At 68.0% G+C, this 57671-nt stretch carries 43 protein-coding genes (2 of these 43 cut by a window edge); 17 read left to right on the top strand and 26 right to left on the bottom strand.

All coding sequences use genetic code 11. The features are described from left to right. The 3 genes in view from AC07O4_RS19385 to AC07O4_RS19375 are tightly spaced (at most 44 nt apart) and all read right to left on the bottom strand, a layout consistent with a single transcriptional unit that may run on beyond the window. A protein-coding gene (locus tag AC07O4_RS19385) for a MaoC family dehydratase N-terminal domain-containing protein (protein WP_495305377.1) crosses the window boundary here: on the bottom strand, positions 1-72 show its 5' end (the start). The gene continues 369 nt to the left of window position 1, outside the view; the window shows 72 of its 441 coding nt (coding positions 1-72); the start codon lies at positions 70-72; the stop codon falls past the left edge of the window. Between the two features lie 29 nt (positions 73-101). Next, a complete protein-coding gene (locus AC07O4_RS19380) occupies positions 102-1286 on the bottom strand; it encodes a lipid-transfer protein (RefSeq protein ID WP_495305376.1) in 1185 nt (394 codons plus the stop codon). 44 nt (positions 1287-1330) lie between these two features. Then, complete coding sequence (locus AC07O4_RS19375) at positions 1331-2902, bottom strand: long-chain-fatty-acid--CoA ligase (RefSeq protein WP_495305375.1); 1572 nt, start codon at positions 2900-2902, stop codon at positions 1331-1333. 224 nt (positions 2903-3126) lie between these two features. Between AC07O4_RS19375 and AC07O4_RS19370 the strand changes: the two genes are divergently transcribed. Beyond that, the gene (locus AC07O4_RS19370) at positions 3127-4137 is read left to right on the top strand and encodes an AraC family transcriptional regulator (protein ID WP_495305374.1); all 1011 of its coding nucleotides are present in this window, start codon (positions 3127-3129) and stop codon (positions 4135-4137) included. A gap of 103 nt (positions 4138-4240) precedes the next feature. Here the strand turns inward: AC07O4_RS19370 and AC07O4_RS19365 are convergent, their stop codons facing one another. From AC07O4_RS19365 to AC07O4_RS19290, 16 genes are all read right to left on the bottom strand, one after another. Next, positions 4241-6946 (bottom strand): FAD-dependent oxidoreductase, encoded by a 2706-nt coding sequence (locus AC07O4_RS19365; protein WP_495305373.1) that lies wholly within the window; start codon positions 6944-6946, stop codon positions 4241-4243. A 177-nt stretch (positions 6947-7123) separates the two neighbouring features. Next, entirely contained in the window at positions 7124-7780 is a 657-nt protein-coding gene (locus AC07O4_RS19360) for a winged helix-turn-helix domain-containing protein (protein ID WP_390345463.1), read from the bottom strand. A 78-nt stretch (positions 7781-7858) separates the two neighbouring features. Next, positions 7859-9220, bottom strand: a complete 1362-nt coding sequence (locus AC07O4_RS19355; protein WP_095744453.1) for a TolC family outer membrane protein — start codon at positions 9218-9220, stop codon at positions 7859-7861. Between the two features lie 86 nt (positions 9221-9306). Continuing rightward, positions 9307-9993: an SCO family protein gene (locus AC07O4_RS19350; RefSeq protein ID WP_495305372.1), complete on the bottom strand. Its 687-nt coding sequence runs from the start codon at positions 9991-9993 to the stop codon at positions 9307-9309. Next, the gene (locus AC07O4_RS19345) at positions 9990-11774 is read right to left on the bottom strand and encodes a multicopper oxidase domain-containing protein (RefSeq protein WP_495305371.1); all 1785 of its coding nucleotides are present in this window, start codon (positions 11772-11774) and stop codon (positions 9990-9992) included. Before AC07O4_RS19345 ends, AC07O4_RS19350 begins: the two co-directional genes overlap by 4 nt. 34 nt (positions 11775-11808) lie before the next feature. Continuing rightward, a complete protein-coding gene (locus tag AC07O4_RS19340; protein WP_070059823.1) occupies positions 11809-13146 on the bottom strand; it encodes an HlyD family type I secretion periplasmic adaptor subunit in 1338 nt (445 codons plus the stop codon). A gap of 36 nt (positions 13147-13182) precedes the next feature. Beyond that, on the bottom strand, positions 13183-14865 hold the full coding sequence (locus AC07O4_RS19335) for a type I secretion system permease/ATPase (RefSeq protein ID WP_495305370.1): 1683 nt from the start codon (positions 14863-14865) through the stop codon (positions 13183-13185). A gap of 31 nt (positions 14866-14896) precedes the next feature. Further along, complete coding sequence (locus AC07O4_RS19330; RefSeq protein WP_143599160.1) at positions 14897-15166, bottom strand: hypothetical protein; 270 nt, start codon at positions 15164-15166, stop codon at positions 14897-14899. 41 nt (positions 15167-15207) lie between these two features. Continuing rightward, entirely contained in the window at positions 15208-26202 is a 10995-nt protein-coding gene (locus AC07O4_RS19325; protein WP_495305369.1) for a peroxidase family protein, read from the bottom strand. Positions 26203-26698: 496 nt separating this feature from the next. Continuing rightward, positions 26699-27151 carry a hypothetical protein gene (locus AC07O4_RS19320; protein ID WP_495305368.1) on the bottom strand — a complete coding sequence of 151 codons (453 nt, stop codon included), beginning with the start codon at positions 27149-27151 and terminating at the stop codon, positions 26699-26701. Positions 27152-27165: 14 nt separating this feature from the next. Beyond that, the gene (locus AC07O4_RS19315; protein ID WP_095744458.1) at positions 27166-27939 is read right to left on the bottom strand and encodes a LuxR C-terminal-related transcriptional regulator; all 774 of its coding nucleotides are present in this window, start codon (positions 27937-27939) and stop codon (positions 27166-27168) included. Between the two features lie 858 nt (positions 27940-28797). Continuing rightward, on the bottom strand, positions 28798-29484 hold the full coding sequence (locus tag AC07O4_RS19310; protein ID WP_095950012.1) for a response regulator: 687 nt from the start codon (positions 29482-29484) through the stop codon (positions 28798-28800). 36 nt (positions 29485-29520) lie between these two features. Then, positions 29521-31203, bottom strand: a complete 1683-nt coding sequence (locus AC07O4_RS19305; RefSeq protein ID WP_495305367.1) for a sensor histidine kinase — start codon at positions 31201-31203, stop codon at positions 29521-29523. Positions 31204-31580: 377 nt separating this feature from the next. Continuing rightward, a complete protein-coding gene (locus AC07O4_RS19300) occupies positions 31581-32051 on the bottom strand; it encodes a hypothetical protein (protein ID WP_062470870.1) in 471 nt (156 codons plus the stop codon). Positions 32052-32441: 390 nt separating this feature from the next. After that, positions 32442-33788 (bottom strand): DUF5666 domain-containing protein, encoded by a 1347-nt coding sequence (locus AC07O4_RS19295; protein ID WP_495305366.1) that lies wholly within the window; start codon positions 33786-33788, stop codon positions 32442-32444. After that, positions 33785-34618 carry a DUF6502 family protein gene (locus tag AC07O4_RS19290; protein ID WP_495305365.1) on the bottom strand — a complete coding sequence of 278 codons (834 nt, stop codon included), beginning with the start codon at positions 34616-34618 and terminating at the stop codon, positions 33785-33787. Before AC07O4_RS19290 ends, AC07O4_RS19295 begins: the two co-directional genes overlap by 4 nt. 354 nt (positions 34619-34972) lie before the next feature. On the opposite strand from AC07O4_RS19290, the gene AC07O4_RS19285 reads away from it, so the two are divergent. Continuing rightward, a complete protein-coding gene (locus tag AC07O4_RS19285; RefSeq protein ID WP_495305364.1) occupies positions 34973-35926 on the top strand; it encodes an alpha/beta fold hydrolase in 954 nt (317 codons plus the stop codon). Then, positions 35923-36240, top strand: coding sequence for a hypothetical protein (locus AC07O4_RS19280; RefSeq protein ID WP_492738426.1), 318 nt, complete (start codon positions 35923-35925; stop codon positions 36238-36240). The genes AC07O4_RS19285 and AC07O4_RS19280 overlap by 4 nt, the downstream gene beginning before the upstream one ends. Positions 36241-36244: 4 nt before the next feature. Here the strand turns inward: AC07O4_RS19280 and AC07O4_RS19275 are convergent, their stop codons facing one another. Together AC07O4_RS19275 and AC07O4_RS19270 are read right to left on the bottom strand one after the other, a co-directional pair. Continuing rightward, positions 36245-36961, bottom strand: coding sequence for a FadR/GntR family transcriptional regulator (locus tag AC07O4_RS19275; protein WP_139703597.1), 717 nt, complete (start codon positions 36959-36961; stop codon positions 36245-36247). Positions 36962-37035: 74 nt separating this feature from the next. After that, positions 37036-38361 (bottom strand): MFS transporter, encoded by a 1326-nt coding sequence (locus AC07O4_RS19270; RefSeq protein WP_062470888.1) that lies wholly within the window; start codon positions 38359-38361, stop codon positions 37036-37038. Between the two features lie 186 nt (positions 38362-38547). On the opposite strand from AC07O4_RS19270, the gene AC07O4_RS19265 reads away from it, so the two are divergent. Both AC07O4_RS19265 and AC07O4_RS19260 read left to right on the top strand, forming a co-directional pair. Then, positions 38548-39105: an ureidoglycolate lyase gene (locus AC07O4_RS19265; protein ID WP_070059812.1), complete on the top strand. Its 558-nt coding sequence runs from the start codon at positions 38548-38550 to the stop codon at positions 39103-39105. 140 nt (positions 39106-39245) lie between these two features. Further along, entirely contained in the window at positions 39246-39602 is a 357-nt protein-coding gene (locus AC07O4_RS19260) for a hypothetical protein (protein WP_495305363.1), read from the top strand. Positions 39603-39764: 162 nt separating this feature from the next. Here AC07O4_RS19260 and AC07O4_RS19255 read toward each other — a convergent pair whose 3' ends face one another. After that, the gene (locus tag AC07O4_RS19255) at positions 39765-39971 is read right to left on the bottom strand and encodes a hypothetical protein (RefSeq protein ID WP_062470893.1); all 207 of its coding nucleotides are present in this window, start codon (positions 39969-39971) and stop codon (positions 39765-39767) included. Between the two features lie 145 nt (positions 39972-40116). Between AC07O4_RS19255 and AC07O4_RS19250 the strand changes: the two genes are divergently transcribed. From AC07O4_RS19250 to ntrC, 12 genes are all read left to right on the top strand, one after another. After that, on the top strand, positions 40117-41712 hold the full coding sequence (locus AC07O4_RS19250; RefSeq protein WP_495305362.1) for a class I SAM-dependent methyltransferase: 1596 nt from the start codon (positions 40117-40119) through the stop codon (positions 41710-41712). Between the two features lie 59 nt (positions 41713-41771). Continuing rightward, entirely contained in the window at positions 41772-43508 is a 1737-nt protein-coding gene (gene ggt, locus AC07O4_RS19245) for a gamma-glutamyltransferase (protein WP_495305361.1), read from the top strand. A 61-nt stretch (positions 43509-43569) separates the two neighbouring features. Continuing rightward, positions 43570-44310: a pseudouridine synthase gene (locus tag AC07O4_RS19240; protein WP_495305360.1), complete on the top strand. Its 741-nt coding sequence runs from the start codon at positions 43570-43572 to the stop codon at positions 44308-44310. Positions 44311-44415: 105 nt separating this feature from the next. Further along, complete coding sequence (locus AC07O4_RS19235) at positions 44416-45429, top strand: YncE family protein (protein ID WP_495305359.1); 1014 nt, start codon at positions 44416-44418, stop codon at positions 45427-45429. After that, a complete protein-coding gene (locus AC07O4_RS19230) occupies positions 45413-46243 on the top strand; it encodes a polysaccharide deacetylase family protein (RefSeq protein ID WP_495305358.1) in 831 nt (276 codons plus the stop codon). The genes AC07O4_RS19235 and AC07O4_RS19230 overlap by 17 nt, the downstream gene beginning before the upstream one ends. A gap of 16 nt (positions 46244-46259) precedes the next feature. Further along, complete coding sequence (locus AC07O4_RS19225; protein WP_070059806.1) at positions 46260-47234, top strand: sterol desaturase family protein; 975 nt, start codon at positions 46260-46262, stop codon at positions 47232-47234. A 56-nt stretch (positions 47235-47290) separates the two neighbouring features. Beyond that, positions 47291-48196, top strand: a complete 906-nt coding sequence (locus AC07O4_RS19220; RefSeq protein WP_495305357.1) for an EI24 domain-containing protein — start codon at positions 47291-47293, stop codon at positions 48194-48196. Beyond that, complete coding sequence (locus tag AC07O4_RS19215; protein ID WP_495305356.1) at positions 48193-48993, top strand: competence/damage-inducible protein A; 801 nt, start codon at positions 48193-48195, stop codon at positions 48991-48993. Before AC07O4_RS19220 ends, AC07O4_RS19215 begins: the two co-directional genes overlap by 4 nt. A 147-nt stretch (positions 48994-49140) precedes the next feature. Beyond that, a complete protein-coding gene (gene glnA, locus AC07O4_RS19210) occupies positions 49141-50556 on the top strand; it encodes a type I glutamate--ammonia ligase (RefSeq protein ID WP_062470904.1) in 1416 nt (471 codons plus the stop codon). Between the two features lie 146 nt (positions 50557-50702). Beyond that, on the top strand, positions 50703-51230 hold the full coding sequence (locus tag AC07O4_RS19205; RefSeq protein ID WP_062470907.1) for a hypothetical protein: 528 nt from the start codon (positions 50703-50705) through the stop codon (positions 51228-51230). A 14-nt stretch (positions 51231-51244) separates the two neighbouring features. Then, a complete protein-coding gene (gene glnL, locus AC07O4_RS19200) occupies positions 51245-52324 on the top strand; it encodes a nitrogen regulation protein NR(II) (protein ID WP_062470910.1) in 1080 nt (359 codons plus the stop codon). 26 nt (positions 52325-52350) lie between these two features. Further along, positions 52351-53871, top strand: a complete 1521-nt coding sequence (gene ntrC / locus AC07O4_RS19195; RefSeq protein WP_354347834.1) for a nitrogen regulation protein NR(I) — start codon at positions 52351-52353, stop codon at positions 53869-53871. A gap of 26 nt (positions 53872-53897) precedes the next feature. Here the strand turns inward: ntrC and AC07O4_RS19190 are convergent, their stop codons facing one another. The 4 genes from AC07O4_RS19190 to AC07O4_RS19175 form a co-directional block, all read right to left on the bottom strand. Continuing rightward, a complete protein-coding gene (locus AC07O4_RS19190; protein ID WP_495305355.1) occupies positions 53898-54428 on the bottom strand; it encodes a hypothetical protein in 531 nt (176 codons plus the stop codon). Positions 54429-54433: 5 nt separating this feature from the next. Beyond that, a complete protein-coding gene (gene xth / locus AC07O4_RS19185) occupies positions 54434-55219 on the bottom strand; it encodes an exodeoxyribonuclease III (RefSeq protein ID WP_139703613.1) in 786 nt (261 codons plus the stop codon). Between the two features lie 223 nt (positions 55220-55442). After that, complete coding sequence (locus tag AC07O4_RS19180) at positions 55443-56936, bottom strand: ABC transporter permease (RefSeq protein ID WP_495305354.1); 1494 nt, start codon at positions 56934-56936, stop codon at positions 55443-55445. A gap of 76 nt (positions 56937-57012) precedes the next feature. Next, positions 57013-57671: the 3' portion of an ABC transporter substrate-binding protein gene (locus AC07O4_RS19175; protein WP_495305353.1), read on the bottom strand. Its footprint extends 166 nt past the window's final position; 659 of the gene's 825 nt are visible here — the last part of the coding sequence; the start codon falls outside the window, past its right edge — the gene reads right to left on this strand; its stop codon occupies positions 57013-57015.

Genomic DNA, 57671 nt, shown 5'->3' with positions numbered 1-57671 from the left:
CTGCAGCCGGCTGCGCTCGATGGGCAGCACCGACGCGGGCAGCGCGTGGCCGATCCATTTCTTGTCGATCATGAGAGGGTCTCCTTGGGTTGTCGTGGGGTTCAGATGCGTTCGTACAGCGTGACCACGCAGGCGCCGCCGAGGCCCAGGTTGTGCTGCAGCGCAAGCCGCGCACCTTCCACCTGTCGCTTGTCGGCCGTGCCGCGCAGCTGCTGGACCAGCTCGGTGCATTGCGCAAGGCCGGTGGCGCCCAGCGGGTGACCCTTCGACAACAGGCCGCCCGAGGGGTTGGTGACGACCTTGCCGCCGTAGGTGTTGTCGCCATCGACCACGAACTTTTCCGCACCGCCGACGGGGCACAGGCCGAGCGCTTCGTAGCTGATGAGTTCGTTGTGCGCAAAGCAGTCGTGCAGCTCGACCACGTCGATGTCCTGCGGGCCGACGCCTGCGGCCTCGTACACCTTCTGCGCAGCCTCCTGCGCCATGCTGAAACCGACCACCTCGCGCATGTCGCGCGCCTCGAAGGTGATGGCGCGGTCGGTGGTCATGGCCTGCGCCTTGATGCGCACGCTGCGATCGAGTCCGTGGCGCTGCGCGAACGCGTCCGAGCAGACGATGGCGGCCGCCGCGCCGCAGGTGGGCGGGCAGGCCATCAGCCGCGTCATCACGCCGGGCCACATCACGGGCGTCGCGAGCACTTCGTCTTCGGTGACGACGTTGCGGAACAGCGCCACCGGGTTGTTCGCGGCATGGCGGCTGGCCTTGGCGCGGATCTTCGCGAAGGTCGAAAGCTGCGTGCCGTACTGCTGCATGTGCGCCAGGCCCGCGCCACCGAAGTAGCGCAGCGCCAGGGGAATGTCGCTCTCGCCGACCAGGTCGTCGGTGGCCGTGTCGAAGCGCGCGAAGGGGCTGGGCTTGTCCTTGAACACCGAGCCCAGCGCGCCGGGGCTCATCTGTTCGAAGCCGAGTGCCAGCACGCAGTCGGCCGCGCCGCTGGCCACGGCCTGGCGCGCCAGGAACAGCGCGGTCGAGCCGGTGGAGCAGTTGTTGTTGACGTTGACGACCGGAATGCCGGTCATGCCGACTTCATAGAGCGCGCTCTGGCCGGCGGTCGAGTCGGCGTACACATAGCCGACGTAGGCCTGCTGCACCAGCTCGTAGCCGATGCCGGCATCGGCCAGTGCACGGCGCGTGGCGTCGGCGGCCATGGCCTGGTAGGGCGCGCTGGCGCCCGGTTTGGTGAAGGGGATCATGCCGACCCCGGTGACGAAGACATCGCGGCTCATGGGAATTTCCTGAGGTTTGAGAGAAAAGAAAGACGGCGACGCGCTCATGCGACGTTGCGCTGGCGGCCTTGCCAGAAGGGCTCGCGCAGCTGGGTCTTGAGCACCTTGCCGGCGCCCGACATCGGCAGCGTGTCGACGAAGGCCACGCTGCGCGGGCACTTGTAGCCAGCGATCAGCGTCTTGCAGTGGGCGACGATGTCCGCGGCTTCGGCGCGCTGTCCCGGCTTGAGGACCAGCACCGCGTGCACGCTCTCGCCCCATTCGTCGCTGGGGATGCCGATCACCGCGCAGGCCGCAACGGCGGGGTGCTGCGTGACGGCGTTCTCGACCTCGGCCGAGTAGACGTTCTCGCCGCCGCTGATGATCATGTCCTTGATGCGGTCGACCACGAAGATGTAGCCGCCGTCGTCCATCCAGGCGCCGTCGCCGGTGTGCATCCAGCCGTCGCGCACGGCGGCGGCCGTCTGTTCCGGCTTGCCCCAGTAGCCCTGCATCACGTTGGGGCCGCGCACCGTGACTTCGCCCACCGTGCCGCGCGGCACCTCGAGGCCGGCGGGGTCGACGATGCGCACTTCCATGCAGATGCTTGCGCGCCCTGCGGAGCGGTGCCGCCCCAGACGGTGGCCCTCGGCCGTGTACGAACTGGGCGGGTTGATCGTGGCCAGCGGGGCCAGCTCGGTCATGCCGTAGCCCTGCACGAAGTCCACGTGGGGCAGGGCGGCCATCGCGCGTTCCAGCACGGCTTCCTGCATCGGCGAGGCGCCGTAGAAGATGCACTGCAGGCTGGCGAGGTCGCGCGGCTCTTTCATCGCGGGGTGGTCGACCAGCATCTGGATCATGGTGGGCACCAGCAGCGTGTTGGTCACGCGGTCGCGCTCGATGGCATCGAGCACGCCCTGCGGCGTGAACATCGGGATGATCGTGTGCGTGTTGCCGGCGGGCCAGTGCGGCATGGCCAGGCCCATGTCGCCCAGGTGGAACATCGGTGCGGCATGCAGGTAGTTGCCGCCGCTCGGCGCCAGGCCCTCGGCCTGCATCGCCATGGCCGAGCTGCACAGGTTGGCGTGGCTGAGCATCACGCCCTTGGGAAAGCCCGTGGTGCCGCCGGTGTAGAAGATGCCGGCCAGGTCTTCGTCGCGGCGGACCGCGTCGGGAACGGGCGAGGCCGCGGCCAGGAGCGCCTCGTAGCCGTGCATGCCGGGCGGCAGCTCGCCGTCGTGCTCGCCGCTGCTGCAATAGATCACTTCGCGCAAGCTCCTGGATTCGCTGCGCATCTTCTCGACCATCGGGCGGAAGGCCTCGTCGACCAGCAGCAGGGTCGAGCCCGAGTCTTCGAGCGAATAGAGAATCTCGGCGGCCGACCAGCGAATGTTGCAGGGGTTGAGCACGCCGCCGCCCCAGGGTACGGCCATCTGGTATTCGAGGTAGCGGTCGGAATTGAGCGCCAGCATCGCCACGCGGTCGCCGGGCTTCATGCCCAGCTGCTGCAGGGCGCCCGCGAGGCGGGCGACGCGCTCCACGAACGCGCGGAAGGTGCGTGTGCGGCCGGCAAAACGCACGGCCACCTTGTCGGGACTCTGCTGCAGGGCGCGGTGCAGCGACTGGGTCATGTACATGGCGTTTGTCTCTCGTTGGTTCTTGGTCTGGGTTTCGCAGACCCTTGCCTGCGTGGCCCATGTTAGGAACCGATCGCCATTCGCACGATGCCGTTTTGCGTTGTTCGGATGGCAGAACATCGCAATCTGCGTGGCACGCGATCAGGCGACGCGGCGCTTGCACGACAGGCACGCGCCGGTGCACAGTCGGCCCGGCAACATCCACGCGACGCGGCCCGCCTTCGATGCTTCATCCTCCCCAAACGGTTTCCATCGGCTTCGTGCACGGCATCCTGTCCGGGGTGCATGCGCGCGGCCAGCCGCTCGAGCCTTTCCTGGTCGAGGCCGGCATCGCGCCCGGCCTGCTCGGGCAGTCGGATGCGCGCGTGACGACGCAGCAGTACGCGAGGCTGTTCCGCGTGCTGACCGAGCGGCTGGACGACGACTTCATCGGGCTGCTGAGCCGCCCGCTGCGGCGCGGGAGCTTTGCGCTGATTGCGCGCTCGGCGCTTGGCGCGCCCACGTTGCAGGTGGCGCTTCGCCGCGCGGCGCGCACCTTTCGCCTGCTGCAGGACGACGTGGTGCTGGAGCTGGTGTGCCGGGCCGACCTCGCCGGCGTGGTGGTGCGCTTCACCGAACCGTCCGCCACGCCGACGGTGTTCCTGCAGGAGGTGCTGCTGCGCACCGCATGGCGCCTCATGGCGTGGATCGTGGGCGGCCAGCTGCCCGTGGTGCGCTTCGACTTCGCGTTCGGGCCACCCGCGCATGCCGGCGGCTACGGCAAGATCTTTCCGGCGCCGCAGCAGTTCGATTGCGAGCTGTCGGCGTTCTGGTTCGACGCGGCACGCCTGAAGGACGTGGTGCGCCGCGACGAAGCCGCGCTGCATGTCTTCCTGGCCGATGCGCAGGCCCACATGATCGTGCCCAGGCGCACCGACGAGGGAATCGGTGCGCGCGTGCGCAGCCACCTGCAGCACGCGCAGCCCGCATGGCCGGACCTCGTGGCGACGGCCGCCGCGCTGCATGTCACGGTCTCCACGCTGCAGCGGCGGCTGGCGCTGGAGGGCACCTCGTTCCAGGCGCTGAAGGACGAGCTGCGCCGCGACACGGCCATCATGCGGCTGAGCACGAGCGCCGTGCCGCTGGCGGAGCTGGCCGACGAACTCGGGTTTGCCAACAGCTCCGCCTTCCAGCGCGCGTTCAAGTGCTGGACGGGCAGCGCGCCCGGGAGCTACCGCCGAAGCGGCGGTTTGTGATCGACGTCGCGGATGTCCGCCATCCGACACCGCCACCGACGACGGCCGCCGTCCAGGCTGGGAGATGAAGCCGGCCGCCGGGACGGGCGACCCGCCGCACAGGCTAGGCCGCCAATGCCACCGAATGCTGCTGCCAGTCCCCACGCTCCAGCAAGGCGGTCATCGCGGAGACCGGCGCGTGCTCGCGCACGGCCGGAATGACCTCGTCCGCCTCGTCCGGCGATCCGACCAGCACCGCGCCGACAAGCCGGCCCTCGGCGACCACCAGCTTGCGATAGATGCCCTGCGCAGGCTCGGACTGCGTCAACTCGAATTCGCCGGGCCGCGCGGCGTGCACGGAGCCCGCGGAGCGGACGTCGATGCCCGAGACCTTCAGCGCGGTCACGGGCACATGGCCGCGATAGACGCGCTTGCCGCCCAGCGCATTGACGGCCGCGATCTCTCCCTGCTCGGCAGCCACGGCCCACAGGGGGATCGAGTGGCCCTCGAACTCGGCCACATCGCCCGCGGCGTAGACATGGGCGGCGCTGGTGCGCATCTGTGCGTCGACGATGATGCCGCGGCCGAGCGCCAGGCCGGCCGACTGCGCGATGTCGACGTTGGCGCGCACGCCGGTGCACACCACGACCACGTCGGCGGGGAGCTGGCGTCCGTCCTTGAGCACGAGCCGCGCCACGCGGCCCTCGCTGCCCGGCTCCAGCCGCGCGGCGTCGGCACCGGTCATGACATGGATGCCCTGGGTTGCCAGGTGCGCTTCCAGCAAGGCGCTGGCCGGGGTGTCGATCTGCCGGTCCAGGATCTGGCCGCTGTTCGACAGCACCTGGACCTGCGCCCCGAGCTGCGCCAGCGCCTGCGCCGCTTCCAGGCCGAGCAAGCCGGCGCCCAGCACGACCGCGCAGGTGCCGTGGAAGCGCTGCATGTAGTCGCGGATCGCCATCGCGTCGTCGGCATCGCGCAGCACAAAGCTGCCTTCGATGCCGTAGCCGTCGAGCGGCGGGACCCATGCCGAGCTGCCCGAGCACAGGATGAGCCTGTCGTAGCCCAGCGTCTCCCGGGTCGCCAGCGTGAGCTCGCGACGCTGCGTGTCGACGCCCGACACATGCGTGTTGAGCCACGCGGTGACACGGTGTTCGGCATACCACTGCTCGGGCAGCAGGTGCAGGCCCTGGACACCCGTCGGCATGCTGATCAGCTTGGCGATGGCCATCCGGTTGTAGGCGTTGTGGTTCTCGCGGCCGATGAGATGGATCTCGCAGTCGGGGTGGCGGCGCCGCACATGGTCGGCCGCGGTCAGGCCGGCCACGCCGTTGCCCACGATCACGACACGGCGGATCGACGCATCGAAGGGCACGACTTCGGGCTTGCGTGTGTCGCGCGCCGCCGGGGTCGCCTCCCGCTTCAGGTCGATGCGGATGGGCCCGGCATTGCGGATGCGCGCCATGCAGGCCAGGCGCGTGCCGTCGGCGCAGCCGAGCCGGGCCAGCGTCGCCCGTTCGTCGCTGCCGATGGGGGCGAGCCGTTCGCCGCCCGCCACGACGGCGATCGGGTCGGCGCCGCACACGCCGGAACGACAGCCGGCGTTGATGGGGGCGCCGCAGTCCTCGAGCGCCTCGAGCAGGGTCTGGCCCTTGCGGATGGGGGTCTTCATGCCGGTGGGGTCGATGCAGAGTTCGGCAGGCTGCGGGGCCGCAACCGGCGCCTTGCGCGCGGCGTCGTTCGGGCCGCGGTGCAGCCGCATCGTCTCGATGACGATCGGCGCCAGCCGGGAACCGTCCCGGACACCCTTGCGCAGTTCACGGCGAAGGAACAGGCGCTCGACATGCAGCGACCGCGCGATCCACGTCAGGCTCGCGATGATCGTCAGGCCGCGCAGCGTGGCGACGACTTCGGGGGCGATGGCCATGCCGCTCAGGCTGCTCAAGGTGCTGACGACCAGCGGGGCGGTGAACCAGTAGTACAGCGAGAACGCGGCCGCCGCGAAGAGCACCGGCGACAGGTTGCGCGTCTTGCTGCCCAGCAATTCGATCAGGTTGAAGAGCGTCAGGCTGGCCGCCATGTAGACCAGCATCTGCATGACCGTGGAGACCGGGCCGATCTCGGCGGGCGAAGGCACGAGGTAGTAGCCGAGGATCAGGCCCGGAAAGACGCCCGCGAAGAAGCTGCGGAAGTTGCGGTACGCCGGGTTCGGGTCGTACTGGTCGGCCAGGTAGGCCGCGCCGGGGTTGAGGTCGTAGCAGTTCTTGGCGCAGCCCACGCACGGTTCGCAATGCGTGTTGGCGATGCGGATGAACGGCGTCTGGCCGTACAGCCGCTGCACCGGCAGCAGGGGGCAGATGCTGCTGCACCAGCCGCTCTTGCCCTTGAACAGCAAGCCGCCGATGAGCGCCGCCCCCATGGCTGCCGCCAGCAGGCCGGCGGTGGCCATGCCGTTGCCGTTGAACAGCAGCTTGCGCGCGACGACCGCGCAGATCAGCAGGCCGATGCCGATCGGAAATGCCGCGCCCTGCGACAGGCGGCGGCTCGTGAGTGCGCGCGTGATGCCGAGCCTGCGGGGGATCTGGTTGATGGCGGCCAACGGGCAGACGTTGCGCCACAGCCCGGGTGCCAGCATGAACACGAGCGGGAGCGACGGCACGATCAGCCCCCAGAACAAGGGCATCGCGATGGCGGGCCGCAGCGCCAGCATGACGGCCAGGGCCAGGGCCGAGGCGATGCTCACCACGCGCAGCGCGCGCCACACCGCTTTCGGCACGATGGTCGGCAGCTGCATGAAATTGGCGAAAACGAGAGCGGGAGAGGGCTTGAACATGGTTCGGTGGTACCTGCGTGAGAAGGTGTCGCCATTCATGCCCCGGGGGGACGCTGCGACAGTGGTGGCGCCATCGGTGAGTGATGGGGCTCTGCGAGTGGTGCGATTCTGGCCAGTCGCACGTCTTAAGGTTGCTATCTTGTGTGCGGCACGCTTACGAGTCTGAAGACGACGGGCTCAGGTGTTCAGGCGGTAGCCGACCCCGCGAATCGTGCGGATGATCTGTCGCCCGAGCTTGCGCCGCACGTTGGACAGATGCACTTCCAGGGCGTTGCTCGTCGGTGCGCCGTGAATCCCCTGCACCAGCAATTCCACCTGGGCCTTGGGGACCGTGTGATCGAAGCGCAGCGCGAGCGCCTCCACCAGGTTCCATTCCCGCTCGGTCAGCGCGACAGGCATGCCGCAGCGGACCGTCGTCCGGCTGCCCAGGTCGAACTCGACGTCGCCGCACCGCACGCGCGGTGTTGCCAGGCCCGCGGCCCGGCAACGCAGTGCCCGCACCCGCTCGGCCACCAGCTCGGGGCGGCACGGCATCACCACGAAGTCGTCCGCGCCCGCGTCGAGGACCTCGGCCTGCGCGGCCGGGCCGGGCGCTCCCACCATCAGCATCAGGACCGGCGTGGTGATGTGCTGCACCCGCAACAACCGGACCCAGTCGAGTCCCGATCCGTCGGGCAACTGCGAGCTGACGAGCAGCACGTCGTAGGACTCGTTCTCCAGCATGTCGATGTCGCCGAGCCGCTCGACGCTGTCGATCAGGAACCCGTTCTTGCGCAAGTGCGTGAACAGGCCGTCGTCGACCCGCGCGCGATCCTGAAGCAGAAGCAGTCGCATGGCGTCACCTGCATGTTCAGCGCCGTCATGGCCGCGAGCAGTCGCTGGTGCTGTCGGTACGTGCCATGGCATGCCTCGTCATTGGCGAGCCGGCGTTCTCCTGGACACGGAGACGGGCGCCGCGCTGTCGACCGGAGTGCGGCCGTGGGTTGCAAGCGCGGCATCGATGGCGTTCAGGTCCTCGGGCACCAGCGTGCCGTTGGCCTGCCGCAGCTTGAGATTGCCGAGCAGCACCGAATAGCGCGCCACCGCCAGGTCGCGCTTGGTCTGGAAGAGCTGGCTCTGCGCGTTGAGCACGTCGATGTTGATGCGCACGCCCACCTGGTAGCCCATGCGATTGGCCTCCAGCGCGATCTGGCTGGAGACCTCGGCGGCTTCGAGCGCCTTCACCTGGCCGGCGGCCGACACCAGCCCCAGGTAGGTGGCGCGGGTGGCCTGCGCGACGCCGCGGCGCGTGGCCTCGAGCAGCGAGCGCGACTGGTCTTCGAGCGCCAGCGTTTCCCTGACGCGGTTCTCGATCGCGTAGCCTGCAAACAAGGGCAGGTTGAGGGAGACGCCCACGGTGAGGGCCTTGACCCGCGAGCGGCCCGGCGTGGTGTTGGTGCCCTGGGGGTTGTTCGTGACGTTGTAGCCCAGGGTCGCATCGAGCGTGGGCAGGTGGCCGGCCTGCGCCTTCTGCACCTCGAGCCCGGCCACGTCCAGGCCCAGCCGGGCCTGCTGGATCGCAGGGTGGCCGGCATCCGCGTGCGAGGTCCAGACCTCGATGTCGGCGGGCGCGAGCGGAGGCAGCATCACGGGCGCCGCCAGCGGCACGGGCACGCTGCCGGTGCTGCCGACGAGCTGGTCGAGCACGATCTTCTTCACCTGCAGGTCGTTCTCGGCGGCGATCTCCTGCGCGATCACCAGGTCGTAGCGGGCCTGCGCTTCGCGCGCGTCGGTGATGGTGGTGGTGCCGACCTCGAAGTTGCGCTTGGCCGATGCGAGCTGCTCGGCCACGGCGACCTTCTGCGCGCGCACCAGGGCCAGGCTGTCCTGGCTGGCGAGCACGTCGAAGTAGGCCTGGCTCACGCGCACGATGAGGTCCTGCTCGGCGATGGTGAGCACCATCTGCGCCACCTCGGCCTGCCGCTGGCCCTGCTCGTAGGCGGCCCAGTTGGCGGGGCGATACAGCGGCTGCGTGGCGTTGATGCCGACGCTCTGGGTGTTGAACCCGCGCGTCGTCGCGCTGCCTTCCGTCGAGAGGTCCTGCCGGGTGTGCGAGGCGCCGGCCGACAGGCCGACGGTGGGCAGGATGCCGGCCCTGGACTGCGCCGCCCGCGCCAGCGTGGCCTCGTACTGGGCCCGCGCGCCCTGGTAGGTGGCATCGTAGCCGCGCGCCGACGTGTAGATCTCGACCAGGCTCTGGCCATGGACGGGCCACGCGAAGCTCGCTGCGAGCACGGCGCCCCATGCCGGGACGAGACGCTTCCCGGTGGCGGGGGCCCGAGAGCCCTGTCCACCGGGTGGGGGTCGGCGCAGGCGCTGGTTCAGACCGTGCTCCGAGGGTCGGCCTGCAAGATGGCGCCGCCCGCGCGGCGAACCGCGGCCGGGCTGCGATCGACATGCAGGATGGCGGCCACGATCTGCTCGGGCGCCGCCAGCGCCGGCGCCATCGACCAGCGGTCATAGACGTCGTTGCCGATGCGCACCATGCCGGTGTGGCGATTGATCTCCTTGTCGACCTTCGGGTCCGGGTCGTAGAAGCCCAGGGCAAAGCGCACGAGGTCGATGTTGCTCCGGCTCCCGGTCAGGAAAAGCCAGCCCGGGTTCACGCTGTGCATCTCGGCGTAGTCGGCCAGGTGCTCCACGGTGTCGATCTCCGGGCGGATGGTGATCGAGTACATGAAGATGTCCCGGCCCACCCGCTGGGCCAGGCGCTCCTGCACGCGCAGGAGGTTGTTGGTCATGAGCGGACAGATGCCTTCGCAGTCTGCATACATCATGTTGATGGCGACGATCTTTCCCCGGACCAGGTCGTCGTAGAAGTTCACCTTCGCCCCGGTGTGGGTTTTCAGTTCGACGTTCGGCATGCGACGCCCCGGGCGTGCAGCCGTTGCCGGCGCCTCGGCGGAGGCGGGCAGGCCGAACGCGTACAAGGACGCGACGCCCAGTCCGGCGATCAAGTGTCTGCGGTGGTTCATGAGAATCTCCTGAAAGTCATCGGCGTTCTTCACACGATGTCGAAGCGAACCATCATTGCGTGGTCCTCGTGGGTGAGGTTGTGGCAGTGCATCAGGTACTTGCCCGAGAAATCGCGAAAGCGCACGAGCACCCTCACGGTCATGAGTTCGCCGACGACGAAGACGTCCTTGCGTCCGCGCTCGTTCACGGGAATGGTCAGGCTCACGCCGTTGACGCTCTTGCTGAGAATCCGTCCCTCTTCGAAGTGCACGTGGATCGGGTGCTGCCAGCCGTTGTCGGGATTGATGAACTCCCAGATCTCGGCGGTGCCCCTGGTGACCCTGGCTCTGGCCGTAAGCGAATCGAAGAACAGCCCGTTGACGTTCCACATGCCGCTGTTGCGCTGGAACACCCAGGTGCGAACCGGCAGGGCCGCGAGTTCGCTGGCACTGGGCAGGTCGCGCAGCGGGCGCAGCACGCTCGGCACCACGCTCAGGTCGGGCGTCGGGGGCTGGCGATCGACGATGAACTTGAGCACGCGCGTGCCCGGCGACTGCACCGGGCCGGGCCGGCGGGTATCGACCTGCGTGAGCTGGTTGACGAGGTAGAGCGTGGTGTTCAGCGGGAATCGCGAGAAGTCCACCACGATGTCCGCGCGCTCGGCCGGGGCGATCCGCACCCTCAGCTGGTTCAGGATCGGTGCCGGCAGCAGGTTGCCGTCGCTGGCGATCTGCGTGTACGGGTACACGATGGTGCCGCCCGTGTTCTGCAGCACGAACTCGTAGAAGCGCGACGGCCCGACGTTCAGCAGCCGCAGCCGGTACTTGCGGCGTGCCACGCGCAGCACCGGCTCGATCTTGCCGTTGACCACGATCTTGTCGCCCAGCACGCCCTCGGGGTTGAGCTCGTCGAAGGTCAGCCGGCCGCCCGAGTCGAACCGCTTGTCCGAGAAGCTCAGGGGGTAGTCGTACGCGCCGCTGGGCAGCCGCAGCCCCGTGGTCTCGTCGCCGGTGTCGAGCGTGTCGAAGACCATGTAGCGCCCGAACATGCCCTTGAGCACGTTCGGTGCGGTCACGCCTTCCGTGTGGTCGTGATAGAAGAGCGAGCCCAGGGCTTCGCGCGAATCGCCGAGGCCGCCGAACTCGTCGAAGCCGGCGTAGAGGTTGGGGTAGAAGTGGTCGTTGAAGGTCCCCGGCGCGGTCAGCGTCACGCCGCCCTGGACGGCGCTGTAGAAGTCGCTCGCGAAGCCGTCGCTCTCCGACGGCGTGTGCATGTTGTGCAGGTGCGTGCTGATCTCGGGCGAGCCGAATCCCGTGTGGTTCTGCGGCAGCTGGTTGCGGATGCGGCAGATGACCGACTGCCCGTAGCGCGCGTGGATCGTGGGGCCCGGCGTGGTCACCCCCGGCGTGTTGCCTTCGTAGCCCCAGATGGGCTGCGGGGGGTAGTAGGGGTTGTTGCCGTTGAACAGCCAGGCCGGGTTCTCCTTGGCCGTCAGCTGGTACAGCAGCGGCGTGCCGGCCTTGCCGGGCACGGTCAGTTCCGCGTAGCGCTGGTGCGGTGCACGCCCGCACTCGCCGCCTGCGATGTTCGCGTTGATCGTCGGGGCCGGGGTCAGCGTGGCCAGCGGTGTGAGCGGCGTGACCTGGTTGGGCAGGTCCTCGACCCACGGTGTCGTCGGCGGGCTGGGCGGCAGGGGCGTGGGTTGTGCGCGGGTCTTGCCCGGTGTCAGGACCAGGGGGGCGGCCGTGGCTGCCAGCGAGGCCTTCAGGAACGTGCGTCTCTTGCTGTGGGCGACAGGCGTCACGGGGTCGTGGTGGTTGGAATCCTTGCGCATGATGTATTCCCCTCGTTGACAGAGAACAGCCCCGCTACATCTGCCGTCCCGATCGGCGGATGGTGGAGGTGATGGGCTCGATGACGTACTGCAGCGCGGTCTGCGAGACGCCCGCGATGTAGACCTCGGCGGGCATGCCCGCCTGGAGCTTGAAGTCGCCGATGGCCCTGAGCGACTCGGCGTCGGCCAGGATCATCACGCTGTAGTAGGGCAGGTTGGTCTGGCGCTCGATCAACCGGTCGCCGGCGACATAGGTCACCTTGCCCGTGACCATCGAGGTGTTGCGGTACTTGAAGGCGGTGAACTTCACCCGCGCGCGCTGGTTGAGGTGCACGTTGCTGATGTCTTCCGGACGGATGCGCGCCTCGATCATCAGCTGGGCGTCGCTGGGCACGATGTCCGCGATCGCCTCCCCGGGCCCGACCACCGCGCCGGGCGAGGTGAACTTCAGGTCGATCACTTCGCCGCTGGCCGGGGCCACGACGACCTGCCGCTGCGCCGCGTCGTTCGACTTGCGCTGCTCCTGCTCGATCTCGCCCAGGCGCTGGGTGGTGGCCTTGAGCTGGTCGCTCGCGGCCTTCACGTAGTCGTTGCGGATCGACTGGATCTTCAGGTCGATCTCCACCAGGCGCTGGGCGGCGCGCGCCAGTTCCGTGCGCCGCTCTTCGAGCTTGGCCGCGTACTCCATCACCACCGATTCGAGCTGGGAGATCCGGCTCGACGAAATGAAGCCTTCCTGGATCAGGCCGCGGTTGGCCTCCAGGTCCTGCCGCTGCAGGACGAGCGAGTTCTGCGCCTGCGCGATCTGCGCGTGCACGGCGACGATTTCCTGCTGCACGCGATCGCGCTGCGTTCTCATGAGCGAGGCCGCGCTGTCCAGCGAATGGCGCTGGGCCTGGAACAACGCCGTTTCCTTGAGCAGGGCCTGACCGATGCGATCGTCCTGCCGGGCCGCGCGCAGCAGGTCTTCGGGGAAGGCGAGCGTCTTGGCGACGGACTGCTCGGCCTCCAGGCGCACCAGCATGGCACGCTCCAGATGGACGCGATAGCTCAGGCGATTGCGGTCGGCGTCCACGCGCACGTCGCCCAGGACCAGGATCGGATCGCCGGCGTTCACATGCTGGCCGTCGCGCACCATGACTTCCCGCACGGTGCCGCCTTCCAGGTGCTGCACCGGACGGCGGTTGAGGTCCACCTTGACGAACGCGGGGGCCACCACCGCCATCGAGAGCGGGGCGAGGCCCATCCACAGGCCCAGGGGCAGGATCGCGCCGAGGATGACCCAGCATCCGCTTCGCGCGAGGCGTCGTGCATGTTCCCGGCTGCTGCGTGGGGCGGCAACGGGGGGCATCGGGAGTGTGGCGGTGCTCATGGTGCGGGGTCCTTGTTCGCAACGGCGGCGCGGCGCTCAGGCGGCCTTCTGGTCCACGATCGCCTGGGCCTGGCGCTGCATGTCGCGCATCACCTCGCTCGCCGGGCCGAACTGCTGGATGCGGCCCGCGGCGAGCACCAGGATCTTGTCCACGTGGGCGATCAGCGAGGGGCGGTGGGTGACGACGACCGAGGTCACGCCCGCCTGGCGCAGGCCGCTCATCGCCTGGGCGAGTGCGACTTCTCCCGCGCCGTCTAGGTTGGAGTTCGGCTCGTCCAGGATCACCAGCTGCGGGTTGCCGTACAGCGCACGGGCGAGCGCGATGCGCTGGCGCTGGCCCGGAGACAGCCGCGAGCCGTGTTCGCCCACCGGCGTGTCGTAGCCCTTCGGGAGGGTCAGGATCATCTCGTGCGCATTGGCGCGCACGGCGGCGGCAACCACCGCTTCGGAGTCCACCTTGTCCAGGCGCGCGATGTTGTCCGCCACGCTGCCGTCGAAGAGCTCGACGTCCTGGGGCACGTAGCCGATGTAGGGGCCCAGATCTTCGCGCGGCCAGTACGACACGTCGGCACCGTCCAGGCGGACCTTGCCGCTGCTGGGGCGCCACACGCCCGTGAGCACGCGCGCGAGGGTCGACTTGCCGGCCGCGCTCGGGCCGACGATGGCCAGGGCCTCGCCCGGCGCCAGGGCGAAGACGATGTTCGAGAGCACCAGGGTCTCCGAGCCGGCCGCGCGGTACGAGATGTTCTCCGCGCTCAGGCGTCCTTCGGGGCGTGGCATGGCGACATGCGGCTCGGTGCGCTCGAAGTCCTTCGACAGTTCCTGCAGGCGCCCGTAGGCCGCCCGCGCCTCGATCAGCGTGCGCCAGCTGCCCACGAGCTGCTCCACCGGCTGCACCGCGCGGCCCAGCAGGATGCTGGTGGCGATCATCACGCCGGCGGAAGCCTGCTGGCTCAGCACCAGGTACGCGCCCAGGGCCAGCATGAGAATCTGGATGGCCTGGCGCGCGGCCTTGGTCCCGGCGGTGAACGCCACGGTGCTGCGGCTGGCGCTGGTCTGCATGGCGGCGATCTGGTCCTGCAGCGCCCGCCAGCGCACCAGCAGGCGCTGTGTCATTCCCAGGGCCTGCAGCACTTCGGCGTTGCGCAAGGAACTCTCGACGTATTGCGCGGCGCGTCGCCCTTCGTTCTGCAGGGTTTCGAGCGACCGGCGGCTGATGCGGTCGTTGAGCCAGGCCAGGCCGAGCATGAGGAGCGCGGAGAACGCAGCGCCCACGCCGAGCGCGGGGTGGAACATCCAGATCACGAACACGTACACGAACACCCAGGGCGCATCGAACACCGCGATCAGGCCATTGGCGGAAAACACGGCGCGAAGCGCGGCCACGTCGCGGATTCCTTCTGTCCTCACGCCGCTCGGGGCGCGTGCGGCGCGCTCCACGATGGCGTTCACCACCGGTGGGGAGAGTCGCTCGTCCACCATGATGCCCACCACGTTCTGCAGCCGGGTTCGCAGGTAGTCCAGCAGCAGCAGGATGAACAGCGCCACGCCGGTCCCGGCGAGCAGCACCAGCAGCGTTTCATGGCTGCTGGTCGAGATGACCCGGTCGAACACCTGCAGGGTGAAGAACGCGGGCACCAGGAACAGCAGGTTGATGAAGAAGGAGAACGCCGCGATGTACAGCAGCAGCGGTCGCAGTTCCATCCACAGGGTTTTCATGTGCGTCTCCTGTGGTTCTGTGGGGCGTTGCTCAGTTGACCTGCGGGTCCTGGGCCGCGGCCTGCGCCGCGGCTTCCAGCGACTTCACCCGCCGCACCAGCCGGTCGATGGTCACCATCTGCGCCGAGTAGGCGCGCGACAGTTGTTGGGTCGCGTCGCACAGGCCCTGGATGGCGACGCTCAGCTCGTCCTTCTTCGCGTTGACCATGCCGATGCGCGACATGATCAACGTCGCCACCTCGCGCGGGTCGGAGATGGAACGAGGGGCCTGCTGCGGGCTTGCGTTGTTTTTCTCGTCCATGTCGTTCTCCGTGGTCAAGGTCGTTGAAACGTCGGCGGTGCTCATGCCGACAGCACGAAATCGGCCTGCGTGATGGTGTTCGTTCCCACCCCGTTCACGCCCATCAGCAGGATGCTTTCCAGGCCGTCGAACTCGACCAGCGTGTCGGCGCCCAGGTCGGTGATGGACACGTTGGCGGCAAAGTTGCCGGCGTTGATCCCCATCGCGGAGATGTTCAGCCGGTCCTGCCCGTTGAGCAGGTTCCCGCTGGCATCGAAGCCGAGGATCGTGTCGTTGCCGAACCCCGGCGCGAACACGAAGACGTCGTCTCCCGTTCCGCCGTCCATGGTGTCGTTGCCCGTGCCGCCGGTCAGCCGGTCCGCGCCCGCCCCGGTGCTGAGGGTGTCGTTGCCGCCACCGCCATCCACCACGTTCGCGGAATTCAGGAGCGCCACGGGCGCGAAGCTGATGTTGTCGTTGCCCTGGCTGCCGATCACGTTCTCCACCGAGCTCAGCGTGTCGGTGCCGGTCTCGGCGCTGGTGGCGGAGGTCGGCGTGACCGTCGCACCGGCCGAGGTGGCGGACAGGTCGTAGGTGTCGTTGCCGGCGCCGCCGGCGTAGCCGTCGTTGCCGTCGCCCACCGTGGCGATGAAGGTGTCTGCGCCCGCATCGCCGTCCACCGTGTCGCTGTCCAGCCCGCCCGTGAGCCTGTCGTCGCCCGCCTGGCCGTTGATGGTGTCGTTGCCCGAGCCACCCAGCACGATGTCGTCGCCGGCGCCGGCACTGATGGTGTCGTTGCCGCCCTGGCCGTCGATGAAGTTCGCGCCGCCATTGACGACGATGATGTCGTTGCCCTGGCTGCCGATGATGTTCTCCATCGTGTTGAGCGTGTCGGTGCCGATCTGCGCGCTCGTGGCGAGGTTGACCGTCACCGTCGCGCCGGCCGTGGTGGCCGACAGGTCGTAGGTGTCCACGCCGGCCCCGCCGACATAGCTGTCGTTGCCGTCGCCGATCGTCGCGACGAAGCGGTCGTCGCCGCCGCCGCCGTTCAGCGCGTTGGCACCGGTGTTGCCGGTCAGCGTGTCGTTGCCGGCACCACCGGTCACGTTCTCGATGTTCGCCACCGATTCGAAGCCCGTGGCCGTGCCGGTGGCCAGGTTCACGGTGACGGCCGTGGTCGTGGCGCCGTAGCTCAGGGTATCGACGCCGCCCTGGAGGTCGGCCGTGACCGCCTCGATGCCGGTGACGGTGCCGCCCGCCAGGGACGCGATCGCCGTTCCCGTCAGCACCACCGCGAGCGTCTGGCCCAGCGCCGTGCCGGCGATGTTCAGCCGGTCGTTGGCACCCGCGCCGCCGTTGATCGTGTCGGCGCCGTCGCCGACGAGGTAGTGGAAGAGGTCGTCTCCCGCGCCGCCGTCGACCGTGTCGTTGCCGGCGCCGCCGGTGAGCGTGTCGTTGCCCTCGCCACCGGTCACGGTGTCGTTGCCGCCGCCGGCGTCGATGACATCGTTGCCGCCCTGGCCGTCGATCACGTTCGCACCGCCGTTGACGACGATGCTGTCGGCGCCCTGGCTGCCGATGAAGTTCTCGATGGAAGACAGCGCATCGGTGCCCGTCTGCGCGCCCGTGGCGGTCGTCGGGGTGATGGTCACGCCCGCGGAAACCGCGGACAGGTCCAGCGTATCGGTGCCGCCGCCGCCAACGTAGCTGTCGTTGCCGTCGTTCACCGTCGCGACGAAGCGGTCGTCGCCGCCGCCGCCGTTGAGCACGTTGGCCAGCGCATTGCCCACGAGCACGTCGGCGCCGCCGCCTGTCGTCACGTTCTCGATGCCGGCGATCGAGGTGAAGCCCGAGGCCGTTCCGGCCGTGAGGTTCACCGAGATGGCGGCGGCGCTGGTGTAGGTCAGCGTGTCCACGCCGGCCAGCAGGTCGGCCGTGACCGATTCGACATTGCTCACCGTGCCGCCGGCCACCACCGTGAGCGCGGTGCCGTTGTAGCTCACCGCGAGCGCGTCGGCCGCCGCCGTTCCGATGACGTTCAGGGTGTCCAGCCCCGCGCCGCCGTCGACGGTGTCCGTGCCTTCGCCCATCGTGTAGTTGATGGTGTCGTTGCCGCCGCCGCCGGCGATGCTGTCGCTGCCCGCGCCGCCGTCGATGAGGTCGTCCTGGCCGAGGCCGTTGATGGCGTCCGCGCCGCCGCCGCCGAAGATCACGTCCTGGCCTTCAGTGCCCGTGAGGACCTGGGCGGCGTTGTTGGCCGCGATGAAGTCGCCCGTGACCACGGTGGCCGCGGAGCGCACCGTCTCGAGCGCGCCCGCATCGTCCGTGAAGCTCACCGTCAGGCGCAGTTCGCGGTTGACCTGGTCGGCGCCCGGTGTGAAGGTCGCCAGGGTGGCGCCCGCGATGGGCGTGAACCCGGCGGCGCCGCCGCCGACGCCCGTGTTGACGGCCTGTTCCCACTGGTAGCTGAAGACGGCGCCCGTCAGCCCGTCCACGTCGCTGATGCCGAGGGTCGATGCCGTCAGCAACTGGCCTTCGGTCGGCGTGGTGTCGCTGATGGTTGGCTGCCCGGTGGCCGCGGCGTTGAGGGCCAGCGGCGCGGTCGTGGCGGAGTACACGTTCTCCAGCACGTCGTTGGCATCCTTGTAGACCGCCCGCACGCGCAGCGCCAGGCCGAGCTCGAAGGTCCGCGGCGTGAAGCTCGTGCCCGTGGCCCGCGCCACTTCGCCGCCGGCGTTCTCGATCAGGATGTCCTCGAAGATGCCGGGGCGGACCTCGGCCTGCCAGAAGTAGGCGATGGGGCCGGTGATCGCACCGTCGGGGTTGGTCGCGCTGACGTTGTCCGGGTCGGTCACGCCCAGGGCCGACACGGTGAGGGTCGCGCCCAGGGTGGGCGTGGTGTCGCTGAGGGTCAGCTGGCCTTCGGGATCGAGGTTGAAGCCTTCTTCCGCAATGAACGCCGCGCCATCGGAGAACTGCAGGCGCTCGATGTTGCGCACCACGTCGATGCCGTCGGCGCCGGCCACGCCGTCCACGACATGGCTGATGCGCCAGACATCGTTTTCGAGGAAGGTGATCTCGTAGTTGCCGAAGACGTCCGAGAAGACGGCCGTGTCGAAGTCAGGCGCATCCGACATCAGGATCTCGCGGGCAATGGTGAGTTGACCCGGGTTGTAGGTGCCGTCGAAGACGCGCCCCTGCAGCTCGAGGTCGGTCATGGTGTCATAGCTCGCGATCTCGGCGCCGGTTCCGTCGGCGTTCTCCCGCACGCTGATGCGCACGTTCAGCCAGGCATCGCCGTCGATGATGTCGTTGCCGCCGCGGCCCTCCAGCAGGTCGCTGCCGCCGCCGCCCAGGATGATGTTGCCGGCGAACGAAGTCACCGGTCCGCCCATTTCCATGCCGACACCGAGCACCTGGTCCAGGAGGCCCTGCAGGCCGTCGATGAGTTCGATGTGGGTCAGCACGCTGCCCGTGGTGCCCGACAGCGCCATCGCGGCCGCATCGTTGTCGTCGCCGCGCAGGACGTCGGCATGCGCCGAGCCCGACATGCCCTCGACCGAAGTGAACCGCGCCAGCACGGTCGCGTTCGAGATCGGCACGGGCGTCTCGTCGAAGGCACGAAGGAACAGGTCGGCCGTGACGCCGAAGGCGTCGTCCTTGAACCCGGCCCAGTCGAAGCCGGAGCCGCCTTCGTAGCGGTCCACCTGCCCGCCGTTGCCGAACATGATGTCGTCGCCGCCTTCGCCGTCCATCCGGTCGGAGATCGAGTTGCCGATGAAGACGTCGTGGCCCACCACCTGGTCGCGGGCGAAGGCGTCGAAGTTCTCGCCGGCGCTGCCGTCGGCCATGCCTTTCTCGATCCAGTCGTCGCCTTCGTTGCCGAACACGAACTCGTTGCCGCGGGCGCCGAGGATGAAGTCGTTGCCCGTGCCGCCGAACGCCTCGGATGGGTCTTCACCGGTGACGATGAAGTCGTTGCCGTGGCCACCCAGGATCAGGTTGATGCCGTTGCCGCCGTGGATGGCGTCGTTGCCGTCGCCGCCCTGCATGTTGTCGTCGCCACCCAGGTCCGTCATGATGTCGTCGCCGGCCCCGCCGAAGACGAAGTCGTTGCCGTCCCCGCCTTCGAGCCGGTCATTGCCGGCGTCGCCCCAGAGCGTGTCGTCGCCGATGCTGGAAATGATGGTGTCGTTGCCCGCGGTACCGCCCAGAACGACGTGGTCCTCACCGCTGTACTGCAGGTAGTTCGGATCGGCCGCTTCGGTGCCGGGGTTGTTGCGCAGCACCAGTGGCGTCAGGCTGCCTTCGGCCGTCGGATCGTCGCGCCCGTCGAGCCCCAGACCCGTGAACTGCCGGGACGGGTCCACCTCCAGCGTGAACCCCGGCGTCGTGAAGATGTCGCCAGGCAGGTGCTCGACATCGGTGTTGGCCATCACCAGCCGGGCGAAGGAGTTGTTCTCCAGCTCGGTGAGGAAGTTCAGGCCCTGCGTGCGCTCCAGGTAGTAGAAGCGGTCGCCGTCCTGCAGCTTCTCCATCTGCTCCTCGAAGACGAAATTGAAGGTCGAACCCAGCAGGCCGCCGAACGGCATCTGCTTTTCGGCCAGGCCGCCGATCCACAGGTCGATGTCGTCGACGCCGGTGGTCGTGATGCCGGCCTCGTCGGCGTAGGCATTGCGTCCGTACAGGAAGTCGAGCCGGTCCTCCGGCGCACCGATGCCGCCATAGACCAGCGCCACCGCCGCCGCGCGCTTCTCGATCAGGGTGTCGGCGGCGGCCAGGCTGGCGTGCACGCCATAGGCCGCAATGAAGTTGACCACCGAGGCCTCATGCTTGATGTGCTGCATGAAGTCGACCCAGTTCGCGTAGGGCTTGAGCTGGCTGTCGCCGGTCACGCTGTAGAAGTCGCGCCGCGCGGCGTTGAGTGTCGGCACGCCGGTGTCGCGCCCGCGCACGATGTTGATCGTCGCCAGGTCGAGCGGCAGGCCGAGCAGGTTGTTGCGCAGGGCCTCGGTCACGAACTCGTCGATCTCGTTGCCCTGTTGCCGCGTGAGGCCGCGCGCGAGCGCGCCGGCCGCTTCATCCGCCGTGATGCCGCTGGCGGCGAACGCGAGCGGATTGAGGAAGGCCTCGATCAGCCCGAGCTGCTGGGTGGGGTCGGCCGTGCCGCCGATCACGTTGAAGTCGGCGTCGAAGCGGTCCACCGTCTCCGTCAGCATCGAGTGGCCGAAGCGGTACACCGTGTGGGCGAACTCGGCGACGATCGACGGATCGATCTCGGTGTCGTAGACCTGGGTGGCGGCAAAGAAGATGTCGATCTGCGGCTGCACCTTGCGCGCGAACTCTTCGAACACCAGGTGCTGGTACTGCATCTCGGTGCCGAAGCGGGCCGCCTGGAACAGGCGCTCGCCGTCCCACGAGCCATCGGGCAGGTGCCATTCGGCAATGAAGGCCGCGTCGCCCGACGCCATGATCACCGCCTTGGTGTGTTCGACCAGCCGGTTGTGCTCGGCGTGGAACACATGGTGAATGCTGGTCAGCGCGATGTTCTCGTTGACCCGGCCGTCGCCGGCGATGTAGTGCGCATCGAGCAGTTCGTCGTCGTAGAAGCCCGCGGCCGGTGTGCCGCCGATCTGGTCGTCGGCATCGGCCGTCAGCGCGACGCCCTGGCTGTTCACCGGGTTGGCGGTGTGGGCGATGTCGGCCAGGAACACGTGGCCCGTGCGCACGGCCAGGCTTGCATCGATCGGCGCGCCCGGCGAGCCCGAGGCCAGCCTGCCGCCGGCCTGCAGCACGATCTGCGCGAAGCCGGTCACCGGGTCGGGAATGAAGTTGCCGTACTCGTCGGCCGCCAGCAGCGGCAGGTTGAGCGCGTCGGCATTGTCCAGCGCGATGCCCAGCAGGTCGCGCGCCTGCGCCTTGACCACCGCCCAGGTGGCCATGCCGCCCAGCTCGATGTCGTCGGCCGTGCCGAAGAGGCCGTCGGCACCGAGGTCGCGGTTGGTGATCAGCCGCCCGGTGGCGACCGGCTTGCCGTCGGCGTTGAGCTCATAGGCGCGCAGGAAGACCTGGTGCGAGGGGTGCGACGTGTAGGTCTGGTTCTGGTCGATGAAAGGCGTCGTGAGGTTCGTGGCCTCGTGCGTGGTGTCGTCCGCGGTGCCCATGACGCCGTCGGCGCCGGGTCCGGCAACCTGGGTGGCGCGCGTCAGCACCAGGAAGTTGCTGTTGCTGCCCGACACATAGAGCGGATCGTCGGGCTGCAGCGGGACGAAGATGGTGCCGTTGCCGCCCTTGGCCACGAGGTCCAGGCCGTGGTCGAAGAACTGGCCGAAGAAGGTCATGAAGGCGTTGAACGGTGCCGACAGGCCCTCGTCCGGCGCGGTGTTCGGAATGACCAGCAGGGTGCCGACGGGAATCGCCACGCCGTCCAGGTCGTACAGGACACCGTCCACCAGCGTGCCCAGGCCCGCGTCGACGAATGCGCTCACCGCCGCCGGGTTGTTGCTCGTCATGTCGACGATCAGGTTGCTGATGATGCGCGGGTCGGCGTCCACCACATTGCCGCTGGGGCCGTAGTCCGTGTTGGTGAGCGTGCCCCCCGGGCCGAGGTTGATGCTGTCACCGTCCTGGTCGTTGCGGAACACCGGATCGACCAGGCGCGGGAACACCTGGTCCGCGGCGCCGAAGCCGGACTGGCCCTGCACCAGGTTGTTGTAGGAGCCGTCCACCGTGCGCAGGCCCAGCGGTGCGCGCGCGTTGTCCAGGATGTCGGTCAGCGCCTCGCCGCTCGCGTGCCGCTCCGAGATCTTGATCTGCTCCAGGATGAACTGCAGGTCGGACTGCAGGAAGCGCACGCCCGCGCTGTCGACCAGCGCGGAGGAGGGCGGCGGCGCCGGCGGCACGACGGCCGCCACGCCGGTGACCGCCGCGGTGGGCGTGGAGTACACGGTTTCCAGCACGCCGTCGGCATCGCGGTACACGGCCCGCACCCGGATGGCCAGGCCGTCGAAGGGTGCGGTGACCCGGAAGGTCGTGCCGTTCACCGTGGCGGGCTGGCCGCCGCCCAGGTCGATGATGTCGCGGAACACGCCCGGTGCGCGCGTCGGGTCGGCCTCGTACTGCCATGTGTAGCTGATCGGCCCGGTGACGGTGCCGCCAGGATTGTCTGCATCGGTGAGGGCGGCCGACACGCTCAGGAGCTGGTTGATCTGCGGCGTGTCGTCGCTGATCGTGACCGAGCCGCCCGGCGCGTTGTTGCTGCCGGACAGCAGCTGGACGGTGTCGGAAAACTGCAGCCGCTCGATGTTGCGCAGGATGTCGGTGCCGTCGGTGCCGACGTTGTCGGTGACGGTGGTGCGGCCATCGGCGCCGGTGGTGACGGTGTAGTTGGCGCGCAGCCCGGAGAACATCGCGGTGTCGTAGTCGGCGCTGTCGGACATCAGGATCTCGCGCACGATGCTGAGCTGGCCCGGGTTGATCTCGCCCGAGAGCATGCGCGGCACCAGCTCCTTCAGGCTGTCGACGCTGGTGAGGCCGGGCACGCCCGAGACGGCGATGCGCACGTTGAGCCAGGCGTCGCCGTCGATGATGTCGTTGCCGCCGCGCCCTTCGATGAGGTCGCTGCCGTCGCCGCCCAGGATGATGTTGCCTTCGCCGAACGAGGTCATGCCCGCGGGCAGCAGGCCTTGCAGGCCGTCGATCAGCGCGATGTTGGTGAGCACGCTGCCGGTCCAGCCGGCCTGCAGGATCTCGACGGCGTCGGCGTCGTCGCCGCGCAGGAAGTCGGCGAAAGCCGATCCCGACAGGCCTTCGGTGAAGGCGAAGCGGTCCATCATCGCGGCGTTCGAGTTGACCACCGGGGGCACCACGAAGTCGTTGACGATCATGTCGGCGGTCACGCCGTACTTGTCGAACTTGTAGCTGGCCCAGTCGAAGCCGGAGCCGCCGTCGAAGTGGTCTTCGCCGTCGGAGCCGGTGAAGATGTCGTCACCGCCTTCGCCGATCAGCTCGTCGAAGCCGCCGCCGGAGATCAGGACGTCGTTGCCGATGACGCTGTCTTGCACGAGCGGATCGAAACTGTCGCCGGTGGTGCCGTCCTGGGTTCCCAGCTCGATCCAGTCGTGGCCCTCGTTGCCGAATGTCGGCAGGTTGCCCTTGCTGCCCAGGACGAAGTCGTTGCCCTGGCCGGCAAAGACTTCGGAAACGTCCTCGCCGGTGATGATGAAGTCGCTGCCGTCCCCGCCGATGATGAGGTTCGCGCCGTTGCCGCCGTGGATGACGTCGTTGCCCTCGTTGCCCTTGAGCACGTCGTCGCCGCCGCGGTCCGTGATGATGTCGTCGCCCGCGCCGCCCTCGACCTGGTCGTTGCCGTCGCCGGACTCGATGCGGTCGTTGCCGCCGTCGCCGTAGATGGTGTCGTCGCCGATGCTGGCGATCAGGGTGTCGTTGCCGGCGGAGCCGCCGAGCACCACGTGTTCGTCGCCCGTGTAGCGCAGGTAGGTGGTCTCCACGGCCGCGGTCGTGGGATCGTCACGGATCACCAGCGGGGTGAGTTCGGTGCCGCCCTCGGTCGGGTCGCCGTGGCCGTCCACGCCGATGCCGGTGAACTGGCGCAGCGGGTCGACCTCGAGGATCAGGCCCGGGGTCGAGAAGATGTCGGCCGGCAGGTGCGTGGCGTCGGTGTTGAGCATCACCAGCTTGGCGAAGGTGTTGTTCTCCAGTTCGGTGAGGAAGTTGAGGCCGGCCAGACGCGAGAGGTAGTAGAAGCGGTCGCCGTTCTGCAGCGCCTCCATCTGCGACTCGAAGACGAAGTTGAAGGTCGAGCCCAGCAGGCCGCCGAAGGGCATCTGCTCTTCGGCCAGGCCGCCGATCCACAGGTCGATGTCGTCCACGCCCGTGGTGGTGACACCGCCGACCATCGCGTAGATGCCCGTGCTGTTCAGGAAGGCGAGCCTGTCGGCTTCGTCTGCAACGAAGCTGCGCTCCGCGGCCGTGCCGGCGTTGAGAACCACGGTGCCGCCGAAGACGAGTGCGGCCGCCACGGCCCGCTTCTCGGCCATCGTGTCGACGTCCGCGGCGGTCAGCGCGCCATGCGTGCCGTACGCCGCAATGAAGTTGATGACGGAGGCCTCGTGCTTGAGGTGCTGCGTGAGGTCGACCCAGCTCGTATAGGGCTTGAGCTGCGGGTCCGCGGTCGAGGTGTAGAACTCCCGGCGCGCTTCGTTGAGCGTGGGAATGCCGGTGTCCCGGCCGCGTGCGATGTTGATGGCGGCGAGGTCCAGCGGCAGGCCCAGGAGCTGGTTGCGCACCGCGTCGGTGACGAACTCGTCGATCTCGTTGCCCACCTGCCGGGTCATGCCGCGCACGATGGCGCCGGCCGCCTGCTCCGGCGTCAGGGCGCCGTCGTTGTTGAACCCGATCGGGTTGAGGAAGGCATCGACCAGCGCGAGATCGCTCGACAGGAAATTGGGGTCCAGCCGGTCCACGGTCTCGGTCAGCATCGTGTGGCCGACGCGGAAGACCGCGTGTGCGAACTCGGCGACGATCGCCGGATTGATCGTCGTCTGGTAGTTGGTTTCGGCCAGGAACTCGTCGACGGCCGGCTGCATCTTGCGCGCGAACTCTTCGAACACCAGGTGCTGGTACTGCATCTCCGTCGCGAAGCGCGCGGCCTGGAAGATGCGCTCGCCGTTCCATGAGCCGTCGGGCAGCTGCCATGAGGCGATGAACGCAGCGTCGCCGGTGGCCAGGACGGTGGCCTTGATCTCTTCGGCCTGCCGGTTGTGCTCGGAGTGGAAGACGTGGTGGACGGAGGTCAGGGCGATGTTCTCGTTGCCGCGGCCGTCGCCGGTGATGAAGTGGCGGTCCAGCAGCTCGTTGTCATAGGTGCCGGGTTCCGAGAGGCCGATGGCCGAGTCGCTGTCGGGCGCCAGCACGCCGCCCACGAACACGGGCGCCGCGGCATGCGCGATGTCGTTCAGGAAAGCATGGCCGGTGCGAACGCCCACGCTGGCATCGATGGGCGCGCCGGGCGTGCCCGAGGCGAGCCCGTTGCCGTCCGGGTCCAGCGGCCCGCCGACGTCGGCGGCTCGCAGCACGATCTGCGCGAAGCCGGTCACGGGATCGGGAATGAACTTGCCGAACTGGTCCGTCGCCAGCAGGGGCAGGTCCAGCACGTCGGCGTCGTCGAGCTGGATGCCGAGCATCAGCGCCTGCGCCTTGACCTGGGCCCAGTTGGCAAGGCCGCCGTCGGCGCCATCGAGCAGGCTGCCCGTGGCCACCGGACGGCCGTTGGCGTCGAGCACGTACTCGCGCAGGAACACCTGGTGCGAGGGATGCGAGGTGTAGGTCTGGTTCTGGTCGACGAAGGGCGTGGTCTGGTTGGTCTGGTCGCCGTTCGCATCGCGCGTGGCGCGCGACAGGATCATGAAATTGGGGGCGCCGGGGGTCGTGTCGAACAAGGGGTCGTCCGGCTGCAGCGGCATGAAGATCATCTCGGTGCTGCTCTTGTTGACCAGGTCGAGGCCGTGGTCGAAGAACTGGCCGAAGAAGGTGAACCATGAATTGAAGGGCGCCGAGAGGCCTTCGTCGGGGCTGGTGTTCGGAATCTCCAGCAGCGTGCCGGGGGGAATGACGACGCCCTGGAGGTCGTACAGGACGCCGGCTGCGTCGAGCGTTCCGAGGCCCGCGGCCACGAAGGCGCTCACCGCCGCGGGGTTGTTGCTGGTCATGTCGGCGACCAGGTTGCTGATCAGCCGCGGGTCGGCATCGACCACGTTCCCGGCGCTGCCGTAGTCCGTGTTGGTGATCCCTGCGAAGGCGTCGTCCTGCTCGTTGCTGTAGGTCTGAGGCACCAGCTGCGGGAACGGGTTGTCTGCGGAGCCGTAGTCGCTCTGGCCCGGCATCAGGTTGTTGTACGACCCGTCGACCGTCCGGAGGCCGAAAGGCGCAAAGGCGTTCGGGACCAGGCTGGCGGGGTCCGCTCCCGCTGCTTGTGCTTCCGCAATGAGAATTTGTTGAAGAATGAATTCGAGATCGGACCTGATCAGCGTGGCCATTTCTATTCTCCTCAAGACGAACGACTTTCAATGCAGCCCCGGTCCCGCCTACATGGCGAAAAGGCTCATGTAGCGTGGCTCAGGAGTGACCGCGCGCCTGGAATTGCCAGCCGCGGGTTTTTCGAGGAAGTGATGCAGCGCGTGACCCGGTGGCGGTCACGCCTGGGGAGCGGCTAGGGTCGTCGTCGGCCGCTCAGGCACCGCAGCGGGGCGGTGCTGAAAACATCCATTGCGCGATGCCGGTCAGGCGCGATGCCGGCATGGAGATGAAGCCCGCTTTTCATGCGGACCTTGATTCGACACTTATTCATGCGATACCCCCACCATGGATCCTGTCAAAAAGAATCTAGGTCGGCGCGCCGAAAGTCGTTGCCGCTTGTAAGCGGACGGCAACCGGTGGTCGATTGGTTGTCTTCGAAAACGAAGGTGCTAATTATGAGAGGCCATCTTCAGGAATGCAACTTTCTCACATACAAATTAACTGACGAGAACCTGACTACGCGCGCCAGAGCCAAAAAAAAACAGCGGCCGCGGCGACACCGGCCGAAATCAGGGCGATCAGCGCCATTTCCGCATGGCCACCATTGCTTTTTTGGGACGCTGCAGCGAAAGCGGGAGGGCGTTCATTGCCGTGTGGCGGGCTCGCGAACGGGCTGTAGACCGCGGAGCCGGGGCGCTCCGGGTCACCGCTTCCTGTTGTGGCCGCCGGATCGTCGGGAGAGGCCGTCGCCACGGCCGCTTCGTTTGCGACTTCGCCGTCCGCAACGCCGCCATCCGGGTTCTCGTGCGCAGCAACAGCGGCCGACGTCGATTCCGTTGCGATCGCCAGGTCGGCGCACATGACCTGCGTGGCCCAGGCCGCGACAAGCATGGCCTGGACGAAGGGCCGCTTGTTGAGCGCGCGGCGAGGGCGCGATCCGGCGGGGAAGGGGCAATCGATCGAGGTCATGGGGTCGTTGCCCTTCAGATCAGGCCCGTATGAACGGCGAAGTTCACCGCCTGGGCGCGCGAATGCACATGCAGCTTCTTGTAGATGCTCTTGATGTGCACATTGACGGTCTGGCCGGTGATGCCGAGCTTGGCGCCGATCTCCGCCGAGACGTAACCCGAGGCCACGCAACGCAGGACCTCGCTCTCTCGCGGCGTCAGTGTCATGTCGCGCGATGGCGGTCTCGGCGGCGACGGCGCCTTGTCGGCGACCGGCTCGCGGGGGTGGTAGTCCAGGCGGTGCAGCAGGCGCCGCGTGAGCCGGGGCGTGATCGCGGCCCCGCCGTTCACCACGTGCAGCACGGCATCGGCGAAGCTTTGCAACCAGGCGTTCTTCAGGAGGTACCCCATGGCACCCAGTTCGAAGGCGCGCAGCACGTGGGCGTCGTCCTCGAGCGAGGAGATCACGATGACCTCGCTGCTGCGGTGCAGGCGGCGTGCCTCGGTGATCAGCTCGAAGCCCATCTCGTCGCCCAGCTGCAGCTCGAGCATCAGCACGTCGAAGGTGTGCGTGGTCAGCAGCCGGCGCCCCTCGCGAACGCTGTCGGCCTGGCCTTCGAGCTGGATGCGCAGGTCCGACAGCAACTCCTGGGCGATCACCCGGCGCATGTACTCGTCGTCGTCGACGAGCAGCACGCGCACCGGCGATTTCTCCTGGCCGATCAGGAAGTCCGGCCACAGCCTCGCGGCGGGCGCGCAGACGCCGACGGAGGCCTTCTCGCCAGAGCTGATGAGCCGGTGATCAAGCATGTGCCTGCCCCGGTTGGCGTGAGCGACGCAGGCCGGTCGTTGCGAGCGTGGGCGGGGAGACGCAAAGGTCGTCCGTCGAGCGCTCCGGGGCCACTTTCCCCATCGGCGGCAAAGCAGGTTGGGGTCTCATACATTTTCAATAGAAAAATGAAAGGCAAGTGCCGAATTGAATGTTTTCTGTGAGTTTTAATTGAAATTCAATTCAGCCCGAGGCTTGCGCAATCCTATGAACTTGACGGGACGGTTGCGCGGGTCTTTTGCTCCTGTTTGTGGAAAGACATGAGTGTTTCAAAATGGAACTACCTGAACCATGACGTTCGATATACCTAATTTCTATGTTTTTGAGGCGGATCGTGAAAAACGACGCATTGTTCGACAAGTGAGCAATGCTGGTTGAAAAGTGGAATGGGTTTATTTATGCGAGGAAATTTTGAAGATAATGAAATTAATCAAATATGAAATTCATTTTTGAATGGGTATTTGGTGTTTGGTGAAATAAAATATTCAAAAAACCAATTGAAACCAAGGAAATAACTTGATTATTGAAATTCCGGTGATATTTGAATTGAATGAAATCTTCTATTAACCAAATTGTCTGCGATCCGATTTTTATTTTTGGAATTTATTCTCTCGTTTGATCATGATTTTTCAATTCAATTGAAATTCAATTTCTTTGAGGTGGCACGAAATGCGGTGTCGAATCTTTTCCTCCTCTGCCAGTGCGGTGCGCTCCCGCACGTCAGTTGATCGCAGCAGGCGGGGATCGGAAAAGCGGGGAAATGGCGGGTCCCGGAGGGGCATGCCGACGCTGAGCGGCCCGCAGTGGGCGCCCCGAAGGACGGGGCGGGCAGGGCGCTGTCAGTGCGCCATGGCGTCGAGGTGGTGCTTGACGGCGTAGATGTAGAGCTCGAGCCGGTTCGTCACGCCGAGCTTCTGGTAGATCGACGTGAGGTGGTTGCGCAGCGTGTGTTCGGTGACGAAGGCCTGCCCGGCCAGCGTCTTGTTGGAGGCGCCGCTGCCGTGCACCACGGTGCGGACGATGTCGCGCTCCTTCTGGGTCAGGCTGGCCTGCCTGACGGACTCGGGGTCGGCTTTCGGCGGCTTCTTCACCGAGGTGAGTTCCGAGAGCACGCGGCCCATGGTCGGGGCGTCGACGCAGAGTTCGCCGTGGTGCACGCGTTCGATCGCATCGAGCACCTGCTCGGCCGAGGCGTCCTTGCGCATCACGCCGCGCGCGCCGCGCAGCACCGCGAGGTCCAGGGTGCGCTGCTCGCGTTCGCCGGTCAGCACGACCACGCGCGAGACCTCGTTCGACAGCAGCTGCGGCAGGATGTCCAGGGCGCAATGGCCGTCCAGGTCGAGGTCGAGCACGATGACGTCGGGGGCCAGGCTCTGCGTGTGCGCCACGGCTTCTTCGCAGCAGCTGGCGGTGGCGACGACCTTCATGCGCGGCTGTTCGCCGTCGATCAGCCGGGACAGGCCCCACAGCATGGTCTGGTGATCGTCCACCAGCAGGACGCCGATGGGATGGGCTTCGGTTTGCATGAGGGGCTCCTCGGACTGTTGTCGTGCTTTTTGGGCTCAGATGGGAATTTCGATCAGCACCTCGGTGCCGCCGCCCCGGCACCGGCTGACCTGCGCGCGGCCTCCGAGCGCCGCTGCGCGGTCGCTGAGGGAGCGTGGCCGGAAGGGCGCGAAGTTCTCTTCGCCGCCTTCGTTCTCGATGCGCAGGTGCAGGCAGCCATTGCGGCAGCCGATGCGCACGCTGCCGCGGCGGGCCTGCGTGTGCTTGCAGATGTTGTTCAGGCCTTCGCCCACCATCTGCAGAACCTCCGCGGTCATGCGGTCGTCCAGGCGCACGTGGCCTTCGACGTTCACCGAAATCTCGATGCCGTAGAGCCCCTGGATGCGGGCGGCTTGGCTGTACAGCTGGTGCAGCACGAGGCCGCACGAATTGTCCGGGCCGTCCTTGACCGCGCCCGCGAAGCGCCGCAGGTCGGCGATCACGCCGCTCGCCACCTCGGCGAGCTTGTCCAGGTCCTCGAGCAGCGGGTTGTCCGCGGCGGCCTTCTTGCGCAGGGCACACAGGCCCATGCGCAGCCCGATGTAGGGCTGCACGGCCGTGTCGTGCAGGTCCAGCGAGATCTTCAGGCGCTCGGTCGCGGCCGCTTCCGAGGCCATGCGGTCGAGCACCTCGATGGTCTCGATGACCGGGAAGATCTGTTCCATGAGGTGCGCGAGGAACAGCGCGTCGGACTTGCTGAAGTGGCCGTTGCGCGAGGAGATGAACACGCGCCCCTCGCCCAGGCGCAGCGGCAGCGCGGCGCTGATGAACGCGCGGGCCTCGAGCATGGCGGCCACGGCGGCACTGCGCTTGGCGCCGTCGCGGCCCTCGGGGCGCCAGCCGATCGCACCGGGGCCGTGCATGTGGCTGCGCGCGAAGAAGTGGTTCAGGGGCCAGGGCAGGCGGTTGCTCAGCACGGTGTGCGGATGCTCCAGTGCCATCAGCGGCGACTCGGCGATGCCGCCGAGCGTCTCGACACCGACGTGCTCGCAGGTGTCGTCCTTGCGCAGCGTGCGCAGGGTCCAGTTGCCGGTGGCGGTGTCCCGCGTCATGAGGATGCAATGGCTGGCCTTGAAGAAGGCCAGCGTCTTTTCCATCGTGCGGGCGATGGTGCGGCCCGCGCCGAAGCGCGGGTTCGACAGCTGGCTGATGTCACCCAGCAGGGCCAGGCGCCGCTGCAGGATGAGCTTGGAGCCGCCCCAGTGCACGATCATGTGCCCCAGCGCCAGCAGGAAGGTCGTACGCATCAGCAGCTGCGGCGCGTCGTCGCCCGTGCTCGTGCCGAGCCCGCAGGCGGCGAACGACGCGACCGAGACGATCGTCACGCGGGCGCCTTCCTCGAAGCCCCAGCGGAACGAGGAGGTCAGGATGGCGAAGAAATAGAACAGGAAGAACAGGCTGTGCACGCCGCCCGTCACGAAGACGATCAGCGTGAACCACATCACGTCGGACCAGTGGACCGCCTTGCCCTGGACATGGCGCCAGCCGCCCTGCGTGCAGGCGTGCACCAGCACGCTGTGCAGGAGGTATCCGCAAAAGGCCAGCCAGACCGCGCTGGCCACCGGTTGCCGCGTGGGCCCCGCATCGACCGCCATGGCCAGCACCGCGGAGATCGACAGCACCAGCCGCATGCGGGCGGCCATGAGCGCATCCGTCGACAGGCTGCTGTCGAGGCTCGGGGCGGAGACGGGGGCGCGCATGGCAAGACATCCTTCGCATGAACTGTTTCATGCACGGCAGGGGCCGACGTTCGGTGGTAACAGCCTGGCGTTCATTTCTTCGTGCCAATAACGCGGTGTATGTGAAGGTTTCACATTACTTCTTTGGTACTCGAAAGGAACCTTGTGGGCGATCTGTGACGTCTGTTGCGCTTGGTTTCAATTGTGTCGTGGGCAGGCTTTTTTCATCGCTGTACGAGGCGCTTCCCCTCGGCCGGGGGGCGCCGCAGGGCAAACGGGTACCCGATTCATGGAGGTGTGGGGCAAGGGGAACGCGAGGGGCGGTGTTCGTGCGCGCCGGACGCACCGATCCCGGCGCGCCAGGGCTGGCACGCCGGGCGTTCGACCCGAACCCGGATTCAGCCCCGCCGTGGCACCAGCGCCGTCCGTCCCAGGGGCGTGACCCGCAGGACGGTGGCCTGGCGCAGCTTCTGCCGGGCGCGGCAGATCGGGGGGAGGGTGGCTTCCACCATGCCGGCGGCTTCCAGGACCGCCACGGAGTTGATCTCCGACGGGTCCTCGGTGTGCAGGGGAAAGGTCGAGTTGCCGATCCTGCGCAGGTAATCGAGCGGCATGACGCTCCATTGGGGGCGTTCTTCATGCACCGAAGCGCCGTTGCCGCAGAGCGTGGCGATCTCCGCGTGCCCCTCGTCCGTGATGGCAAAGACCTGGGCGCTTTCGTACCGCTGGTAGCCGAAGTTGTCGACATGGAACTCGGCTTCGATGAGTCCGGTGGCGACCAGCACCGAGGCATGCCGGATGTCCGCGTCCGCCGTGAGCATGACCGGAAAACGCTTGTTCATGAGCCGAAGAAGAAGGACGAGCGGCATGCGGTACTCCTCGCAGTGTCAGCGGTGCCGGCTGGTCCGGCGACGAACAGGCACCCGATGCGCAGCCCCGCACAGGGAGGCATCCGTCAGGCGTGGGCCTGTGATGCCAACGGGGAGCAACGGTCGCACTGAACTCGCGGGAACAGACACGGAAGCCACCAATGTAAGAAATGTGATTTTTTCACTTTAGTCCCTTTTTCGTACTTTCGCCACGGGTTTGGAGATAGATGGCCGAAGGTGCTATCTGGCCCGCGTGCGCGCAGGCCGACGCCCGCCGCGCTGCGACGGTGTCGAACTGGAACTGGAGAAGTGCGAAAGCCCGGCGTCGCCTGCCGCCGGAAGGGGCGGGCGATGCGACCGGGCGGCGGGGCGCTGCGCCGCCGCTTCAGGTCAGGGGTTGAATGTCACCCGCTGCGCGATGAGAACGCCGTCGACCACCCGGTCTCCCACGACGGTCACGCGCTGGCCGTTGGCCAGGTTCGCGGCGGTACCGTTCTCGAAGGTGGTACCCGGTCCGCTGGCGTCCACCGGCTGGCCCTGCACCCTGAAATTGGCCGAAGACTGGTAGCCGCCGATGGCCCCGATGAGCGTGAACGAGGCCGGCCCGCCCGTGCCGGGCACATGGCGGATGCGCAGCTTCTTGACGACCAGCACCCCGCCGGACATGAAACCGTCGACCTCGACCTTCACGCCGTTGCCGAGCGAACCGACGGGGCCGCCCGTGATCTGCGCATTGGTGGCGTCCACCGGCGTGCCCAGCACCTTGAAGGCGCCGCGCGAGACGAAATCGGTGATGTCTCCCGCGAGCTGCAGTGCGATGCCGTTGCTCGTCGGTATCGCGTACCACCCCTGCACCTGGGTCGCCGTGAACGCGTTGCCGACCGGCGCGGTCGTGCCGCGGGCGCGCACGATGACCCCGTTGGCCAGCAACGAGGCGTCGATGCCCGTGAAGCTGGCGCCGCCATAGCTGACCGTCAGCTGGCCGAGCGTGAAGGTCTGGTTCGTCGTGTTGAGGTTCTGGATGGCGCCCGTGACCAGCGGGGCGGTCAGCGTGGGTGCGGTCTGCACGCGGGTGGCGCGCAGCGTGCCCGGCGCGCCGGGCAGGCCCCACACCTGGACGAGGCTGCCGTCGGCCACATTGGCAAGCCCGTTCGCGTCGGCCCAGACCGTGGCCGCATCGATGGTCACGTTGATGCCCATGACGACGAAGCTGCCGGCGCCCACGTCGATGCGCGAGACGGCACCGCGCAGTTCGGCCGCCGACACGACCTGCGTCGCGATGCCGCGGGTGAAGTCGGGGTCGACCTTGCCGGCGACCCGCGCGCTCATGCCGATCTGGAGTTCGGTGGCGTCCTCGACGGTGATGGTGGCCGTGTCCGTTGTGTAGCGCAGGCCGTTCAGGATGATGCTGCCCAGGCCGTCCGCGGCGCCGATGCCGGCGGCGTCCGCGGTCACGCCGGTGCCGCCCGAGCCGACACCGGAGCCGTCGGTGTTGCCGTTGCTGGCGGTGTCGCCGGAGCCGCCCGTGCCAGCGTTGCCCGAGCCGGACCCGGTCCCATCCCCGCCTGTGCCCGTGCCCGCGCCGCCAGGGCTGTCACCGCCGATCGCGGTGCCGGTGCCCAGGCCCAGGTTCCCGGTCGAGGCACCACCGCCGCCTCCGCAGGACATCAACAGGGCCATGAGGCCGGCGCAGAACAGGCCCAGCAGGAGGCGGCGGGGTGTTTGGATCGTGCTCATGAGGGGCGCTCGCTTTCAGAGGACGCGGGCGGGGGCGGCGTGCCCTCGTCCTCGTAGTACGTGTAGATGCCGACACGGATTCGTCCTTCGGCGCTGGCCGGCGCGCGGCTGACCGCCCGTGCCATTTCCTGCGCGAGCTCGTGGTGCAGGGCGGACCAGCGGTCGCGCACCAGGCGGTGGATCTGTTCGCAATCGTTCAGCGACAACCCGCGCGCGTACACCGCGCGTTCGAGCATGCGGGGCTGTTCGCCCAGCGTGTTGGCGACGGCCGCCAGCAGGTGGTCCCGGCCGTTGTCGCCCAGGAAGGCCAGCATCGATTGCAGGTCCTGCACGGGCACGAAGCCGTCGGCGGTGAGTTCGGCCATGCCCTCGTTTTCGGTCACCATGTTCAGCCGGATCAGCTCGTCGAGGATGGTGCGGTGGTGGACGTTGCCGCGGCTGCTCAGGCGGGCGACCGCCTCGAACGAGGGCGCCGTGTGGCCCGAGGTGACGGGCAGGCGCCGGAACGAGGCGTCTTCGGTCAGCATCTGCAGCCACAGCGTGAACGTCTTGGCCGCGGCCGACAGTTCGGTGTGGGGCAGGGGGTCGACGGTGGAGCGGACCTTGGCGGTCACGGCCTTGCGGTTCAGGCCGGTGGTGACGGACAGCTGGCTCAGGTTGGGTTTGGGAACGCCCTGGCTGCGCCAGGAGTGCTGCGCCTCCTCGATCAGCAGGTCGCGCAGCAACTCCTCCAGGTGGGGGTGCTTGACCCCCATCGCGAGGGCGAGCTTCACCACGGGTCGAAGGATGCGTGAGCAGGCCGCCAGGGCCCATTCCAGCCGTTGTTCCATGACGCGACGTGTGTAGTCCTGAAAGTGCGATGCCGACAGGATCGGAGGCGGCGCCCCGACCACCATCAACGCCCCATTGTCCTGCGCACCGCGCTGCAGTGAAAGCTTTGGACTGCGGTTTGACGGCCAGTGAGCCAAAGTTTCATGTTCAGGCGCGGGGCGACCGTCCGGCCGGGGCTGCCAAGGCCGATCGGCCGACGGGTTGGCCAGGTTGCCTATGTCGCCCTGCAGCGTGCCCGCCGCAGGACGCGCGCGGCCTGGACGACACCCAGGGTCGGCCCTTTCCCACATGCGGGCCCCGCGCCGGGGGCGACAAAGACACCTCTGTTTCTTTGCATGTCTCAAGGAGCCGAGATGGCCAATGCGAACCCCCGCAAGAACGACGCGGCCGGCACGACCGCCGTCACGCACCGCACGGTGCAGATCGATGGCGTCGAGGTCTTCTACCGCGCGGCCGGTCCGGTGGGGGCCCCGGTGCTGCTGTTGCTGCACGGCTATCCGTGTTCTTCGTTCCAGTACCGCGCGCTGATGCCGGCGCTGGCGGACCGCTGGCGCGTGGTGGCGCCCGATTTCCCGGGCTTCGGCTACAGCGGCACGCCCGAGGAGAACTTCGTGTTCGATTTCGACGGCTACGCGCACTTCCTCGACCGCTTCACCGCCGCGCTCGCGCTGCGCCGTTACGCGCTGTACCTGCACGACTACGGTTCGCAGATCGGCCTGCGCCATGCGATGCGGCGGGCCGGGCGGGTGACGGCGCTGATCATCCAGAACGGCGACATCTACGAAGACACGCTGGGGCCGAAGTACGCGGCGATCCGGGCGTACTGGAACGACCCGAGCGAGGCCCATCTCGCGGTGCTGGAGCGCGCCGTGAGCGAAGAGGGCTTTCGCGACGAGTTCATCGGAGAGGTGTCGTCGCGCGTGGCCCCGCGGCTCGCGCCCGATCTCTGGCGCCTTCACTGGCCGTTGATGGACACGCCCGTGCGGCGCGGCATTGCGCTCGGTCTCATGAAGGGGCTGAAGGAGAACCTGCGGTGGTTCCCGCGCTACCAGGACTACCTGCGCACGTACCGCCCGCCCACGTTGATCCTGTGGGGGCCGCAGGACGGCTACATGCCGATCGAGGCCGGCCGTGCCTACCTGCGGGACCTGCCCGACGCCCAGTTCCACGCGTTCGACGACGGGGGCCACTGGCTGCTCGAGACGCACCTGGCCGAGGTGCTGCCGCCGCTGTGCGATTTTTTGGGGCGACACCTACCGGGTTCACTGTCTGCATCAGCCCGGACGATCGAAGGCGTGCCGGTATGAGCGTCGCCACCATCGCGCGCATCTGGCGCGGCCGCGTCACGCGGGGCCGCGCGGAGGCCTACGAACGCTACCTGCTGGCTGAAGGCATTCCGCCATTGCGCAAGACGGCGCTCGCGGTGCAGCTGTTCCGCGAAGACCGCGCCACCGAGACCGAGTTCGTCACGACCTCCTACTGGCCCGACGTGGCCGCGATGAGCGCGTTCACCGGCGGCGACCCGAATGGGGTGCATCACCTGCCGCGCGATGCGGAGTTCCTGATCGAGCTGCCCGAGCGCGTCGAGGTGTTGCGCATCGTCGTCGACACGTGGACCTGAAGCGTCAGGCCGCCGACGCCGCCTCGAGTCCCGTCGGAAAGTGCACCCCCGCGCGCTGCGCGGCCTGCACGATGTGCTGCGTCATCGCCTGCTGCGCCAGTGCCGGGTTGCCTTGCGCGAGCGCCTCGATGATCGCCATGTGCTCGTCGTAGGTGGCATGGCGCGCGCCGCGCTTGTAGAAGGGCAGGCGCTGGCTCTCCTGCATCACCTCGGCGCTGTTGCGCAGGATCTCGGCGATGGCCTGGTTGCCTGCGATGCCGATGATCTGCATGTGGAAATCGAAATCGAGCTGCGTGGCCTGCGTGAAGTCGCCGGCGTCGATGCATGCGCGCATGGCCTGTGCATTGGCGCGCAGCGCCGCCAGGTCGTCCGCCTCGATGACCAGGCAGGCTAGCCGCGCGGTGAAGTTCTCGACCGCGAAGCGCAGCTGGTACACGTCCTGCAGCGAATGCGAGGTGGCGAACTTCCAGGCCGGGGAGGCCGCCGGCGCCTGCTGTCCGCCGTCTTCGGCCACGTACATGCCCTTGCCGGGACGCGGAATGACCAGGCCCGTGCCCTGCAGCGTCGACAGCGCCTCGCGCAGCGAGGTGCGGCTGATGCCGAGCTGCTCGGCGAGGTCGCGCTGCGAGGGCAGCAGCCCGCCGGCCGCATAGGTGCCGTCCGCGATCCGCTGCTGGATCAGGCGGGCGGCGGTGGCGGCGACGGCGGGGGAGGCGAGCATGGGTGGTTTTCGGTGCGAAGTGCGGCAGTGGCGGGAGCTGGAAATCTTACTGTGGCCGCACCCCGGGGCCTTCCCTACTTGTTGACCAGCTTGGCCGGCACCGTCCAGGTGAGGAAGGCGCCGAACAGCAGCACGCCGGCCAGAACGAACAGGGCGATGTCGGTGCTCTTCGTGGCGTCCTTGATCAGACCGATCATGTAGGGGCTCACGAAGCCCGCCAGGTTGGCGAAGGAGTTGATGAGCGCAATGCCGGCTGCTGCGCCCGCGCTCGACAGGATGGCGGTCGGCAGGCTCCAGAACAGCGGTGACGTCGCTAGGCTGCCGCCCGCGGCCAGGGCCAATGCGGCCAGCGAGAGGTACACGTTGTTGCTGAAGATCGCGCTCAGCGTGAGGCCCAGCGCGCCGCAGCAGAAGGGCACGATCAAATGCCAGCGGCGTTCGCGCATGCGGTCGGAACTGCGGCTCACCAGCAGCATCGAGACGATGGCCACGGCAAAGGGAATGGCCGTGAGCAGCCCGATGTTCAGCGCGCCCGACACGCCCGACTGGCGCACCAGCGTGGGCAGCCAGAAGGTCAGGCCGTACTGGCCCATCACCGTGCAGAAACAGATCAGCGCCATCTTCACGATGCGGCGGTCGGCGAACAGCGCGCGCAGCGTCATGTGGCTGGTGCCGCCCTTGGTGGCGTTCTCGGCGGCGATGTTGCGTGCGAGCACGGCCTTTTCTTCCGCGGTGAGCCAGCGTGCGCCCTGGATGCTGTTGTCCAGGTACACGATGACCAGCAGGCCGATCACCAGCGAAGGCAGTGCCTCGATGAGGAACAGCCACTGCCAGCCGCGCAGTCCGCCCATGCCGTGCATGGCGTCCATGATCAGGCCCGACAGCGGCCCGCCCAGCACGCCCGACACCGGAATCGCGCACATGAACACCGCCACCATCTTGGCGCGCCGATGCGAGGGAAACCAGTAGGTGAGGTACAGGATCATCCCCGGGTAGAAGCCGGCCTCGGCCGCTCCGAGCAGGAAGCGCAGCACGTAGAACTGCGTGGGCGTGGTCACGAACATCATCGCGGCCGAGATCAGGCTCCACGTGATCATGATCCGCGAGATGGTGGCCTTGGCGCCGATGCGGTGCATCAGCAGGTTGCTCGGCACCTCGAAGAAGAAGTAGCCGATGAAGAACAGCCCCGCGCCCAGCCCGTACATGGCTTCGCTGAACTGCAGGTCGCTGAGCATGTTCAGCTTGGCGAAGCCGACGTTCACGCGGTCCAGGTAGGCGGCCACGTAGCAGAGCATCAGGAACGGCATGAGTCGCCATGCCACTTTCTTGTAGAGCGCGTTCTCCGCTGCAGCAGAGGTGGTGGCCGGCTGCAGCGGCGCATGAAGGGTGGTGGTTGACATGGCGGTCCTCGAAGGCGTCGATGGGGTGGATTAACTGGTATTACCGGTATGATTTAACGCGACCGAGACGTTAAGGCCTCATGCGCCATTGGACACTAGCGATTTCCCTGACGCCGGGAGATTGACGGCCTGGCTGCACCGCAAGGATACTGGTAATACCAGTTGGACCAAAAAGCCGAGGAGTTTCTGTTGACGATTGCCAGTCCCACCTTCCTGCCTCCGGCGCCGGGCACGCCCGCAGCGCTCGCGCTCGTTGCGCAGCCGCTGACGCGCGAGGCCTTCGCCGCGTTCGGCGACGTCATCGAGAGCGCGCACGCCCGGTCGATGCCGATCAACGCGGGCATGACCACGCGCTTTCACGACCTGGCGCGCGTGGACCCGGGCCCCGGCGACAGCCGCGTGCTGGTGAACATCTTCGAAACGCAGCCCTACGCGATGCCGCTGCAGGTGGGCATGCTGGAGCGCCACCCGCTGGGCAGCCAGGCCTTCGTGCCGATGGACGGCAGCCGCTTTCTCGTGGTGGTGGCGCCGGCGGGCGACACGGTGCGCGTGGAAGACATCCGCGCCTTCGTCACCGACGGGCGGCAGGGCGTGAACTACGCGCGCGGCGTCTGGCACCACCCGCTGGTGGTCACGCAGCAGCCGGCCAGCTTCGTGGTGATCGACCGCGGCGGGGCCGGGCCGAACTGCGACGAGATTCTGGTGCCGCCGGCGTGCGTGGTGCGCGTCAGCCTGGCGGGCTGAGCGCGCGCCATCCCTGCGGCCATCGCCCGGCGGCTGCGCCAGCATCGCAGGCACCGCGACGCCGACTTGCGGCCATTGGCGAAAGAGGCCTACACCGCCGGGAGCGCCCCGGTGAAACCTTCGGGCCATGGGTGAACGCCATGCGCAATTCAACGAAATCGATGTTTGCCGGAAGCCTCGCCATCGGGGTCCTGGGCGTCGCGGCGCTCGTTGCCGGGCCGGCTGCCGCGCAGTCGGCCGACAAGCCACCGCCGGTCAAGCCGCAAGCGCAACCTGGCCCCGACCCCGAGCTCCTCGTGAAGCCGCCGCCCCATGGCCATCCGCGGCTGGTGAAGCCCGCGCCGCCCGACCGCGACCCCGGCATGGTGAAAAAGCCACCGGCGGACGCGAAGCCGGCCGGCGAGGACAAGCCCCGCGTGGACGACCCCGGTGCGCCCTCGCGCCAGGACGACTGCCGGGGCACCGCTGAGGACTGCAGACAGAACTCCCCCCGATGACGCCTTGAACGGAAGAACACGCCTCGCCATGAAATGGTCGAGTCGCCGGGCTACCTGCGCAAGACCTGAGATCGCGAGAGCGGGTTGGCGCTCATCGACATCGACGCCTGAGCGGTGCGGCCGGGCGTCAGCCCTGCGTGATGAGGTGGGTGGTGCAGTGACTCACTGGCACTGGAACAGCACGCCGGATTCGGCCGGTGCCTTGCCGAGCCACTTCGGCTCCTGGCTCTTGGCGCTGCAGTAGTCCGAGGCCTGGGTGTAGGTCATGGCACGCAGCACACCGTCGCGGAAGGGAACGATCTGGTTGGGCGGCGTCGAGCAGCCGGCAATGACCAAAGCCAGGGGAAACAGTGTGATGCGCCAGTTCATCGGGCCATTCTAAAGAGGTCGTGCAGGCGCCGAAGTCCGCGGCCAGGGCAGGGCGGGTCGGCCCGCGCCGGCTTCTTTTTGCGAGGGCACGGGGCTATAGTCTGCGAGCACTGCTGCAGCCCCTTCCGATCCCCAAAGGACGTTCGTGCCGGACTCTCTGACTTCCACGCTCACCAGTTACTACGATGCGGTGCCCTACGACTCGCACCCGTTTCCCCAGTCCGCCGTGGAGCACCTGGAAGCCCTGGCCTTCCTGTTCGGGCTCGAGGCGCCGCCGCCGCACAAGGCGCGCGTGCTCGAGCTGGGTTGCGCCGCCGGCGGCAACCTGATCCCGTTCGCGGCGCGCCATCCGCAAGCCCACGCGGTCGGTGTCGACCTGTCGCGCGTGCAGGTGGCGCAGGGCGCCGCGGCGCTCGACCAGGCGGGGCTGTCGAACATCGAGCTCAAGGCCTTCAACATCGCCGACATCGACGCCTCGTTCGGCCTGTTCGACTACATCGTCTGCCACGGCGTCTACAGCTGGGTGCCGGGGCCGGTGCAGGACGCCATCCTGCGCGTGTGCGCCGAGAACCTGGCGCCGGGCGGCGTGGCCTACCTGAGCTACAACGTGTACCCGGGCTGGAAGGCGCGCGAGATCGTGCGCGACGCGATGATCCTGCGCGGCGGCCCGCGCGACACGCCCGAAGAAAAGCTGTCGTACGCGCGCGGCATGCTCGAGTTCCTCGAGCAGTCGGCCCGGCCCGACAGCGTGCTGCGCAAGACGCTCGAAGAGACGATGCCGATCGTGCGCAACTCCGGCAACTACTACCTGCTGCACGAGTTCCTCGAGCCCTGCAACGAGCCCTGCTATTTCAAGGAGTTCGTCGCGCGTGCCGAAGCGCGCGGGCTGGCCTACCTGTGCGACGCCGAGCCCTCGACCATGTTCGTGCAGAACTACGGCGAGAAGGTGCGCGACCCGCTGCTGCGCGAGTGCGGCGGCAGCCAGGTGATGATGGAGCAGTACCTCGACTTCCTCGTCAACCGCACCTTCCGCCAGACGCTGCTGGTGAAGCAGGGCAACGCCGCCAACATCCGCTACCGCCTCGAAGTCCCCCGCCTGCGCGCGCTGGAATTCGCCGGCGTCTTCCGCGTCGATGGCGGTGATGCACTCACCATCGACGCCCGCGAGCAGCCCTGCACCGCGCTGCGCGACCTGAAGGTCACGTTGCGGCTGCCCGCGCACAAGGCGGTGGCGCAGGCGCTCGATGCGAGCTATCCGTGCTCGATGTCGACCGAGGCGCTGCTGGCCGCGGTGGTGACGCTCACCGGCGAGCCGCGCGCGGCCGTCGAACCCATCGTGCTGGCCATGCTCGAAGAGCTGCTGATCCTCGGCGCGCTGCGCATCCGCCGCACGCCGGTGTCGGCGGCTGCTTCGGTGTCCGCGCTGCCGCAGGTGCTGGCCCCGGTGCGCCGCGCGCTGGCCGGTGTGCCCGCATCGCAGGCGACGGCCGTGCTCTGCAACCAGTGGCACGAACCGGTGTCGCTCACGGTGCTCGAACGCAGCCTGCTGCCGCTGCTCGACGGGGCGCACACGCACGAGGCGCTGGCCGCCTTCCTGCTCGACGAGGTGCGCGCCGAACGCCTGCGCTTCCTTAAGGACGACCAGCCGCTGATCGACCCGTCGGCGCTGCACGCCTTCGCGCAGGAGCAGGTGGCGCAGGCGCTGCAGAGCCTGCGGCGCAAGGCGCTGCTCACGGCCTGAAGGCCCACTCCATTCACCCCTCCCTCATTCTTCATCCAACGCACAGAGGAGACTTTTCCATGCAGCACTTCAAGTGGACCCCCACCCTGCGCGCCGCCGTCGCGGCCGCGCTCACCCTGGCGGCGGCCGGCGGCGCACAGGCCGCGTCGCAGGCGCCGGTGGCGGCCGAACACGGCATGGTCGTGAGCGCGCAGCACCTGGCCAGCAAGGTCGGCGTCGACGTGCTCAAGCGCGGCGGCAACGCGGTCGATGCGGCCGTGGCCGTGGGCTATGCGCTGGCGGTGGTGTACCCGGCCGCCGGCAACCTCGGCGGCGGCGGCTTCATGACCGTGCAGCTGGCCGACGGCCGCAAGACCTTCCTGGACTTCCGCGAGAAGGCCCCGCTGGCCGCCACGGCCAACATGTACCTCGACAAGGACGGCAACGTCGTCAAGGGCCTGAGCACCCATGGCCACCTCGCCGTCGGCGTGCCGGGCTCGGTCTCGGGCATGGAGTACGCGCGCGAGAAGTACGGCACGATGAAGCGCGCTGACCTCATCGCCCCGTCGGTCCAGCTGGCCGACAAGGGCTTCGCGCTGGAGCAGGGCGACATCGACATGCTGCTCACTGCCACCAACGACTTCAAGAAAGACCCGGTCTCCGGCGCCATCTTCCTGAACAAGGGCGAGCCCTTCGCGGTCGGCCAGAAGCTGGTGCAGAAAGACCTGGCCAAGACGCTGAAGGAAATCAGCGCCAAGGGCACCGACGGCTTCTACAAGGGCTGGGTCGGCAAGGCGATCGTGGCGTCGAGCCAGGCCGGCAAGGGCATCATCACGCAGGCCGACCTCGACCAGTACAAGACGCGCGAACTCGCGCCGGTCGAGTGCGACTACCGCGGCTACCGCGTGGTGTCGGCGCCCCCGCCGAGCTCGGGCGGCGTGATCATCTGCGAGATGCTCAACATCCTGGAGGGCTATCCGCTCAAGGACCTGGGCTTCCGTTCGGCGGAGTCGGTGCACTACCAGATCGAAGCCATGCGCCACGCCTACGTGGACCGCAACAGCTACCTGGGCGACCCCGACTTCGTGAAGAACCCGCTCGATCGCCTGCTCGACAAGGGCTACGCCGCCAAGATCCGCGCCGCCATCGATCCGAAGAAGGCCGGCGTGTCCAAGGACATCAAGCCCGGCGTGGCGCCGCATGAAGGCAGCAACACCACCCACTACTCGATCACCGACAAGTGGGGCAACGCGGTGTCGGTCACCTACACGCTGAACGACTGGTTCGGCGCCAAGGTCACGGCCGACAAGACCGGCGTGCTGCTGAACAACGAGATGGACGACTTCACCTCGAAGATCGGCGTGCCCAACATGTACGGCCTGGTGCAGGGCGAGGCCAACGCCATCGCCCCGGGCAAGCGCCCGCTGAGCTCGATGAGCCCGACCATCGTGTCGAAGGACGGCAAGCCGGTGTTCGTGGTCGGCACGCCGGGCGGCAGCCGCATCATCACGGCCGTGCTGCACACCATCCTGAACGTGGTCGACTACGGCATGAACGTGCAGGAAGCCGTCGATGCGCCGCGCTTCCACCAGCAGTGGTTGCCCGATGTGACCAACGTCGAGACCTTCGCGATCAGCCCCGACACCCGCAAGATCCTGACCGACATGGGCCACAACCTGGGCGTGCCGCAGCCGGCCAACCACCTGGCGGCGATCATCGTCGGCGCGCCCTCGCTGGGCGGCAAGGCGGTGGGCGCCAACCGTTTCTACGGCGCCAACGATCCCCGTCGCAACACGGGCCTCGCAGCAGGCTACTGAACCTGCGGCACACTCGAAGGCGGTCGTGCCCCTGTCGGCACGGCCGCTTTTTTCATTTTTCATGCACCTGCAAGACATCCTCTATACCCAGGGCTTCGGCACCCGCCGCGTGTGCGCGGGCCTGGTCCAGCAAGGCCACGTGAGCGTCGCCGGCGCGGTCGTGACCGACCCCTTCGCCGACCTCGACCCCGAAGGCCTGCTGTTCACCGTGCAGGGCACCGAGTGGGCCTGCCACGAGAAGGCCTACCTGATGCTGCACAAGCCGGCCGGCACCGAGTGCTCGCAGAAGCCCTCGACCTACCCGAGCATCTACACGCTGCTGCCGTCGCCGCTGCGGCTGCGGCCCAACAAGGGCGCGGTGCAGGGCGTGCAGGCCATCGGCCGGCTCGACCAGGACACGACCGGCCTGCTGCTCCTGACCGACGACGGCCAGTTCATCCACAAGATGGGCTCGCCCAAGCACCACGTGCCCAAGGTCTACGAGGTGACGGCCAAGCACCCGATCGACGAGGCGCAGATCGCCAAGCTGCTGGCCGGCGTGGTGCTCGACGACGATCCGAAGCCCGTGCGCGCTGCGGCTTGCGAGTCCGACAGCCCGCTGCACTTGCGGCTCACCCTCACCGAGGGCAAGTACCACCAGGTCAAGCGCATGCTGGCCGCGGTCGGCAACCGGGTCGAGGGCCTGCATCGCTCGCGCATCGGCGGCCTGGCGCTGCCGGAGGACCTGGCGCCGGGGCAATGGCGCTGGCTCACGGCCGAGCAGGTGGCCCAGTTGCGGGCGCCCGTGCCTCGCGCCGCGTGACATAGGTCAAGGCGCCGGGCTAAACAGCGGGTGAGGGGGCGCCCGCGGTCAGCTTTTCGTCGGGTTCGACCGTTAAGATTGTTAACCCTCTCCCGGAACCTTCCCTTGCGACTCCCTGCCCGCCCGAACGGCCGCATCGCGGCCTTCCTGCTGTCATGCCTGTGCCTGACAGCCTTGGTGACCCTCCCCGCCGCGGCGGCGCCGCCGGCCCCTCCACCGGTTTTCGTGCTCAATTCGCTGGACGCCAGCGTGAGCGTGATCAACCCGGTCGACTGGACCGAGAAGCAGCGCATTCCCACCGGCAAGGAGCCGCACCACATCTACATGACGCCCGACGAGAAGTCGGTCATCGTGGCCAATTCGGCGGGCGATTCGCTCACCTTCCTGGACCCGCGCACGGCCGAGGTGCAGCGCGTGGTGTACGGCATCATCGATCCGTACCAGCTGCAGTTCTCGCGCGACATGAAGTGGTTCGTCACGGCGGCCAACCGCCTGAACCACGTCGACGTGTACCGCTGGGACGGCAAGGACCTGAAGCTGGCCAAGCGCATCGCCACCGGCAAGACGCCCAGCCACATCTGGATCGACAACACCAGCACGGTGGCCTACGTCACCATGCAGGACAGCGACGAGCTGATCGCGGTCGACCTGCCGACGCAGACCGTGCGCTGGCGCATGGCCACCGGTGCCATGCCGGCCGACATCTTCGGCGCCCACAACGACAAGACGCTGCTCGTGGGCCTCACCGGCAGCGACGGCGTGCAGGTGTTCGACGTGGCCGGCGCCCAGCCCAAGCTGGTCGGCAAGATTCCTACCGGCAAGGGCGCCCACGCCTTCCGCTCGGCGGGCGACGGCAAGACCGTGTTCGTGAGCAACCGGGTCGCCAACACCATCAGCCGCATCGACCTGACCACGCTGAAGGTCGTCGCCACCTACAACGTGCCCGGCGGCCCCGACTGCATGGACGTGTCGGCCGACGGCAAGACGCTGTACGTGACCTCGCGCTGGGCCAAGAAGCTCACGGTGGTCGATCTCGCGAGCCAGAAGGTCGTGCGGCAGATCAACGTCGGCCGCTCGCCGCACGGCGTCTGGACCCTCGACCATGCCAAGCGCATCTGAGCGCGTGCGCGGCTTGCGCACCGTCGGGGTGGCCCTCGCCGTCGCGACACTGGCCTGCGCCACCGTGCCGGCGACCGGGGCGCAAGAAGCTGCGGCCTGCGACAAGCCGGTCTACCTGACGCTGGACACCGGCCACATGGGCATCGCCCCGCTGGTGGCCGACGTGCTCAAGCGCCAGGACGTGCGCGTCACCTTCTTCGCCGCTGCAGAGCGCACCCAGACCGACGGCGACAGCCTGGACGACCACTGGGCGCCGTGGTGGAAGGCGAGGGCGGCCGAAGGCCACGAGTTCGGCTCGCACACCTACGACCACGCCTACTGGCGCGGCGACGTCAAGGGCACGCCGCCCAGCTTTCGCATCAAGCCGTCGGCCGGCCCGCAGACCGGCAAGGAGTCGGTCTGGAGTGCGGCCCAGTACTGCGCCGACATCCGCAAGTCGTCCGACCGGCTGGCCGCCATCACCGGCAAGAAGCCGCTGCCGCTGTACCGCGCGCCGGGCGGCAAGACCTCGCCCGCGCTGCTGGCGGCCGCGAAGGACTGCGGCTACGCGCACGTGGGTTGGTCGCCCGCCGGCTTCCTGGGCGACGAGCTGCCCAGCGAGGCGTTCAGCAACCAGAAGCTGCTGGCCCAGGCGCTGGCAGGCATCCGCCCCGGCGACATCCTGCTGGCGCACCTGGGCATCTGGTCGCGCAAGGACCCGTGGGCGCCCGCCAACCTGGAGCCGCTCATCGTCGGCCTGAAGGCCAAGGGCTTCTGCTTTCGCACGCTGCGCCAGCACCCGGACTACCGCGCCTGGATCGCCTCCCATCCTTGATTCCTGAGTTTTCGCCGTGATCGACTGGTTGACCGACGTTTTTTCCGCCATGCAGGGCTGGCTCTTCGAGACCGCCGTGCAGCCGCTGGTGTACGCCATCGGCCTGGGCGGCTGGGCCGAGGACGCCTTCGACGCCACCGGCTGGCTGCTGGTCGGCGTGATCCAGATCCTCGTGCTGCTGGCCGTGATCGGCCCGCTGCAGCGCTGGCGCGCGGTCGAGCCCGTGACCGACCGCCGTGCCATCCGCATCGACGTGCTCTACACGCTGATCCACCGGCTGGGCCTGTTCCGGCTGGCGCTGTTCTTCACGCTGCAGCCGCTGTTCGACGACCTGCTCGGCAGCCTGCGCATGGCGGGGTGGGGCACCTTCCACCTGGACGAGGCCTGGCCCGGCGTGACCGACGTGCCGTGGGTGGCTTTTGCCATCTACCTCGTGGTGCTCGACTTCGTCGGCTACTGGATCCACCGCGGCCAGCACCAGTTCAACTGGTGGTGGAGCCTGCATTCGCTGCACCACTCGCAGCGCCAGATGACGATGTGGAGCGACGACCGCAACCACCTGCTGGACGACGTCATCCACGACACGCTCATCGTCATCGTGGCGCAGCTGATCGGCGTGGCGCCGGGCCAGTTCATCGCCGTCGTGGCCTTCACCCAGCTCAGCGAGAGCCTGCAGCACGCCAACCTGCGGCTGAGCTTCGGCGCCATCGGCGAGCGGCTGTGGGTCAGCCCGCGCTTTCACCGGCTGCACCACAGCATCGGGCTGGGGCATGAGTCGCACGGCCGGAGCACGCTCGGCGGCCACAACTTCGGCGTGCTGCTGCCCTGGTGGGACATGCTCTTTCGCACCGCCAACTTCGAGAACCGCTACGACCCGACCGGCATCCGCGACCAGGTCGAGCCCGGCGCCGACGGCCGCCCGCGCGACTACGGCCAGGGCTTCTGGTCGCAGCAGTGGCTGGGGCTGAAGCGGCTGTTCGGCCGCGCCTGATCCGCCCGCAGGCCCGGCGGCGGGCGGGCCGGGGCCTTGCGCTATCCTCGAACCTCATGCGCCTGCTCCTCGACTCCTTCTGGCGCGCGGTGGCCTATTGCATGCTCCCGCGCGTGATCGTGCTGTCGCTCCTGCCATTGGCGCTCATGGTGCTGCTGGCCGCGGGGCTCGGTTACTTCTACTGGGACGCGGCCGTCGCCTGGACGCGCGAGGCCCTCGACGCCTGGCCGCTGCTGTCCAGCTTCTGGGCCTGGATCGGGCGCCTGTTCTCCAGCGACGTCACGGCCGCGCTGGCGCCGCTGGTGGTGGTGTTCGGCGTCACGCCGCTGATCGTGGTGCTGTCGCTGCTCATCGTGGCCGGCTTCATGGCGCCGGCGCTCACCAAGCTCGTGGCCGAACGGCGCTTTCCCACGCTCGAACAGAAGAAGGGCGCCTCCTTCTTCGGCAGCGTGCTGCGCTCGCTCGGCGCCACGGTGCTGGCGCTGATCGCGCTGGTGGTGTCGATGCCGCTGTGGCTCATTCCGCCGCTGGTGTTGATCCTGCCGCCGCTGATCTGGGGCTGGCTGACCTACCGGGTGATGAGCTTCGACGCGCTGGCCGAGCACGCCAGCCCCGAAGAGCGCGTCGCGCTGCTGCGCGCCCACCGGTTGCCGCTGCTGTGCATCGGCGTGCTGTGCGGTTACCTGGGCGCCGCGCCGAGCATCGTCTGGGCCTCGGGCCTGCTGTTCGCCGCCGCCTTCTTCGTGCTGGTGCCGATCGCCATCTGGATCTACACGCTGGTCTTCGCTTTCTCCGCGCTCTGGTTCGCGCACTACTGCCTGGACGCCCTGACCCAGCTGCGCGCCCAGCGCGCGGCGCAGCAGCCCGCGGCCGGCAGCGGCGACGCGCAGCAGCAGGCGCTCGAGGCGGCCGAAGCCACCGAGGCCAACAAGGCCGCTCTTTCTCAATGGAGTTCTCCATGACACGCGCATTCGGTCTCATCGTCGTCGGCGACGAGATCCTTTCCGGCAAGCGGGCCGACAAGCACATGGCCAAGGTCATCGAGCTGCTGGCCGCGCGCGGCCTGCAGCTGGGCTGGGCCGAGTACGTGGGCGACGAGCCCACGCGGATCACCGCGGCCCTGATGCGCGCCTTCGCCTCGGGCGACATCGTGTTCTCGACCGGCGGCATCGGCGCCACGCCCGACGACCACACCCGTCAGTGCGCCGCCCAGGCCCTGCGCGTGCCGCTGGCGCTGCACCCCGAGGCCGAGGCGCTGATCCGCGAGCGCATGCAGGACACGGCCCTGGAGCAGGGCGTGCCCTACGAACCCGACCGGCCCGACAACATCCACCGCCTGAACATGGGCGTGTTTCCGCAGGGCGCGTCGATCATCCGCAACCCGTACAACAAGATCCCGGGCTTCAGCGTCGAGCACGTGCATTTCGTGCCGGGCTTTCCGGTCATGGCCTGGCCGATGATCGAGTCGGTGCTCGACAGCCGCTATGCCGATCTGTTCACCCGCAACGCCATCGCCGAGAAGTCCGTGATCGTTTTCGGTGCGATGGAAGCCACCCTCACGCCGCTGATGCAGGCCATCGAGCAGGCCCATGCCGGCATCAAGGTGTTCAGCCTCCCCAGCGTGGATCACCCGCAGTACGGGCGCCACATCGAGCTGGGCGTCAAGGGCGACCCTGCGAAGCTCGATGCCGCCTATGGCCAGCTGATCGAAGGTCTGCACACCTTTGATGCGAAGCTAGGCCTCGAATTGGTGCGTTAATCTGCATTGCACCAATTTGGTGATTTTTTCCTTTTCCGGCAGCCCCTGGGCCGTCACCCGGGCCTCATCCGGCGGGGTGACAATGGCACAGAAACTGCATCCTCCCGTCCCTGTATTCCTAACCACCATCCAACTCAGGAGAAACTGATGGCAAAGACCGTCGCCGATGTACTCAAGCTCGTCAAGGAAAACGAGGTCAAGTTCGTCGACTTGCGCTTCACCGACACCCGCGGCAAAGAGCAGCACGTGACCGTGCCCGTGTCGCACTTCGATGAAGACAAATTCACCTCGGGCCACGCGTTCGACGGTTCGTCCATCGCCGGTTGGAAGGGCATCGAAGCCTCGGACATGCAGCTCATGCCCGACCCGAACACCGCCAACATCGACCCCTTCTTCGAAGAAACGACGCTGATCCTGACCTGCGACGTGATCGACCCGGCAGACGGCAAGGCCTACGAGCGCGACCCGCGTTCGCTCGCCAAGCGCGCCGAGGCGTACATGAAGGCTTCCGGCCTGGGCGACACCGCCTACTTCGGACCGGAACCCGAATTCTTCGTGTTTGACGGCGTGCGCTGGAAGAACGACATGTCGGGCTGCTTCGTGAAGATCGAGTCCGAAGAAGCCTCGTGGAACACCGACAAGGAGTTCGAGCACGGCAACAGCGGCCACCGTCCCGCAGTCAAGGGCGGCTACTTCCCGGTGCCCCCGGTCGACAGCTTCCAGGACATGCGCTCGGAAATGAGCCTTGTGCTCGAATCGCTGGGCATCCCGGTCGAAGTGCATCACCACGAAGTGGCCAACGCCGGCCAGCTCGAAATCGGCACCCGCTTCAGCACGCTGGTGCAGCGCGCCGACTGGGTCCAGCTGCAGAAGTACGTGATCCACAACGTGGCCCACGCCTACGGCAAGACCGCCACCTTCATGCCCAAGCCCATCGTCGGCGACAACGGCTCCGGCATGCACGTGCACCAGTCGGTCTGGAAGGACGGCAAGAACCTGTTCGCCGGCGACGGCTACGCGGGCCTCTCGGACTTCGCGCTGCACTACATCGGCGGCATCATCAAGCACGCCCGTGCCCTGAATGCCATCACGAACCCCGGCACCAACAGCTACAAGCGCCTGGTCCCTGGCTTCGAAGCCCCGGTGAAGCTGGCCTACTCGGCCAAGAACCGCTCGGCCTCGATCCGCATCCCGTTCGTGGCCAACCCGAAGGGCCGCCGCGTCGAAGCGCGCTTCCCCGATCCGCTGATGAACCCGTACCTGGGCTTTGCCGCGCTGCTGATGGCCGGCCTGGACGGCGTGGAAAACAAGATCCATCCGGGCGAAGCCGCCAGCAAGGACCTGTACCACCTGCCGCCGGAAGAAGACGCGCTGATCCCGACCGTCTGCCACAGCCTGGACCAGGCCCTGGAGCACCTGGACAAGGACCGTGCGTTCCTGACCAAGGGCGGCGTGTTCACCGACTCGTACATCGACGCGTACATCGACCTCAAGATGCAGGAAGTCACGCGCTTCCGCATGGCGACGCACCCCGTCGAGTTCGACATGTACTACTCGCTGTAAAAAGCGCCACAACGAGCCCGCCCCGGCGGGCAAGTAAGACAAAAGGACGGCCCCGGCCGTCCTTTTTCCTTGGTGCGGAACACCCTGTCGTGAGCGGGCCCGAATTGCATCAAAATGCGCGTTTGTCGCGCCCTCTCCGGATCCAAATGAAGACTGCTTCCCTGATTTTCCTGGCCGCCGCCTCGTTCGCCACCGCCACGGCGGCGCTCGCGCAAGAGCGCGTCTGGCGCTGCGGCAACGAGTACACCAACAACGCGACCGTGGCCCAGCAAAAGGGCTGCAAGATCATGGAAGGCGGCAACGTCACCGTCGTGCAGGGCACGAAGCCCTCGGGCGGCGGTGGTGGCAGTGCGTCGTCGTCGGGCTCGGGCGGTTCGGCCGCGCGCGCCCCGGCGGGCAGCCCGCGCGTCGAAGGCGTCGACCAGCGCGCCCGCGACGGCGAGGCGCGTTCGGTGCTCGAGGCCGAGCTGCGCAAGGCCGAGGCCCGCCAGACCGAGCTCAAGAAGGAATACAACAACGGCGAGCCCGAGAAGCAGGGCAGCGAAGGCCGCAACTACCAGAAGTACCTCGACCGCGTGGCCGAGATGAAGGCCGAACTCGCGCGCAACGAGAGCGACATCGCCGGCATCCGCCGCGAAATCGGCCGCCTGCCCGGCAAGCCGCAGGCGCAGTAAGCGGCGCGCAGTCCATGGTGTTCGGCAAGAAGGCGACTGGCGCCAATCCGCGCTTTCGCGCCTTCGACCTCTTGTCCACGCTGATCGCGGTGGTCAACAGCGACGGCTCGGTGCTGTTCGCCAATGCAGGCCTCGAAGACGCGCTGGGTACCTCGCGGCGCACGCTCGAGGGCTCGCAGTTCGGCGCCTGTTTCCATGAGCCGCAGGTGCTGCGCACCGCGCTCGACGGCGCCAGCAGCAACGACTTCGCCACGCTGCGCTACGAGGCCTTTTTGCGGCGCGTGAACCACGAGCTGATGCCCGTGCAGGTCACGCTCGCGCACGGCGACAAGAAGGGCGAGCTCATCATCGAGATGTCGCCGCTGGAGCAGCAGGTGCGCCAGGACCGCGAGGAGCGCCTGATCGACCAGGCGCAGGCCAACAAGGAACTCATCCGCAACCTCGCGCACGAGATCAAGAACCCGCTGGGCGGCATCCGCGGCGCGGCGCAGCTGCTGCAGATGGAGGTCGAGTCGCGCGACCTCATCGAATACACCCAGGTCATCATCCACGAGGCCGACCGGCTGCAGACGCTGGTCGACCGGCTGCTGGCGCCGCACCGCCGGCCGCACGTGGTGGGCGACGTGAACATCCACGAGGTGTGCGAGCGCGTGCGCTCGGTCATCCTGGCAGAGTTTCCGCGCGACCTGCACATCGAGCGCGACTTCGACGTCTCCATTCCCGAGTTCCGCGGCGACCGCGAGCAGCTCATCCAGGCCACCCTCAACATCGCGCACAACGCGGCGCAGGCCCTGGCCGAGCGCCGCGCGGCGGGCGATGCGCAGATCACTTTCAAGACCCGCGTGGCCCGCCAGGTGATCTTCAACAAGCAGTGGTATCGATTGGCACTGGAATTGCATGTCATCGACAATGGACCGGGTGTGCCGGACACGATCAAGGACCGCATCTTCTATCCGCTCGTTTCGGGCAGGGAAGGTGGGACCGGGCTGGGACTGACGCTTGCGCAAACTTTTGTGCAACAGCATCACGGCGTGATCGAGTGCGACAGCGTCCCGGGCCGAACCGATTTCAAGATATTGATTCCGCTGCCCTAGCGCAGCCCCGGCAACAGAGGAGATGCATGAAGCCGATCTGGATAGTTGATGACGACCAATCGATACGCTTCGTGCTCGAGAAGGCGCTGCTGCGCGAAGACCTGCCCACGCGCAGCTTCACGAACACACGCGAAGTGCTGGCCGCGCTCGAACAGGCCGAAGGCGACGAGCAGCAGGGCCCGCAGGTCCTAGTGAGCGACATCCGCATGCCGGGCGGCTCGGGGCTCGACCTGCTCGACAAGATCAAGGCCAAGCACCCCGGCCTGCCGGTCATCATCATGACCGCCTTCTCCGACCTGGACAGCGCGGTCTCGGCCTTCCAGGGCGGCGCCTTCGAGTACCTGCCCAAGCCCTTCGACCTGCCGCGCGCCGTGGAACTCATCCGCCGCGCCGTCGACGAAAGCCAGCGCGAAGAGGTGTCCGAAGAGCGCATGGTGGCCGCGCCCGAGATGCTCGGCCAGGCGCCCGCGATGCAGGACGTGTTCCGTGCCATCGGCCGGCTGTCGCAGAGCAACGTCACGGTGCTCATCACCGGCGAATCGGGCTCGGGCAAGGAACTCGTGGCGCGTGCGCTGCACAAGCACTCGCCGCGCGCCAACGGCCCCTTCGTGGCGATCAACACCGCCGCCATTCCGAAAGACCTGCTCGAGAGCGAACTCTTCGGCCACGAGCGCGGCGCCTTCACCGGCGCGCAGACCATGCGCCGCGGCCGCTTCGAGCAGGCCGAGGGCGGCACGCTGTTCCTCGACGAAATCGGCGACATGCCCTTCGACCTGCAGACGCGCCTCCTGCGCGTGCTCAGCGACGGCCACTTCTACCGCGTGGGCGGCCACAACTCGGTCAAGGCCAATGTGCGCGTCATCGCGGCCACCCACCAGGACCTCGAGCAGCGCGTGAAGCTCGGGGGCTTTCGCGAAGACCTGTTCCACCGCCTCAACGTGATCCGCCTGCGCCTGCCGGCGCTGCGCGAGCGCGGCGAGGACGTGCCCGCGCTCACGCGCCACTTCCTGCAGCAGAGCGCGCGCCAGCTGGGCGTCGAGCCCAAGCGCATCTCCGATGCGGCACTCGCCAGGCTTGCGGCCTTCAACTTCCCGGGCAACGTGCGCCAGCTCGAGAACATCTGCCACTGGCTGACCGTGATGGCGCCCGCGCAGCTGATCGAGTCGAAAGACCTGCCGCCCGAAGTGATGGCGGGCAGCGGGGCGGACGTGCATGTGGCGGTGGCCGAGGTGGCGGCGCCCGTGCAGGCTGCAGCGCCGTTGGCCGTCGAGCGCGATGCGTCCGCACCGGTGGTCGCGGCCCCCGAGGCGGTGCCAGGCGCCCCCGCCGGCCCCAGCGCCTGGGAAAGCGGCCTCGAAGCCGAAGCTCAGGCGCTGCTCGCCGCAGGCCGCACCGACGTGTGGGACGTGCTTACGCGCCGCTTCGAATCGCGGCTCATCCTCACCGCGCTGGCCAACACGCGCGGCCGGCGCATCGAGGCGGCCCAGAAGCTGGGCATCGGGCGCAACACCATCACCCGGAAAATCCAGGAACTCGGTATCGAATGAAAAGGCCCTCCCAGGGCCTTTTTTTATTACCGGCTGCGTTGGCCCAAAGTCAGCGAGTCCAGCTGGAAATTGCCGCTCTTGTCCCAGAGCCAGGTGTCGACATACGTGTGACCGCCCAGCTTGCCGGGGCTCGGCAAGGGCGAGGTCGCCTTGACCAGTTCCGCGATCATCGGCGGCACCTCGGGCGCATGGCTGGGCACGCGGCTGAAGGTGACGTTGGTGACCTTGCCGTTCGCATCGATCTCCGTCTCGACCACCACCACGGCGTACACCAGCGGCGGAATCTTGCCCTTGTAGATGCGGCTGGCGTAGGCCTTGTAGATGTGGCGCGCGCCGGTCTTGCGGTAGGTGCGGATCGCGGGCGTCTGCGCGGTGATGAGCCGCACGGTCGGCACGTCGCGGCTGCCTTCGGTGGCGGTTGTGCCGCCGGGCGATGTGCTGCCTGTGCCGCTTTCCGATCCACCACCCGGCTTCAGGACCGAGCAGGCGGCCAGTGCGAGCGCCGCGGCGGCGATCGCGGCAGAACGGGCAAGGCGTGCGGCGATCGGCGTCGTCATGGCCGTCAGGCGCCCGCGCCGAGTTCGAGCACCACCGGGGCGTGGTCGCTCGGCTTTTCCCACTTGCGCGGCACGCGGTCGATGACGCAGCTTTTCACCAGCGGCCGCAGCGGCTCGCTCACGAGGATGTGGTCGATGCGCAGGCCGCGGTTCTTCTGGTAGCCCAGCATGCGGTAGTCCCACCACGAGAAGCTTTTTTCGGGCTGCTCGAACATGCGGAAGCTGTCGGTCAGGCCCAGGCCGAGCAGCGCCTTGAAGTGGTCGCGCTCTTCGGTCGTGTGGTGGATCGTTTCCTTCAGGCCCACGGGGTCGAAGCTGTCGCGGTCTTCGGGCGTGACGTTGAAGTCGCCCAGCAGCACGAGGTTCGGGTGCGCCGCGAGTTCACGCGCGATGTAGTCGTGCAGCGCGTCGAGCCACTTCATCTTGTAGGCGAACTTCTCGCTGCCCGGCTCCTGGCCGTTCACGAAGTAGCCGTTCACCACGCGCAGCGGGCCCGAGGGCGTCTCGATGGTGGCGGCGATCACGCGCGACTGCTCGTCGGCGAAGTTCTCGATGTTCTTCACCACGTCGCGCACCGGCGCCAGGCTGAGGATGGCCACGCCGTTGTAGGTCTTCTGACCGAACACCGCGGCCTCGTAGCCGGCCGACTTCAGCACCTCGAGCGGAAACTTGTCGTCGGTCATCTTGAGCTCCTGCAGGCACAGCACATCGACCGGGTTGGCGATGAGCCAGTCGAGCACATGCTGCAGGCGCGCGGTGAGGGAGTTGACGTTCCAGGTGGCGATTTTCATGAGGGCTCTGCGTATTCGGTTATCGGGTGGCGGTCGTGCGTTCGCAGCCGGTCGGTGAGGTCTCTGTGCAGGCGAAGGAAGTGGCCGCGCCCAGACCCGGAAGGAAGGCGTGTCGGCAGCGAGACCGCGACAGTGATTTCCATCGCGGTATTTTGCCTCGCTGGATCGGGATGCCGTGTAAGCGAAGGCGAGGGGCGCGGAACCGCCGACCCGCCCGCCGGCGCTAGGGCTGAAGGTACCAGCCCAGCTCACCCTGCAGGAACTGGGCGGCCTCGGGCGGCAGATCGTCCGAATCGAAGAAGCTCGCCACGGGCCGCTCGACCACGATGCGCCCCGCGTGCAGGTAGGCCACGCGCGTGGCCAGTCGCTTGGCCTGCCCGAGGTTGTGCGTGCTCATCACGATCGTCACGCCGCTGTGGGCGACTTCTTCGATGAGGGCCTCGATCTCGTTCTTGGCGCCGGGGTCCAGGCTGGCCGTGGGCTCGTCCAGGAACAGGATGTCGGGCTGCAGCGCCCAGGCGCGCGCCAGGCCCAGGCGCTGCTGCTGGCCGCCCGACAGCGAACGCGCCGAGCGCTCGGCATGTTCGAGCAGGCCCACGCGCGCCAGCGCCAGGCCGCAGCGCTCGCTGCGCTCGGTGGCCGGCACGCCCGCCAGCCACAGGCCCACCCACACGTTGCGCCACACCGAGAGGCTCAGCAGGAACGGGCGCTGGAACAGCATGGCCGCGCGCGGCAGGCGGCCCTCGGGCCGCAGCGGCAGGCGCTCGCAGCGCCCTTCGCAGGGCAGCAGGCCGTGCAGCAGCCGCAGCAGTGTGGTCTTGCCCGAGCCGTTGGCACCCACGAGCACGAGCCGGTCGCCCCGGTGCAGGGTCAGCGAGGCCTCGTCCAGCGCGACCAGCGCGCCGAAGCGCACCGTCGCGCGCTCGAGCCGGATCAGTGGCACCGTGCCGACCGCGGCCGGCGTGTGCGAGGCGGGCGTGCGGCGCACCGCGCGCGGCTTCGCTGGCGGGGCGGTGCTCAGCGGACGCGTGGCCAGCCATTGCAGCAACCCGATGGCGCCGTTGACCGCGCCGACCACCGCCAGTAGCACGATGCCCAGCGCCAGGGCCAGCGCGAGGTCGCCCTTGCTGGTCTCCAGCGCGATGGTGGTGGTCATCACGCGCGTGACGCCGGCGATGTTGCCGCCGACGATCATCACGGCGCCGACCTCGGCGATGGCCCGCGCGAAGGCCGTGAGCAGCACGGTGGCCACGCCCATCCGGTCGTGCACCAGCATCAGCAGGGCGGTGGCCAGCGGCCCGGCGCCCAGCGAGCGCAGCTGGTCGCCGCCGTCGGCCAGCGCCGCCATCACGAGCCGGCGCGACAGCGCGGCGATCAGCGGCGTGACGAGCACGCTCTGCGCCACCACCATCGCCGACGGCGTGAAAAGAATGCCCAGTTCGCCCAGCGGCCCCGAGCGCGAGAGCAGCAGGTACACCAGCAGGCCCACGACCACGGCGGGCAGGGCGAGCAGCGTGTTCACCAGCCACACGGCCAGCGCATGCCCCGGGAACCGTGCCACCGCGAGCCAGGCACCCAGCAGCAGGCCGAACAGCGCGCCGATCAGGCAGGCCGTGGCGCTCACCTGCAGCGACAGCGCCGTGATGCGCACGAGTTCGGGGTCGGCGCCGGTGATGAGGTGCCAGGCCAGCGCCCAGCCTTCGGTCACGGTATTCATCGAAGGACGGCCTTCATCGCCAGCGCGAGGCCGTGCGCATTGCGCAGCTTGGCCCCGTCATCGACCGGCGCGCCGTTCACTGGCCCGCGTTCGGGAAGAAGAGCTGTTCGCCGCCGATCTTGTACGCGGCAATGGCGGCCTGCCCGTCGCGCGACACGACCCAGTCGGAGAAGCCTTGCGCCAGGTCCTTCTTCACGTGCGGGTGCCTGGCCGGGTTCACGACGATCACGCCGTACTGGTTGAACAGCTGCTTGTCGCCCTCGACCACGATGCCCAGGTCGGCGCGGTTCTTGAAGTTGAGCCAGGTGCCGCGGTCGGACAGCACGTAGGCGTTGGTCGACGCCGCGATGTTGAGCGCCTGGCCCATGCCGCAGCCGCATTCCTTGTAGCCGGCCGGCTTGGCCGCGGCCGGGTCGATGCCGGCGAGCTTCCACTGGCGCAGTTCGGCCGCATGCGTGCCGCTCTTGTCGCCGCGCGAGACGAAGCCGCCGCCCGTGGCGCCCAGCCGCTTGAGCGCCGCCGCGATGTCGTTGCCGCGCACGCCGGCCGGGTCGGACTTGGGCCCGATCAGCACGAAGTCGTTGTACATGACCGCGCGACGCGGCAGGCCGAAGCCTTCGGCGACGAATTTCTCTTCGGCGGGCTGGTCGTGCACGAACAGCGCGTCGGCGTCGCCGCGGCGCGCCATGTCCAGCGCCTGCCCCGTGCCCACCGCCACCACGCGCACCTCTGTGC

The sequence above is a fragment of the Variovorax sp. GW821-FHT09D04 genome (genome assembly GCF_059416405.1).
The sequence above is the reverse complement of the archived record's forward strand: the minus strand, read 5'-3'. Positions and strand labels throughout refer to the sequence as shown.

Excerpts from the sequence above, each read along its gene's own strand:
- glnA (WP_062470904.1), top strand. The coding sequence starts at position 49,141 with ATGGCAAAGACCGTCGCCGATGTACTCAAGCTCGTCAAGGAAAACGAG.
- AC07O4_RS19285 (WP_495305364.1), top strand. The coding sequence starts at position 34,973 with ATGGCCAATGCGAACCCCCGCAAGAACGACGCGGCCGGCACGACCGCC.
- AC07O4_RS19215 (WP_495305356.1), top strand. The coding sequence starts at position 48,193 with ATGACACGCGCATTCGGTCTCATCGTCGTCGGCGACGAGATCCTTTCC.
- AC07O4_RS19180 (WP_495305354.1), bottom strand. The coding sequence starts at position 56,936 with ATGAATACCGTGACCGAAGGCTGGGCGCTGGCCTGGCACCTCATCACC.
- AC07O4_RS19255 (WP_062470893.1), bottom strand. The coding sequence starts at position 39,971 with ATGAACTGGCGCATCACACTGTTTCCCCTGGCTTTGGTCATTGCCGGC.
- AC07O4_RS19190 (WP_495305355.1), bottom strand. The coding sequence starts at position 54,428 with ATGACGACGCCGATCGCCGCACGCCTTGCCCGTTCTGCCGCGATCGCC.
- AC07O4_RS19295 (WP_495305366.1), bottom strand. The coding sequence starts at position 33,788 with ATGAGCACGATCCAAACACCCCGCCGCCTCCTGCTGGGCCTGTTCTGC.
- AC07O4_RS19270 (WP_062470888.1), bottom strand. The coding sequence starts at position 38,361 with ATGTCAACCACCACCCTTCATGCGCCGCTGCAGCCGGCCACCACCTCT.
- ggt (WP_495305361.1), top strand. The coding sequence starts at position 41,772 with ATGCAGCACTTCAAGTGGACCCCCACCCTGCGCGCCGCCGTCGCGGCC.
- AC07O4_RS19380 (WP_495305376.1), bottom strand. The coding sequence starts at position 1,286 with ATGAGCCGCGATGTCTTCGTCACCGGGGTCGGCATGATCCCCTTCACC.
- AC07O4_RS19220 (WP_495305357.1), top strand. The coding sequence starts at position 47,291 with ATGCGCCTGCTCCTCGACTCCTTCTGGCGCGCGGTGGCCTATTGCATG.
- AC07O4_RS19315 (WP_095744458.1), bottom strand. The coding sequence starts at position 27,939 with ATGCTTGATCACCGGCTCATCAGCTCTGGCGAGAAGGCCTCCGTCGGC.
- AC07O4_RS19365 (WP_495305373.1), bottom strand. The coding sequence starts at position 6,946 with ATGTTCAAGCCCTCTCCCGCTCTCGTTTTCGCCAATTTCATGCAGCTG.
- AC07O4_RS19340 (WP_070059823.1), bottom strand. The coding sequence starts at position 13,146 with ATGAGCACCGCCACACTCCCGATGCCCCCCGTTGCCGCCCCACGCAGC.
- AC07O4_RS19305 (WP_495305367.1), bottom strand. The coding sequence starts at position 31,203 with ATGCGCGCCCCCGTCTCCGCCCCGAGCCTCGACAGCAGCCTGTCGACG.
- AC07O4_RS19275 (WP_139703597.1), bottom strand. The coding sequence starts at position 36,961 with ATGCTCGCCTCCCCCGCCGTCGCCGCCACCGCCGCCCGCCTGATCCAG.
- AC07O4_RS19320 (WP_495305368.1), bottom strand. The coding sequence starts at position 27,151 with ATGACCTCGATCGATTGCCCCTTCCCCGCCGGATCGCGCCCTCGCCGC.
- AC07O4_RS19330 (WP_143599160.1), bottom strand. The coding sequence starts at position 15,166 with ATGGACGAGAAAAACAACGCAAGCCCGCAGCAGGCCCCTCGTTCCATC.
- AC07O4_RS19240 (WP_495305360.1), top strand. The coding sequence starts at position 43,570 with ATGCACCTGCAAGACATCCTCTATACCCAGGGCTTCGGCACCCGCCGC.
- AC07O4_RS19260 (WP_495305363.1), top strand. The coding sequence starts at position 39,246 with ATGCGCAATTCAACGAAATCGATGTTTGCCGGAAGCCTCGCCATCGGG.
- AC07O4_RS19300 (WP_062470870.1), bottom strand. The coding sequence starts at position 32,051 with ATGCCGCTCGTCCTTCTTCTTCGGCTCATGAACAAGCGTTTTCCGGTC.
- glnL (WP_062470910.1), top strand. The coding sequence starts at position 51,245 with ATGGTGTTCGGCAAGAAGGCGACTGGCGCCAATCCGCGCTTTCGCGCC.
- AC07O4_RS19205 (WP_062470907.1), top strand. The coding sequence starts at position 50,703 with ATGAAGACTGCTTCCCTGATTTTCCTGGCCGCCGCCTCGTTCGCCACC.
- xth (WP_139703613.1), bottom strand. The coding sequence starts at position 55,219 with ATGAAAATCGCCACCTGGAACGTCAACTCCCTCACCGCGCGCCTGCAG.
- AC07O4_RS19375 (WP_495305375.1), bottom strand. The coding sequence starts at position 2,902 with ATGTACATGACCCAGTCGCTGCACCGCGCCCTGCAGCAGAGTCCCGAC.
- AC07O4_RS19325 (WP_495305369.1), bottom strand. The coding sequence starts at position 26,202 with ATGGCCACGCTGATCAGGTCCGATCTCGAATTCATTCTTCAACAAATT.
- AC07O4_RS19290 (WP_495305365.1), bottom strand. The coding sequence starts at position 34,618 with ATGGAACAACGGCTGGAATGGGCCCTGGCGGCCTGCTCACGCATCCTT.
- AC07O4_RS19345 (WP_495305371.1), bottom strand. The coding sequence starts at position 11,774 with ATGCGCAAGGATTCCAACCACCACGACCCCGTGACGCCTGTCGCCCAC.
- AC07O4_RS19335 (WP_495305370.1), bottom strand. The coding sequence starts at position 14,865 with ATGAAAACCCTGTGGATGGAACTGCGACCGCTGCTGCTGTACATCGCG.
- AC07O4_RS19280 (WP_492738426.1), top strand. The coding sequence starts at position 35,923 with ATGAGCGTCGCCACCATCGCGCGCATCTGGCGCGGCCGCGTCACGCGG.
- AC07O4_RS19230 (WP_495305358.1), top strand. The coding sequence starts at position 45,413 with ATGCCAAGCGCATCTGAGCGCGTGCGCGGCTTGCGCACCGTCGGGGTG.
- AC07O4_RS19370 (WP_495305374.1), top strand. The coding sequence starts at position 3,127 with ATGCTTCATCCTCCCCAAACGGTTTCCATCGGCTTCGTGCACGGCATC.
- ntrC (WP_354347834.1), top strand. The coding sequence starts at position 52,351 with ATGAAGCCGATCTGGATAGTTGATGACGACCAATCGATACGCTTCGTG.
- AC07O4_RS19310 (WP_095950012.1), bottom strand. The coding sequence starts at position 29,484 with ATGCAAACCGAAGCCCATCCCATCGGCGTCCTGCTGGTGGACGATCAC.
- AC07O4_RS19360 (WP_390345463.1), bottom strand. The coding sequence starts at position 7,780 with ATGCGACTGCTTCTGCTTCAGGATCGCGCGCGGGTCGACGACGGCCTG.